We start from the raw sequence: 57,671 nt of genomic DNA, 5'->3' as shown, positions 1-57,671 counted from the left end.
CCACACTGAACAAGGCGATGAGACCACCTAAAACCCAGCTCGTTGCGCTACGCTTGGTGTTGAAACGCTCACTCACTAACGCCACTGGACACTCTAACATTGAAATTGAAGACGTTAGCGCCGCAATCGTCAGCAATAAAAAGAACACAATAGAGAACAATTGACCAAGCAAACCTAAGCTATCAAACATCAACGGCAATACGGTAAATACCAACGTATCAGAGCTTAATAGAGAGCCATCTTCAGCATAGATTTGAACGCCTTTTTGCATCGCAACAAACATCGCTGGCATCACCACTAACCCTGCAATGAAAGCAACGGCAGTATCTACCATGGTCACGTTCATCGCCATCTTTGGTAGGTTCTCTTTCTTACTCAAGTAAGAGCCATAAATCAGCATTGAACAGCCACCGATCGTAAGCGAGAAGAAGCCCTGCCCCATTGCAGCAAGAATCAACTTGCGGTCCCATACCTTTTCGAAATCCGGTACCAAGTAATGCTTTAGCCCTTCCATCGCACCGTTTTGCGTCATGATGTAAGCAAACAGTAGAGCAAACAAAACAAACAATGCTGGCATCAAACGTGTGGACCACTTCTCAATACCTTGTTTTACGCCACCTTGTACGATGAGAATCGTTAGCACATAAAAAGTAATGGCTCCGAACAAGTTACGTTCAACGCTAAAGCCCTTCAGCCATTGAGTTGCAGCTTCTAACCCCATTAGATCTGTGATTGCACCCAGTAAAAAGCAGATCAACCAACCACCGACAATAGAGTAAAACGCTAAAACAGCGCTTGGTACGCTTAAACCAATCCAGCCCACAATACCGCCGAGCTTTTTACCTACCGGATGATTGGTAAGCGAACGCATACTATCTACCGGATTGGCTTGACCATGACGACCAATCGCCATTTCAACCACCAGCATAGGAAATGCGACGATAAGAATCATCACCAAATAAACCAACAGGAAAGCACCGCCGCCATTACTGGCAGCTTGGGTTGGAAAGCCCCAAATATTGCCAAGGCCAACTGCGGCACCTGCGGCTGCTAAGATGAATCCGAGACGAGAGCCAAAATGCTCACGAGGCTGAGAAGAGGTTTGCTGTGTCATACTACTCACACAAAATATCATTGAACTAGCTAACTAGTACACTATAGCAATATTCACTATTCAACAAGAGCGCTCCGGTTAAATACTCGACAGTTGAAACAATTCACAGTCATTCAGCTTGTAAATTTTAACGTACATCTCACATTCATCATCCTAAGACCTGGCGACTTTTGTCTTTTTCACACGCCTAGAATTTATGATTCTCCCATCGTGAAGTGAGCCGAAAAATAATGAGCTTTGGTGTAAGGAACGAATAGTTCCTCGTGATACTGTGTCGAAAAGCAGAATATTGTGCTTCGCTTTTTCCCCCTTATGTCTATTTATCAGCTAGTTATTACTCTGTTCTCATTTATATCCATGACTCAAGGAGAGGAAAATGAAGGTCACTCTACTTCACGGAGCGATGGTTGCAGCACTCAGCGTCAGCTACCAAGCTCAAGCCTATAACTGCCAAAGCTTACCCGACTGGGACAGCACTGCGACTTATACATCGGGCACTTTAGTAAAAACGCAAGGAGCCGCTTACGAGGCCGCGTATTGGACGCAAGGCAATGACCCTGTTACCAATTCAGGGGCTTGGGAGGCATGGAAAGCGTTAGGGCAATGTGATGGTGGAAGCAACAATCTAGAGCCAACAGTGTCATTCTCCTCTCCAACAAACAACGCACAAATTCCCGAAGGCAGTGCGATCACCTTGCTAGCCAACGCAGCCGACGAAGATGGTCAAATCGCACAAGTTGAGTTTGTTGCAGGCAACCAAACGGTTGCTGTGGCAACTCAAGCACCATTCGAAGCATCTTGGACCGCTATTGAAGGTGTCTCGCAATTGACCGCGATTGCGACCGATAATGAGGGAGCCGTTACCACCACGACGATTTCTATCCAAGTTCAACCACAAGTCGAGTTGCCACCACCTAGTATTTCACTGACAAGCCCATCGGGAACGGAAGCGCTTAACGTGGGTGGGAACCTCACGGTGGCCGCTCAAGTTGATGATATTGATGGTGTGGTCACACAAGTTGAGTTCTTCGTGAACAATCAATCCGTTGCGATTGATACCAGCGTACCTTACGAATATCAATGGACCGCGAATGCTGGTACACATTCGTTTAAAGCACAAGCGACTGATGACACAAACCTCGCAACCATGAGCCAAGAAGTAACGCTTGTTGTTAGTAATTCAGAAACAGGGACGGGCGGATGTGCAGATGCAATGCCTTACGCGGCGGGAACGAGTTATCAAGTTGGCGACCTAGTTTCTCACTTCAACCAAAAATATCGTTGTGATGTTGCGGGTTGGTGTTCCTCGGATGCGACATGGGCTTACGAGCCTGGTCAAGGGCTATATTGGCGAGATGCTTGGAGTGGTCTAGGTGCTTGTTCGACGCCACCGCAAGTTACCATTACGGCACCAACGGATGGACAAGTCGTGCTCGCTGGCAGCAATAACGAAATCACGGCTAACGCAAGCGATGCTGATGGCACAGTCACGCAAGTTGAGTTTTTTGCGAACAACACCAGCTTAGGGGTCATCACTCAAGCACCATATTCCGTTACTTGGAACGCCACACTTATTGGCGCTAACCAGCTTAAAGCCGTCGCAACCGATAATGATAACAACACGTCAGAGTCCTTGGTTGGTGTGGAAGTCAGCGATAAAGATTTGGTCGTCTCACTGACTTCACCAAGCAGCGGTCAAACCGTCGGCTTAGGCAAAAACCTCGCATTAAGTGCCGATGCAACGTCTTTAACCTCAGGCATTAAACAAGTTGATTTCATGGTCAATGGTTCAGTTGTCGCCACAGATACGACTGCGCCTTATTCTGCGAATTGGACACCTGCCGCAATCGGACAGTTTACCGTAAGCGCTCAAGCCATTGATCTTGCTGGAAGCGCGACGTTATCTGACGCGGCAGCAATAACGGTGGTTGAGCAAGCAGAGAAACGTCATAAACTCATCGGTTACTGGCACAATTTTGTAAATGGGGCTGGCTGTCCAATTCGTCTAGCGGATATGGCTGATGCGTGGGATGTGATTGATATTGCCTTTGCCGAAAATGACCGCAACAGTGATGGTACCGTGCACTTTAATCTATATTCAGGCGATATTTACAGCGATTGTCCAGCGCTCGACCCAGCACAGTTCAAACAAGACATGGCAGCGCTTCAAGCTAAAGGTAAAAAGTTTGTTCTCTCTCTTGGCGGCGCAGAAGGCACGATTACGCTGAATACCGATCAAGACGAAGCCAACTTTGTCTCTAGCCTAACAGGTCTTATCGCTGAGTGGGGCTTTGATGGTCTTGATGTGGATTTAGAAAGTGGATCTAACTTGGTTCATGGCTCGCAAATTCAAGCTCGCCTTGGTCGTGCTTTGCTTCAAATAGAGCAAAATATGGGTGGCGACATGTACCTAACCATGGCACCTGAGCATCCTTATGTTCAAGGCGGCTATGTGGCTTACAGCGGTATTTGGGGAGCTTACATTCCTGTGATAAACGAGACACGCAGCACGCTCGACCTACTTCACGTCCAGCTATATAACAACGGTGGTTTGCCAAACCCATATCTGCCAGGCAGTGCACCAGAAGGCTCTGTGGATATGATGGTAGCGCAATCTAAAATGCTTATCGAAGGCTTTGAATTGGCCGACGGCACTCAGTTTGCACCACTACGTGATGATCAAGTCGCAATCGGCTTACCTTCAGGTCCTAGCTCGGCAAATTCAGGTCAGGCTCCGACACAGAATATTATCAGCGCACTAGATTGTTTAACCAAAGGCACTTCATGCGGCACCGTTAAGCCAGCGTTCAATTACCCGAATTATGCAGGGGTAATGACGTGGTCTATCAACTGGGATCAGCATGATGGTTTTAACTTCTCAAAACCTGTCGGCGATAAACTCACTCAGATGAACGCGCAATAAGCTATCAAAGAACAAGCGGGTAAAACGGAAATATCGTCTTGCTTTCATTACTTGTTCAAGTATGTAAAAACGAAAAGAGAGCACAATTGTGCTCTCTTTCTTTATACCATTGAGTTCTACTTTTTGAAGGGTAATTAAATCGTAAATACTCGGTAATCTTTTAGCTCAGGGATTTTCTTCAACAAATCGTCTTCTTGCCCTGCCATGTCATCCAACGAGTCACACAAGTCTTCTGCTTGTTGCTCTACCTCTTTCGAATGCTCAGCTAAACGCTCTTCTACTTTCGCGCTGAGTTCAGCCATACTCTCCGATAATGCAGTGAGGTTTATTCCCCCCTCTTCCTTCATTTTTTTCGATAAAGCATCCAACGAACTCGCTAAAAACTCTTTATTGAAGATCTCTTGTGCTTTTGCAAAGTCTTCAGTCCACCCTTGTGTCATGGACTCAAAACTTTCCGCTGGTAGAATGAAATCGCCATCTTTGTAGTAACGTGATTCAACATCAGCGAAAAAGTCCTGTACTGCGACTTTGACGTTATCAAACGCGCCAGGTGCGTCTAAGCTTTCCGCAACATCATCGATGATGTCATTTGCAAGCGCTAAACCATCACTCGCCAATTGCTTTGCTTGTGGAATATACGCGTTCATTTTTTCGCGATAGTCTTCAATTGCCGCTTTTTGGTCGGCATTGAGTTCAATTAGCTCACCTTTGACGAAAAGGTTGTTATCTTCATCCACAACCGCTTTGTCACCCGTCGTTTGGCGAATCTCCAAGCTTTGCCCATCCATACGGACTTCATTATTGATGTCCACACGACACTGCGCTGCATAACCAGTAGCACTGACCATCAGCAATGAGAGTGTAAAAAGCTTTTTCATGTCATTCTCTTTTATTTAACATTACTCGTGTTAAACATAACACTGAGTGATACATGAGATGTCAGCAAACCGTCACGACTTCGTAACAAGTTGTTTTTTCTCCTATTTTTACATCAATCTCATCGCCTTCTTCTTTCCCGAATAACGCTCGACCAAGAGGAGATTTTGCTGTTAAGACAAAGACTTCCTGAGCCTGATATTTAACAGTCAGACCACCAGAACAAGGGCCTACAAAGAAGTGCTTTTCAAGCAAATTCTCATCTGCGAGAACGACGTAAGCACCTACACCAACAGGTGCGCCTTTAAAGTCGCGAGTCACTAGAGCGCGATATTGACGCAGCTCGTCTTCACTCTCTTGGATTCGCATTGCTTGTCCATGAGCAAGATACGCGGCTTCAAGTGCTAACGTATCGTACTTATGCTCGGGAACAGTTTCTTCATCTGTCGCGGCATCAATGGCTCGCTGAGCCGATGCATGGGCCACTTGAAGTTTTTCTTCCAGATGTTGGATGATAATTTGGACTAAGTCAGCTTTGTTCATACTTTTAGGACGCGCGTTTGGCACTCAGGGTGTGTTAATGTACCTAAGTTTACCATCAAAGAAAGGTTTCCCTATTATGCAAAGTGACTCGCTGCATCAAACACTTCAATCCGTATTTGGTTTTGACTCATTACGCCAAGGTCAACAACCCGTTATTGAAGCGGTTATGAATGGTTACTCTGCTGCGGCCATCTTTCCTACAGGTTCGGGTAAGTCTCTCTGTTACCAATTGCCAGCAACCGTATTGCCCAATCTTACGTTGGTGATCTCGCCGTTGTTGGCGCTAATGAAAGATCAGCTGAACTTTTTGCAAAGTAAAGGGATCACGGCCGCTTCTATCGATAGCAGTCAAAGCAGAGAAGAGTCACAACGCGTCATGGCAGGGGTAAAAAATGGACAGATCAAAATATTGATGATTTCTGTTGAGCGCCTAAAAAACGAGCGTTTTCGTGAGTTCATTCGCCAAGTACCGATCTCTTTGATGGTGGTTGATGAAGCGCACTGCATTTCCGAATGGGGACATAACTTCCGCCCTGATTATCTCAAGCTACCGCAATATCAACGTGAACTGAACATTCCACAATCTTTGCTTCTCACTGCAACAGCAACGCCCGCAGTTATTGAAGACATGAAACAAAAGTTCGATATTGCCAGTGAACATATTACCGTTACAGGCTTCTACCGCCCCAATCTGGATATCTCGGTGATCCCATGCGAGGAAGCAACGAAACAAGAAGTGCTAAGTGAGCTCATCGCCTCTTCTCCTAAGCTTCCGACTATCGTATACGTGACACAACAGCAGACAGCAGAGCAAGTAGCAAAATCACTAATCCATATTGGCATTAATGCTCACGCGTACCATGCAGGTATGAAAAGCGACATCCGTGAACAAATCCAACAGCAGTTCATGGATAGCCAAATTGACTGTATTGTTGCCACGATTGCATTTGGTATGGGGGTCGATAAATCTGATATCCGCCGCGTCATTCACTTCGACTTACCCAAATCGATCGAGAACTACGCACAAGAGATTGGACGTGCAGGCAGGGACGGGCAACGTTCTGAGTGCATTCTGCTGGGCAATACGTCCGGCTTAACGGTGTTGGAAAACTTTGTCTATGGTGACACACCTGAACTAACCTCGATTAACTATGTAGTCGAGCAAGCGAAAGAACATGCTCCACAATGGGAGGTAGTGCCACTGCGTTTATCGCGTGAAAGTAATATCCGCCAATTGCCACTCAAAACCTTGTTGGTTTATTTGGAGCTACATAAACTCATTGAAGCAAAATACAGTTACTTTGCGGAATATCGCTTTAAGTTTTTGCACGATCAGCAATTTATTGTGAATCAATTTCAAGGCGAGCGACGTCAATTCGTGGAGGCTATTTTCTCCTGCTCGCAAAAAGCCAAAGTGTGGTGCCAAGTTGACCTAGAAGCGTTATGGATGAACTATCAATCGGAACGCAGCCGAGTTGTCGCAGCCCTCGACTATTTTCACCAGAATGGTTGGATAGAGCTAGAGAGCAAACAACTGACCGACGTGTACTCTGTTTTGCCAACCACACAGAGTTCTGATGTTTTAATCCAACAACTGTATGAACTGTTCCAATCCAAAGAAAGCAAAGATATCGAAAGAATTCACACCATGCTGCGCTTGTTCCAGTCAGAGCACTGTTTGAGCTCACAATTGGCGAACTACTTTGCTGATCACAATGCACCAGAGCAATGTGGTCACTGCTCCGTGTGTCGTGGTCAAGTCGCTTCGTTCCCAACACCACAAGGTAAGGATATTGAGCCACCTCAAGTAGCAATGTGGGTGCAGGAATTTATTCAGCTCTCCCCTTCAGCTATCAGCAATGATGCTGTCGCCCGCTTCTTGTGTGGCATTAGCACCCCTTTAATTAGCCAGCTAAAAGCTTCAAAACTGTCAGGTTATGGTGCGATGGCCAACACAAGCTTTGAGCAAGTATTAGCTCAGGTAGAAGCAGTAAGAGCCTAGAAAAAGCTCAATTGACGCGCTTGGTTCTCGGGCTTGAGCATCACGTTCAAGCCTAAAAGGCGTATTTCCCGTCCGTTTTGGCGCTTAAGAATATCTCTTAGCAAGATCTTGAAGTCCTCAAGCTCTAATTGCGGATGGATACGCTCAATTGTTGTCAGTTGAAAGTCGGCAAATTTGACTTTAATACCTTGTTTAATAATCGATTTACCTGGGCTTGCACGCTCTAAGCGTTTCTCGAGTTCAGGATAAAGTTTATCCTCGATCACTTGCCAACATTCATCATAGCTCGAGATATTCTGGCTGAATGTCCGTTCCACACCGACGGATTTTCTCTCGCGCTCAACAACGACTTCTCGATTATCAATTCCATGGCTACGCTGCCATAAAGAGGCCCCCTGACGACCAAACTGCCTCAGCAATTCACGATAGTCGCTGTTTTTAATATCCTCACATCGATAAAAGCCCGCTTGATGTAGCTTCTCAAGACTCACCTTCCCAACACCAGGAATGTTTTCCAGCGGAAGTGTATCGATAACTTCCTGGACCTTATCTGGCGGGATAACAAACTGACCGTTGGGTTTATTCATATCAGAGGCGACTTTGGCAAGGAACTTAATCGGTGCAATGCCCGCCGATGCCGTCAGGCCAAGCTCATTCCAAATGTCGCGTCGAATAGACTCTGCGATCAACGTTGCGGAGCCACGACAAGCTGTCGAGTCCGTGACATCGAGGTATGCTTCATCTAATGATAGAGGTTCAATGATAGGCGTATAACGCTCAAAAATAGCACGAATCTGCTGAGAGACTTGTTTGTACACGTGCATTCGACCGGGAACGACTAGTAAATGGGGGCAGAGTTGCAATGCTCGCGCCGTTGACATTGCACTACGAACGCCATATTTGCGCGCCTCATAATTACAGGTGCTAATCACACCACGCTGTTTTTCATGACCGCCAACGGCGAGTGCAATGCCACGGTAACTAGGATTATCTCTCATCTCAACGGCAGCATAAAAACAATCCATATCGACGTGAATGATTTTTCTGATTCGGTCTGACATAGCCATTAAACACTGTTCAAAAACACAGTATAAATTAAATCTGCATTGATAGAAATGAGAGTTTGTAAACGTGCTTTAATCTCGTAACATCACATCAAGCTGATCGACCAACTCTGCCCAGTCTGCGTCTTCTTCAATGGCTTGTTTGAGAAATGTGGCCTGCGAACTTGTCCAAAAGCTGGCTTCATACAGAGGGGCTGAAGCTCTTTTGTGCCGATGTTCGTTAATAAAGTCCTTTATCTCTTGAGGAGAGCTGCCGAGGCCTAGTTGTTGAAACAATTCAGCCATACCGTGTTGATGCATTTCCATATTTCCTCCTAAGTTAACGCGCTTTAGTTTGAGTATATAACCAAATAACAGTTAAGTACGGTGATTAAAGGGAAATGACTTGGCTGTGAAGTCTGCACCGACTTAAGCTTCCGGTCATCCTAGATTAAACGTAGCAAGCAAAGTATAAACTCTCAGAGAAGTAGAGCGAGAAATATAAAAAAACCCAGCTTTAGCTGGGTTATTTTGTATTACTCTTTGGATGACCGATACTTAAGCAATTCGATCTTTTTCCCATGCAGCCAATTTCTCAGCTCGCGCCGCTTCACGTGCTTCACGTTTCTTACGCGCGTCACATGGTTCTGGACAGTTACATACTTTCTCAATACCCACTGCACCAAGACCGCCACAGCTACCCTTCACTACTTTCTTCTGGAAGATGTAGCCAACAGCCATCGCTGCGATTACCGCAACAAAAACTGCAAACGTAATTAGAAATGTACTCATAAGAACATGCTCACTTCTGTTGTTATTTCTTCATGAACGGCTTGTATGCTTCCGAAGCCAGCTCTTTAAAACCATTTTCCGTTTTCACAATCATGAAAACAGGAATATTATTTTCGTTCGCAATTGCCATGCCTTTGTCTTCACCTAGCACCATAAGACCAGTTGCAAGACCATCAGCAGTCATCGACGATTTATCTAATACCGTTACAGACACCACTTTATGATGAATTGGTTTGCCTGTTCGTGGATTAATAATATGAGAGTATCTCACACCATTACTCTCAAAGTAATTACGATAGTCACCACTTGTTGCAATTGCCATGTCCCCTGGCTCAATAATTTCTTGAATTGAGCGCTCATCAATAGTCGGCTTTTCAATCGCAATGCGCCAAGGCACGCCTTCACGATTCACGCCTTTGAGGCGCATTTCGCCGCCCACTTCTACCATGAAGTTATGAACCCCTTCAGATTGAAGGTAGTCAGCAACCACGTCAACCCCCCAACCTTTAGCAATAGTTGATAAATCGACATACAAGTTAGGAATATCTTTGGACAATTTATTGCCATCAATAGATAGATGATGAATGCCAGTATTGGCTTTGCGTGCCGCTAGCTCTTCATCTGTAGGAACGACATCAGGGCGAGCTTCTGGGCCAAAGCCCCACAGGTTAACTAAAGGACCGACTGTCACATCCAATGCGCCTAAAGTAAGACCGTTGAGACGAATCGCTTCTTTGACTACGGTTGCTGTTTGTGTCGATACAGTAAATGGCTCACTCGTTTGATGCTGGTTAAAGCGACTTAATTCTGAATCATCACGGTAAGTCGACATTTGGTCATTAACCTCTTCCAGTAAGCGATCAATTTCCGTCTGCATCGCTTTTGGCGTAGGAATACCATCTTGCTCGATATACTTGATGTTATAAGAAGTCCCCATGGTAGGGCCACTTAGATGAATTTGATCTGCTGGCTGCTCACAGCCAGCCAAAATCAATAGAGAAGCGAATGCAACAAGCCACGTTTTCACTTGTTAACTCCCAATGTTGTTGAATTGATATGGGGAATGGGACCGATTACTTAAATCCAATTACCTATATCAACTGTTGAATATTATTTTTACTTCTACAAAAAATAATGGCTAGCTCTTAGAGAGCTAGCCATAGATCCAATCACTTGGAGGGATTAACCACCGAAGTCATCTAGTAGGATGTTTTCATCCTCTACACCTAGATCTTTTAGCATGCCGATAACAGCCGCATTCATCATAGGTGGACCACACATGTAGTATTCACAGTCTTCTGGCGCTTCGTGATCACGTAGATAGTTCTCGTAAAGAACGTTGTGAATAAAGCCAGTGTAACCATCCCAGTTATCTTCTGGAAGTGGATCAGACAGTGCACAGTGCCATACGAAGTTATCATTCTCAGCTTGTAGCATATCGAAGTCTTCTACGTAGAACATTTCACGCTTAGAACGTGCGCCGTACCAGAAAGACATCTTACGCTTAGAGTGTAGACGCTTAAGTTGGTCGAAGATATGTGAGCGCATTGGAGCCATACCAGCACCACCACCAACGAATACCATTTCTGCATCTGTATCTTTCGCAAAGAACTCACCAAATGGACCAGAAATAGTACACTTGTCGCCTTCTTTTAGAGACCAGATGTACGAAGACATGATGCCTGGTGGTACGTCTGGGTTGTTCGGCGGCGGAGTTGCGATACGAACGTTAAGCATGATGATACCGTGCTCTTCTGGGTAGTTAGCCATAGAGTATGCACGAATGGTCTCTTCATTAACTTTAGACTCGTAACGGAAAAGGTTGAACTTCTCCCAGTCTTCACGGTATTCCTCAGGAATATCGTAGTCTGCGTATTTCACGTGGTGAGCAGGAGCTTCAATCTGGATGTAACCACCAGCACGGAAAGGTACTGACTCGCCATCTGGAATTTGTAGCTTAAGCTCTTTGATGAATGTCGCTTTGTTATCGTTAGAGATAACAGTACATTCCCACTTCTTAACGCCGAAGATTTCTTCAGGAAGCTCGATATCCATGTCAGTTTTCATTGCAACCTGACACGCTAGACGCTCACCTTCACGCGCTTCACCTTTAGTAATATGGTCAAGCTCGGTTGGTAGGATGTCGCCACCACCTGATTTAACTTTTACGCGACACTGACCACATGAGCCACCGCCACCACAAGCAGAAGATACGAATACGCCAGCACCTGCTAGAGCACTCAGTAGCTTACCACCTGGTTGTGTAACGATCGCCAGAGAAGGGTCATCGTTCACAGAAATTGTAATGTCACCTGTTGGTACAAGCTTAGACTTAGCGAAAAGAATCACTAGTACTAGTGCAAGTACGATCAGAGTAAACATCACTACACCAAGAATAATGTCCATTGACTATTCCTTAATTGTTGCGGTTTACCCGACTTACAGTTGAACACCAGAGAAAGACATAAAGCCTAACGCCATAAGACCTACAGTGATAAATGTGATACCAAGACCACGTAGACCTGGAGGTACGTCAGAGTACTTCATCTTCTCACGGATACCTGCAAGAGCAACGATTGCTAGCATCCAGCCCACACCAGAGCCGAAACCGTAAACGATAGATTCAGCAAAGTTGTAGTCACGTTGTACCATGAAAGATACACCACCGAAGATTGCACAGTTTACTGTGATCAGCGGTAGGAAGATGCCTAGCGCGTTGTACAAAGGTGGGAAGAAACGGTCTAGAACCATCTCTAGAATCTGTACAAGTGCTGCAATTACACCGATAAAGGTGATGAAGTTTAGGAAGCTAAGGTCCACGCCCTCAACTAACGCGTTCTCTCTCAGAACTAGGTTGTATACTAGGTTGTTCACAGGAACAGCGATAGTCAGTACTACCACAACTGCAACACCTAGGCCGAAAGAGGTCTTAACCTTCTTAGATACGGCAAGGAAAGTACACATACCTAGGAAGAAAGACAGAGCCATGTTTTCGATGAAAATCGATTTAACTAACAGACTAATGTAATGTTCCATGACGTCCTTACTCCTTCGCTTCTACTTGTTCTGGTTTCAGAATACGGATTACCCAGATAAGGAAGCCGATTAGGAAGAATGCTGATGGTGCTAGTAGCATTAGGCCGTTAGGCTGGTACCAACCACCGTTGCTCACTAGAGGTAGAACTTCTAGGCCAAATAGTTTGCCTGAGCCAAATAGCTCACGGAAGAAACCTACAGTGATAAGAACGAAACCGTAACCTAGACCGTTACCAATACCGTCAATAAGAGATGGTACTGGCGCAGACTTCATTGCGAATGCTTCAGCACGACCCATTACGATACAGTTAGTGATAATCAGACCAACGAATACAGATAGCTGTTTAGAGATATCGTATAGGTAAGCTTTTAGCACCTGGTCTACCACGATTACTAGCGATGCGATAATTGCCATCTGAACGATGATACGCACACTGTTAGGAATGTGGTTACGGATCAATGAAACAGAGAAGTTAGACAACGCAGTTACAAATGTTACCGCTAGCGTCATTACAAAAGCTGTTTCTAGTTTAGTTGTTACTGCAAGAGCAGAACATACACCAAGAACTTGTAGCGCGATTGGGTTGTTATCCAATACTGGCGCTAGAATGCTCTTTTTAACGTTTTGTGCACTAGACATTAGTTAAGTTCTCCGTCACGAACTTTTGCTAGGAAAGGACCAAAGCCCTTATCACCCAACCAGAAGTCAAATGTGTGTTGAACACCATTACTAGTGAGCGTTGCTCCTGATAGGCCATCAACACCGTGCTCAGAACCTTGCGGTGCGCCGCCTTTCACGACCTTAATCGCTGGCTGATGATCTTCATTGTACAATTTCTTGCCAATGAATTGATCGCGCCATGAAGGGTTCTCTACTTCACCACCAAGTCCAGGAGTTTCACCTTGCTCGTAGTAAGTAATAGCAGACACAGTGTTACCATCAGTTTCAACGGCTACAAAGGCATACATCATCGACCATAGTCCTTTACCGTGCATAGGCAAGATAACTTTTTGGACTTCATCTTGGTCTTTTACTAAGTACACCACTGCTGTATTCGCACGACGACGGATATCAGCGACGTCTTCTTCTGGTGTCAATGCGATTGAACGTTCTGCATCTTTTGATGCTTCACGCTGATCGTACGTAGATGCATTACCCTCAGTAAAGTTACCTGTTTCAAGGTCTACCAGACGAGGTTCGATGTACTCAGCAAATAGCTCTGGTACTTTCTTACCGTTCGCGTCAATGCCTGCAACTTCAACGATCTTTGATTGCTTATCTAGGACAGCGTTAGCTTTTTGCTTATCACGCAGACCTACTGCTGCTGTTGATACGATGATTGAACAAACAAGGCTCAACCCGATAACAACACCCAGCGTCTTTTTAATGCTGTCGTTATTACTTGCCATAGCGTGCTAGTCTCCGCTTGATGTTCTTCTCAATCACTACATGGTCGAACAGAGGTGCGAATAGGTTCGCGAATAGAATCGCCAGCATCATACCTTCTGGGTACGCCGGGTTAACTACACGGATCATCACACACATTGCACCAATCAGGATGCCGTACCACCATTTACCTTTGTTAGTAAATGACGCTGATACTGGGTCCGTTGCCATGAAGAACATACCGAATGCAAAACCACCTAGAACTAGGTGCCAGTGCCATGGCATGTTGAACATTGGGTTAGTGTCAGAACCGATCACGTTAAACAGAGTCGATACTGCAATCATACCGATCATTACGCCCGCAATGATGCGCCATGAAGCGATTCGCATGTAAACGATCATCGCTGCACCGATCATTAGAGCTAGAGTCGATACTTCACCAATAGAGCCAGGGATGTTACCGATGAAAGCGTCCATCCAAGTGATAGGAGAACCAGTTACTGTGTTAACTAGAGCACCGTTACCACCTTGAGCCCATTGGCTAAGAGCAGTTGCACCAGAGAAGCCGTCAGCTGCAGTCCATACTACGTCACCCGAGATTTGCGCTGGGTAAGCGAAGAATAGGAATGCACGACCTGCAAGTGCAGGGTTAAGGAAGTTACGACCTGTACCACCGAAGATCTCTTTCGCAACAACAACACCAAATGTGATACCTAGTGCCGCTTGCCATAGAGGTAGCGTTGGTGGAACGATAAGTGCGAACAAGATAGAAGTAACAAAGAAGCCTTCGTTTACTTCGTGCTTACGCACCATACAGAAAAGCACTTCCCAGAAACCACCAACAAGGAATACTGTTGCGTAGATAGGTAGGAAGTAGGTCGCACCTAGTAGCATCTTACTGCCAACCCCTGCATCAGCGGCAATCGTTCCGCCCAGCATTTCAGTTAGCCAGTAGTGCCAGTTACCAGAGATAACTGTCGCTAGTTGATCACCAGCGTACATGTGGTTAAGCGCTGCAATAGCTTGGCCACCTGCGTTGTACATACCCCAGAACATTGCTGGGAATACCGCAAACCAAACCATGATCATGATACGTTTTAGGTCAACGCTATCACGAACGTGCGAGCTTTTATTTGTTACGATACCTGGAGTGTAAAAAACTGTTGCTACAGCTTCATACAGGGCAAACCATTTTTCGTGTTTACCGCCAGGCTCAAAATGATGCTCGATGTCTTCAAGAAACTTTTTAAGAGCCATGAAAATTACCCTTCCTTCTCGATAGTATCTAGGCATTCACGAAGTAACGTACCGTACTCGTACTTACCTGGACATACAAAGGTACACAATGCTAGATCTTCTTCATCCAGTTCAAGCGCACCCAGTGCTTGAGCACTGTCTGTATCACCTGCACATAGATCACGAAGCAGCAGAGTAGGCTCCATATCTAGAGGCATTACGCGTTCGTAGTTGCCAATTGGAACCATTGAACGATCACTACCATTGGTCGTCGTTGTCATATTGAACAACTGACCTTTGAATACGTGACCAAGGAAAGAGCGAGTTACCGAGAACTTATTCTTACCAGGCATTGCCCAGCCAAATAGTTCTTTCTCACGGCCTTCACGTAATACAGAAACCTGTTGATGGTAACGGCCAAGGTATGCGTGTGGACCAGTTGCATGTGTACCTGTCAGTACAGAACCAGAAATCACACGAACTTCGCCAGGCATCAGCTCGTTATCTGTTAGGTCATCTAAGCTTGCACCGATTAAGGTACGAACTAGACGAGGGTTATTCACAACCGGACCAGCTAGAGACACAACACGATCTGTGTATAGCTCACCAGTTAGGAACAGCTTACCGAACGCGATAACGTCTTGGTAGTTGATGCTCCATGCCACATTTTCTGCATTCACTGGGTATAGGAAATGCATGTGGGTGCCAGCAAGACCTGCTGGGTGAGGGCCATCGAAGACGTGTTCTTCTACGTTAGACTGTGAAGAGCGTGGCAAACTAGTGCCAGATTTACATACGTAAACCTTGCCTTCTGTCAGGGCTGAAAGAATGTCTAGACCAGCAATGAATGCTTCTTGTTGCTCATTAATGATCAACTCAGGCTTAGCTGCTAGTGGATTAGTATCCATTGCAGTTACGAAAATAGCCTTAGTAGAAGACTCGATTGCAGGAACCTTGCTAAACGGACGAGTACGTAAAGCGGTCCATAGGCCAGAGTCAACCAACTGAGTCTTGATCACTTCACGATCTAGACCTGAAAGTTGAGCGGCTTCGAACTTATCAAATGTCACCTGCTCTTCACCTGCCACTTCAATCACTACAGATTGAAGGACACGTTTAGCGCCACGGTTAACTTCGATCACTTTACCGGCTGCTGGTGCAGTAAATTTCACGCCAGGGTTCTTTTTATCTTCAAAAAGAACTTGCGCTTTTTTCACTTCATCACCAACGCGGACATGCATGGTAGGACGCATGCCAACGTACTCTTCGCCAAGCAAGGCGACTTTTTTGATGGTCTTACCATCATTAATCACCTGGGATGGAGTTCCTGCGATAGGAAGATCCAAGCCCTTCTTTATTGTAATCATACGCACTTGCACTACTTTTATCGGGAAAAAGATTCTTTTGATTGCGTAACTTTTAGACACGACATCAGTGTCCGGTTTTGATGTTGTTTTAAACATCAAAATCGCAACATCCTATTAAAAATCTCGTCACAAGGAATACGCGAGATTTATCAGGTGCCGTAGTCTAGCATTTTTTAGGAACTTGATGCCATGACCAATCATTAGAATAGAGGGGTTATTTCGGTAGAATCAGGTCTAAAAGGTCAAAGAATAGTCATAACTTTGACCGATCGCACAAATGCCATATTCCATACATATCTTATGGAAAAGTCATATTCATCGCCTGAAATATCCTGCAATTTCCATTCATTTGTTGAAACACTGTTAACACATTTTTTAACCAGAATTTGTGCCACATCAATGCCCCTAAAGAATGTAAAACGAAAAAAGATGGCCTTAGCCACCTTTTCTCTGCACCTTTATATTTTGCGTCTTTAGTGACCGCCACCCATACACATAGGGCTATCAGGAGCGCCATCTTGTTCACGCTTCCACTCTTCATCAGTGTATGTATGAATAGCTAGTGCATGAATGTGGTTATCTAGCTCATCTGCCAAAATTTGATGAACTTGGCGATGGCGTCCAATCAAACGCTGTCCCGCGAACGAATCACTCACAACAATCACTTTGAAGTGACTCTCCGAGCCTGGTGGCACATTATGCATGTAGCTCTCATTAATCACTTTGAGATAGCTTGGTTGCAGCTCACTGTGTAGTTTCTTCTCTATGATTTCTTGGATCATATTCGTTCCTCATTGATGCGAATTCCATAAGTATATACCTAAGTAAAGCAGACGTGTATCACTCAAACATCACTCTCATTATTGATGCATTTTACGTTCAACTGATTTCAAAGCGCTTGACGCAATGAACATGCCTAGAGAGCGACCATCACTGAACACGTAAAATTTGACAGCTTTTTGTATCTCGACACGTCATCATTTGCGACAATAACACTTAATTTCTAAATCAACTTACATTTAGCTATGAAAACCGAACTGAATCTTCACGAGCGAAGCTTAACACTTCATCGTTTCCCAAAACGCAGCAATGAAACTCTACAAGCGTGGGATGCCGGTGATGAGTATCTTATTAATCATGTTGAAGAACTTGCTTTGCCAGACAATCAAAACATCCTCGTGATTAATGACAGCTTTGGTGCCCTCTCCTGCTGGTTTTCAGAAAAGCACCATGTAACGCTAATGAGTGATTCATTCATTTCTCATAAAGGTGTGCAGCAGAACCTTGAGCAAAACCAGTGCAATAAGGTAGCGTTTGCAACCACGATGGATCCCGTATCTTCCAATACTGATCTCGTATTGCTGCAACTGCCAAAAAGTAACCGTCACCTCGTTTGGATACTCAGTCAGTTAAGAAAAGCACTGCCTGCATCCTGCCCCGTCATTGCAGTTAATAAAGCGAAAGACATTCATACTTCAACGCTAAAACTGTTTGAAAAATATTTGGGTGAGACAAAAACATCTCTGGCCTGGAAAAAGCACCGATTAGTATTTGCTCAAGCAACGGTTGAACCAACAATTGAAGTAAGTCCTTTCACGACTTGGCGCGTTGATGGCGAAGATATCGAACTCAAGAACATGCCAAATGTCTATTCAGGAGAAAGCTTAGATTTAGGTGCGCGTTTTATGCTGCAGCACCTACCTCAAGACCCATTGGTAGATAATGTTATCGATCTCGGTTGCGGTAATGGTGTTCTGTCTGTGAAGTTTGGTCAGCTGAATCCGAATGCTCGATTAACATGTGTTGATGAAAGCTTTATGGCGCTTGAGTCCGCGAAGCAGAACCTGCTAGATAACCTTGGTGAAGATAGAGACATACAGTGTGTTGCAAACAATTGTTTGGACGGTTTTAAACACAACAGCTGCGCTATGATTATGTGTAACCCACCCTTTCACCAACAGCAGGCCATCACCGATCATATTGCTTGGCAAATGTTCTGTGATGCAAAGCAAGTATTAAGTGAAGGTGGTAAGTTACTGGTGATTGGAAATCGTCATCTTGGTTACGACGCAAAACTACAACGGCTGTTTGGCGATAAGAATGTGAAACTTATCGCTTCCAACAATAAGTTTGTGATTTTACAGGCCACAAAAAATCCTGCTAAATTAAGCGCAAAATAAGCTTTAGCAAAATAGTTAAAAGGAATAATAAAATGAGAAAATTGGTACTTGCGGCTTCGGTTGCGTTGCTTGCTGCGTGTTCAGCTCCTCAACAGCCTCAGCTGAATTTGATGCCAGAAAGCACACTGAGCACCAATCCAATTGTTCAAGGCAAGACTTACAGCTTGACCAGCAAAGATGTACGTGCAGCGCAGTACGTGGCGTTGGTGGATAACGGCCGTTCGAACATTCTTCCTCTTCATGCTAAACAGAATTTACGTATTGCGTTAGAAGAAGCATTAGAGAAGCAGTTTTCATCTCAGGGCTTCCATGCCGATCTAAACAGCAACAATGCAATTGAATTAAACGTTCAAGAAGCATTAGTTAACGTAAAACATTCGGTGATGGAAAATGAGATGGATGCGAAAGTCGTGCTTGAAATCACCGCAGAAACACCAGAAGGCAAGCTGGTCAAAACTTACACAGGCACTGCGAAGCGTTCTGGCACATTGAGTGCGTCTGATGCCGACATTGAGCAAACACTGAATGATGTAGTGACATTAACACTTAAAGAAATTGCCAATGATCCTGAGCTTCGTCAGTACATGCAGGAGCGTTTCTAATGTTACGCAAGGCAATTCTTTCTCTCGCGCTACTCAGCTGCAGCGTTTGGGCTGGACCAAAAGTGGCGTTTGAAACAACGTTAGGTTCATTTACTGTCGAACTGAATGAAGAGAAAGCGCCGATTACGGTAGCGAACTTCCTGAAATATGTAGAAGATGGTAGCTATGAAGGCACTATTTTTCACCGCGTTATTCCAGGCTTTATGGCGCAAGGTGGTGGCTTTAACCAAGATATGCAAATGGTGAAGACTTACGCTCCAATCAAAAACGAGGGTAATAACGGTTTAAATAACGACCGTGCGACGATTGCAATGGCGCGCACCAACGCGCCTGACTCTGCTACTCGTCAGTTTTTTATCAATTTAGTCGACAATGATTTTCTAAACTACGGCGCTCGTCCACCGGGTTATGCTGTATTTGGCGAGGTCACGGAAGGATTCGACATTATCCAAAAAATGGCAAAACAGCCAACTACGACGACTCGTGGTATGCGTGATGTTCCCGAGACTCAAATCGTCATCACTAAAGCAACACTACTTAAATAGCCAAAACGATAAGCCCTTTGAATAATCGAAGGGCTTTCTCTTTCAACGGCTTCATTTTATTGGATTGATTTATGTCTTCATTACCTTCCATCACTTGGTTGGAAACGGTAAAAAGTTACCTCGATAAACGACTCATGTGGGTTTTCATGTTGGGCTGCTCTAGCGGCTTTCCGTGGGTACTTATCGGTTCAAATATGTCTGGCTGGCTAAAAGACGCTGGTTTGACCCTATCCGCAATAGGCTACTTTGGTAGTGTCTTTGCGGTTTATGCAATTAACTTTCTCTGGGCGCCACTCGTAGACCGGGTGAAGCTACCAGTGCTCTATCGACTACTTGGACAAAGGCGTAGCTGGATTTTCTTCTGTCAAAGCATCGTACTCGTCGCGACGGTATTTATTGCGGGCGTGAATCCAGCAGAGAACTTGGTGTTCGCGTCTCTACTCGCCTTGTGTATTGCAACCGCATCAGCCACACAAGACATCGCGATAGATGCTTTTCGTATTGATACTTTCCCAAAATCAGAAGAATCTAAGCTGCCACAAGCTTCTGCAATGGCGGTCATTGGCTGGTGGACAGGTTATTCACTACCGGGTTATTTAGCGTTTGTTAATGCTGATAGCGTCGGTTGGAATGGCGTGTATTACGGGATGGCGGTGATAGTCGGCATTCTAATGGTCTTTACGATTTTAGTCGGTGAACCGAAGACTCAACGCGAACAACTTCAGTCTGCCGCTGAACAACGCCACAAAGAAGTGGTTGGTTCAAAAGTCGTGGCTTGGTTTACTGTGACTGTTGTAGAACCTTTCCTTGACTTCTTTAATCGCAATGGCGTCCGTGTCGCGATTACTCTTTTGCTGTTCGTTTTCCTATTCAAAATTGGCGAAGCGTTTTTGGGCAGGATGTCGATCGCGTTCTATAAAGATATTGGTTTTAGTAACGAACAAATTGGTTATTACTCCAAACTGATCGGATGGGGAGCCACTATCTTCTTTACCTTTGTCGGAAGTATGTTCAACGTCAGGTTTGGTATTGTACGTGGATTAATGATCGGCGGTATTGCTATGTCTGCCAGCAACTTGATGTTTGCTTGGATTGCATCGGTAGGCCCAAATGAGCACCTATACTTAGCAACCATAATTGTCGATAACTTTACGACTGCTTTCTCAACTGTCGCTTTTGTTTCATTTTTGACGATTCTAACCGGACAAGCATTCTCGGCAACTCAGTATGCGTTGCTTGCCTCTTTGGGCAACTTCGGACGAACGACTCTTGCTTCTTTCAGTGGAGAACTGGTGGACTACCTCAATGACTGGAGCACGTTCTTTGTGCTTACCGCTGTTATGGTCGTGCCAAGCTTGATTATGTTGTACTCGCTACGACATTACTTTGATGCTCTATTGGAAAAGGCACGTCACAAGCACTAAGAAGCGCATCAAAAAACCACCGAATTCGGTGGTTTTTGTTTTGCGAGATATAAGATAAGAGGTCTATGGGTATAGCCCTTTGCCAAACATATTAAATATACGTGCCACACCTTGAGTAAAGATCATCGGCTCAGTCAGTACGGTTAAACACAAGCAATCTTCTCCGGCCTTAGTGTAAGGGCTGTGCTTCACTGACGCGTCTCTAATCATCAAATCGCCCTCTTCATATTGGCCATCCTCATCACTAAACCCACCATGTAGGATCAATGTAGATTCTAAGCCTTTGTGCGTATGTTGAGGGATTTGCACATCTTCTCCGATGTACATTAAGCTAACACGAGCATCTTCCCCTAGATCAATCTGAGCACTGAAAACCTTGCCTCCGTAACTTCTCCATGACCCTACAAGGTCAGAGAAACGCGCTAAGGTTTTGGGAAGTTCAAAGCTCTTTCCTGCAACATTCACTGCGGCAGGATCTCGGATAACGATGTTATCTGTCGCTGGCTCCGCATTGATAATATCATTGAACATATCGTCGAATTCAGGGACATATTCAGAGGGGATGTCGCTCACGATATTCGCTTGGCTGGCTTCGACTTGGTTCACATAAGCTCGGCACTTGGTGCATGTTTCTAAATGGGTTGCGACCACAAGACCAGAAACTGCATCAATGCTTCCCGAAGCGTATGCTTCTAACAAGCTGTTATCTGGGTGTTTGTTCATAGTTGCTCCGTATGCATTGAATGCCTTAGCTTTTCTACTGCAAGCCTCAGCCTGGATTTTACGGTACCGAGGGGGATATCAAATAATTCAGCGACCTGCTGATGAGGTAGCTCCTCAAGATACACCGCTTGTAAAACGTCTCTCTGATTTTTCGGTAAAATATCTAAAAATTTAACCACCTGCTCTTTCAACATGTCTTGCTCTGGTGAATAGTGATCAACAAGATCTGGTGGATAATATTCTGACGGCCAAATGTCATCAGAATGAATGTGTAACTCCTTACCTTTCTGCTTTCTCAACAGATCAAAGCATAGGTTTCGGATTATGGTGTATATCCAAGTCGATAACGCGCTCTTTTCCCCATCATAGAGGTGCGCTTTCTGCCAAACTGTCGCCATGGTCTCTTGCACCATCTCCATAGCAACTTGCTCATTACCAACATGTTTGTAAGCGAATTGCTTCAGCTTGGGTGCGTAAAAACGGAATACAAAAGCGAATGCGTCTTTATCTCGAGCTTTCACTTTGTCCATGTAATCGTTCCAATCACTGCGCCCCAGTTTTTTTGGGCTATCACTCATCATAATCGGCCTTAATTTTAGGGAGGAGCCATCTCCTCCCATTCGTCCTAATCGGTAACGTCATCAACCAACAAGTTGAAGCCACCGTTGTTCCCATCATCAATGGCAACCACCTGATACACAACACCATTCATCACGTTGACTGGTGCTGAATCAACAGCAACCGTACTTGGATCGCCTGCCACTGTCACGGTTACATAATAGGTACCTTCAGCGACATATAATCCCTGAACGCTATCTTTGTACGCAAAATTAGCAATAGTTGGATCACTTCCATCTATTCCAGCGCTTGTAGTGAGATAAATATCCACCATTTCCGCTACGGGATTCGCCGCCGCATGTGTCACATTCAGCGTCGCGCTAGTTGCCACTGCACGTCTCATGTCTTCAACAACCAGAGGTTCGATATCAATCGCTGGGCTAACAACACCGACTGCGTAAACACTGTAATCCATTCCGCCCGCAACCATTAATCCGTCAACATCGATAATAGGATTGGTTGTTGTGCCATCCACGTAAACGTCAATATCGTAAGCGCCAGCATCGAGATCCAAATAACCACGAATCTCTTTGAACGCTAAGTCGGCAAGAGGACCGAAGGCCGCCCCGTTAACGTTGACATCGACGATCGGCGCTCCATCGACAAGATGTCCGACTCTGACTTCAGCTTGGCTGCCCATATCCTCGATTATAGAAGATCCTGAACCATCCAATACCAACAACTTAACTGGTGACGTGCTATTTGAATCTCCGGTACCGATAGCGGCAATCGTCAAGTTTGAATTAGCAGCAAGAGATATTGTGCCCGAATCAAAAGCAACGCTATCCCCAACAGCAAGTCGAACTTGGTACTCACCAGCGGGAATGTTCAATACGTCTGTAGATGCTTTATATGCAAGATTCATAAGCGGTGTCGCGCTAGCAAGATCAGCCCCTGGCTCGGTGACGTAGAGATCAACGGCAGGAACGCCAGACGCTGCATGAACAACTTGAACATCTAAACTATTGGCATCAGCCATTGAATCGGCGCTGCGAGTCACAACTAAAGGTTCTAATGGGTTTGGTGAACCATCGGCATCACCAACAACGAACACGTTGTAATTGAGGTCTGAATCGAGATCTAATTCTGTTTTAGGTATTACAGTCGCGGTTTCATCGCCTGGAAGTTGAACATCAACTTGAATTGAGTTCATACCCTCACGTAACTTCATGTAACCAGAACCCATACCATAATCAACACCTGTCAATGATGATTTATCGTTTATCCACACATTTGCAAGCGGCGCATCAGAAGACGCATGTACTGCTTGCAAATTGGAATACTCAATGGTGTCGCTGTCGGAGCCACACGCCACCAGTCCTAATGCCGCCACCATAGTTAGCGCAGCTCTGCTAAATCCTTTCATATCCTTGCCTCTTTGTTAGTCGGGGCTTCTATGGCTTCTGTCAGAAATTGCAACGCAGGAATGCAGTTCTCTGCGCCAACGAGCTGTTCGAACAGATTGCAGTCTAAAGGAAGTAATTCAAGCCAGCGCTGGGTCACCCAAGCTGAGTCATCGTAAAAACGATGCTGGTAGAGATTTCCAAGTTGAGGAAACTCTTCATAAACATGGGATAACTGCTTGCTTAAATAGAAGAAATCTGGTGAGTTGTCTGGATGTTGCCAATTTTCTAACCATTCGACCTCTGCATGGCGTAAGCCGTCCGCATCTGCACGAACTCGTTTGACAACAAAGCGTTTCTCACCAGCGACTGTAATACCAAGAAGACCATCACTGAGTGTTTCAAAATCAACGATCCTGACCAAAGTTCCGATAGATGAAACATTTCCCACGTCTTTAGGGTCACCTTCACTACCTACTAGGCAAACTCCAAAACCCACATTTTGTAGGCTGCATTCCTTTACCATTCGCTTATATCGTGGCTCAAAAATGCGCAGATTCATTTTACCTTCAGGGAGTACAACTGAAGTGAGTGGGAATAACATGACTTCTTTCATTCAAACGTCCTCTTTGATTCACCGATACATACGAATCCCTTATCACTCCGATCACTAACGATTTATGTTGGTTAATCGACTGGCTTAAAAAGTCATAAAATCGCTTACGCAAACGATCCAAATCACATATTTATTGCAATCAAATGCAACAAACAAAAAGTTCCGTAAATAAAGATAATTTCGTGACACAACTCACCAAAAACGTTCAATTTTGCACCCTTTATCACTTTCATTTGGGATTTTTATCGCTATTATTCCCGCCAATTGGAAAGCGCAGCATAGATTGCGTGTTCTGAATCATTACAAACATAGAGAGTCCCCTTATGCGTAAATCACTTTTAGCTCTTAGCCTTCTAGCGGCTACTTCAGCTCCAGTTATGGCGGCAGATTACTCTGACGGCGATATCCACAAAAACGATTACAAGTGGATGCAGTTCAACTACATGTACTCAATTGATGAAATGCCACGAGTTAAAGGCGCTGACGACAACGCTCACGATTACCTAGAAATGGAATTTGGCGGTCGCTCTGGTATTTTCGACCTATACGGTTACGTAGACGTATTTAACCTAGCGACTAAAGATAACCAAGATAAGTCAATCGAGAACGGCGCTCCTGACAAGATGTTCATGAAATTTGCACCACGTATGTCTCTAGATGCAGTAACTGGTAAAGACCTATCTTTCGGTCCAGTTCAAGAGCTATACATTGCATCTCTAATGGAATGGGGCGGTAATAACGGTGGTGTAAACAACCAGAAAATCGGTTTAGGTTCTGATGTAATGGTTCCTTGGTTAGGTAAAATCGGCCTAAACCTGTACAGCACTTACGATGGCAACAACAAAGGTTGGAACGGTTTCCAAATCTCGACTAACTGGTTCAAACCATTCTACTTCTTCGACAATGGTTCATTCATTTCTTACCAAGGTTACATTGATTACCAATTCGGTATGGATGATGATGCTGGTAACAAATTTGGTACTACCGCGTCAAACGGTGGTGCAATGTTCAACGGCATTTACTGGCACTCAGATCGCTTCGCGGTTGGTTACGGCCTGAAAGCATACAAAGAAGTATATGGCGTAAAAGACGGTCTACAAGTCGCTCCAGGTGTTGAGCTAGAATCGACTGGTGTAAGCCACTACCTAGCTGTAACTTACAAGTTCTAATTGAACCACTAAGTTTGCTCAAAAATGGCGCCTTTCGGCGCCATTTTTATTTGCTTTCCTTTTTTCCCTCATTATCCTTGCAGCAAACCTTTTTAATGAGAGCGTTTGGTGAATATCCTTATCCTCGGTCCAGGTGCGGTGGGCTCACTCTGGGCAACAAAATTTAAGCTTGCCGGGCACAATGTTTCATTGTGGGGAAGAAGTTCAGAGAGACAACAATCACTTCAGTTGGATGACACACCCGCAATCGTATTCAGTAATCAAGATATTTCCTCCGTAAATCAAGCGGACCTCATTTTGATCACGGTAAAAGCTTGGCAAGTGGAAGACGCCATTCAGCCTTTGCTTCCTCATATCAATACAGACACGATTATCATGCTGATGCACAATGGTATGGGTACTGCCTCTGCCGTGGAGAAGGTTGTGCCAAACAATCCGATAGTGCTCGCAACAACGACGCACGGCGCATACAAACCAGATAACCAACACGTATTGCATACCGGTCACGGAACAACGCAAGTGGGTGGTTATAATGACAAAGGAATGCTGTGCGCTTTTCTGCAAGATGTTATGCATCATGCCCTTCCAGAGGCCATTTGGAATCCACACATCCAATCTGCGTTATGGACTAAGTTAGCGATCAACTGTGCTATCAACCCACTGACTGCGATTCACCAGTGCAAGAATGGTGAACTTGCGAAGCCCGAGTTTAAGATACAACTTGAAAGCATCACTCAAGAACTGGTTGAAGTAATGAATAAAGAAGGTATTGCTATCGAGTTTCGCTCTCTTTTCGATACGGTAATGCAAGTGGTGAACGCCACAGCTGAGAACTATTCTTCAATGAGACAAGACGTATTCCATCAGCGTCGAACGGAAATTGATTTTATAACCGGATACTTGTTAAAGGCTGCCGAGAAACATCGCATCAATACGCCTGAGAATTTAAAACTTTACCAACGCATCAAACAAATAGAACAAAGCTGGACAGAACAATGAGTAAGAAAATCTTAGTGCCAATCGCTCCGGGCACCGAAGAAATGGAAGCCGTCACCGTTATCGACATGATGGTTCGCGCGGGTTATGACGTTACGGTAGCGAGTGCTGCTTTTGATGGCTCATTGACGATGAAAGCTTCTCGCGGAGTCACACTAACAGCCGATTGTAAACTGGTCGATATCGCTGATGATGAGTTTGACGCCATAGCGCTTTCTGGTGGTGTTGGTGGTGCAGAAATTTTTCGTGATAGCACGGTGATGATAGAAATCCTTAAGCAGCACATCTACGAGGGAAAATTGGTCGCTGCTATCTGCGCAGCACCGGCGTTGGTATTGCAACACCATGATCTTTTCCCACAATCACTGATGACCTGTCACCCGAGCTTTCAGTCACATATCCCGGAAGAGAAGTGGCGCAGCAAACGCGTGACCTTTGATATCAACCACAACCTGATCACCAGTCAAGGTCCGGGCACTGCTTTAGAGTTCGCAATGGAAGTAATCATTCAACTCTCAGGTAAAAAACACGCATGGTCAGTTGCTGAACCAATGATCCCTCTGCCTACTCTGCATTACCATAAGCTTGGTGAAGAATAATGTTTGACGTAAATGCTGTACGTGAGCAATTTCCCGCTCTAAATCAATCCGTCAACGATACGCCCTTAGTGTATCTAGATAGCGCAGCGACAACGCAAAAACCGCAATGTGTGATTGATGTCATCAGTCATTACTACAGTGCGCAAAATGCCAATGTTCACCGTGGCAGTCATAGTTTAACGGCTAATGCCACCAGCCAATTTGAAGCGGCACGAGAACGAGTGGCAAACTTTATTGGTGCAAACAGCTCTAAAGAGATCATTTGGACACGGGGCGCAACCGAAGCACTGAACTTAATTGCTCAGACTTACGCCCGCAGCACGTTACAACCGGGTGATGAGATCTTGATTAGCGAGATGGAGCACCACGCTAACATCGTGCCTTGGCAAATCGTGGCAGAGCAAACGGGCGCCAAAGTCATAAAAGTTCCAATGACATCAGATTGCCAGTTCGACATCAGCGCATTTGAGGCGCTTCTGTCTGACCGCTGTAAAATTGTTGCTTGTGCGCAAATCACCAACGTCACGGGCACACGACAACCTATCGAAAAAATCACTGAACTAGCGCACAGCGTTGGCGCGGTTGTTGTGATTGATGGCGCTCAAGGCATCGTCCATGAGCAGCTTGATTTATCGGTATCAGATATCGATTTTTACGTTTTCTCAGGTCACAAACTTTATGCGCCAGCAGGTATTGGCGTTTTATACGGCAAGCTTGAACTTTTGGAAGCCATGCCACCATGGCACGGCGGTGGTAAAATGGTTGAACGCGTTTCGTTCGAGAAAACGACCTTTTCAGCACTTCCTGGCAAATTTGAAGCGGGCACACCAAACGTTGCGGGCGCGATTGCTCTAGCGAAAGCCATTGAGTGGTACCAAAGTTTTGACCATCACGAAGTAAAGGATCATCTCCATGTGCTTCAGGATAAGGCCTACCAAGCACTAAGCGCGTTGGATGACATCCATATTCTAGGCTACCAACCGAACGCCTCTGTACTGACGTTCGTCATGGACGGCGTTCATCACCAAGACATGGCGACGCTGCTCGATCAACAAGGCATTGCGGTACGAGCAGGACACCACTGCGCTCACCCATTGATGGATGCGCTAAACGTTAAAGGCACGGTACGCGTTTCTTTTGGTATTTATAACACGGCTGAAGATGTGGATAGACTCATCGCCGCCGTAGAAAAAGCCGTCGACATGCTATAACGCCAACGGTTTGATTTGGAGTAACCAACAAGGTTACTCCATCTGCCTATCCAGAGTCGCCACGCAATTTCTGCCATTTCTTTTCGCAGCATAAAGCGCTTTATCTGCATGCGCATACAAACGTTTGGTGGTTTCATTTCTGCCTATTTCCACCACGCCTACACTCACCGTGACCGGAATTTCAATCTTTTCAAATTCGAACTGACAATTTTGAATGTGGGAACGTACTTCCTCTCCTACCTCTTTCGCCGCCGACAGAGAAGTTTCTGGCAAAATAATCGCAAACTCCTCCCCTCCGACTCTTGCGAAAATTTCGTCTTTGACGAGTAAGTGAGAAACCAAATCAGCTAACGTCTCTAAGACATAATCCCCCGCATCATGACCACGTTTATCATTGATGACTTTAAAAAAATCCAAATCAAATAATAACAACGCGGAGTGATAATCCGGAGCTTGGGATTTAATAACTTCTTCTGTGAGCTTTTCGAAAAAAACACGTCGATTGTAGATGTTGGTAAGAGCATCAATTTGGCTTTGATGGCGAAGAAGGGTTTCAACTCGGTGGCGATTGGAGATGTTGCGTGTAAGAATAAGGACAACGCGACGACCTCGGTATTTTATAGCGAGTGGGCAATATAATGAACCAGGATCAATAGAATGGTTAATTAACGCTAAAATAGTCGACCATTTGCATACTTTTTATCCATATGCAAAAAATATCTCAACTCAGATACAAAAAACGCCAAACAGCTAGGCTATTCGGCGTTTTTTAAGAATTGGGAAAATGACTCGTTACACGGCGGTTTGCTTAATCTGCTCTACAATAGCTTTCAAACCATTACCACGTGACGGGCTTAAATGGGAGACAAGCCCCAGTTGATCAAAATAAGCATCAATATCAAATGCTTGAATTTGATCGGCCGTTTTACCGTCATAAGCTGCCATTACCAAGGCAATCAATCCACGGACGATACGCGCATCGGAGTCCGCACAAAAATGCCAAACGCCATCTTGCTCTTGACTCACTAACCACACCAAGCTTTCACAGCCCGAAACGGTAACTTGTTCTGATTTCAGCTCTTCTGGCATTTGTGGCAGCTTTTTACCCCACTGAATAACCTGACGGTAACGATCTTCCCAGCCTTTAAATTGCTGCATAGTCGCGACAATGTCTTCGCTGGTGATATCTGTACCAAATGGAGAAACGGGAAAATCTGTCATGATGCGCTCTTCTTCTAGTTTACTGCTTATATTTTGAAATCAACTTCTCAACGATTCGCGATACCGCGACAAAGCCAAACGTTGCAGTTACGACAGTCGCCGCCCCAAAGCCGCTAGCACAATCCATACGTTTTGGACCTTCCGCTGTCGACTTTACACCACACACTGAACCATCTGCTTGAGGATACTTCAGCTGCTCGGTTGAAAATACGCAATCAATACCAAACTTACGAGCCGGGTTCTTAGGGAAGTTATGATGACGACGCAGGGTGTCTTTGATTTTCTTCGCTAGAGGATCTTGGATCGTTTTCGTTAAATCAGCGACCATGATCTGCGTTGGGTCAACCTGACCACCAGCGCCCCCCGTAGTGATCACTTTGATCTTGTTGCTGCGGCAATACGCCAACAAAGACGCCTTCGCTTTTACGCTGTCAATCGCATCTAGCACGTAATCAAACTCTTTGCTTAAGTACTCATGTTGATTGTCTGGCGTGATGAAATCATCAATCAGGTTGACTTTACACTCTGGGTTGATCAATTTGACACGCTCGGCCATCACTTCAATTTTGCTTTGGCCAACGGTGCCCGTCATCGCATGAATTTGGCGGTTAATGTTCGTGACACAAACATCGTCCATATCAATCAGAGTTAGCTCACCGATCCCTGTACGAGCCAGCGCTTCCACCGCCCATGATCCCACGCCACCAATACCAATCACACAAACGTGTGCAGCGCGAAGAATGTCCACTTCGCTGTTGCCATAAAGACGACGAGTGCCGCCAAAGCGTTGATTGTAGCTGTCAGATGCTGGGGTATCGAGTTCACGCATATTGAAGTCCAGATGATCGATAGAAAAACAAAGAGTGCGATTTATACGCACTCTTTGATGAAATGTCTAGATAAGAGAGTGTTCCTCTCTCTTGGACGACTATTGTAGCTTTTCTGGCGGTAAAGCCCAAGGCGCTTGAGTTGGTGAGTTTTCTAACCCAAGTTTCCACACTCGACCAAAATGCTTGTAGTGCCCTGCTTCCGTTCCTGCTCTCGCACCAATGCCATGATACAGATCCAAATGGTTTTGTTTTACCGCACCACCAGTGTCTAAAACGATCAGCATTCGCAGTTGATGCGCACCGCTCCACGTACCATCGGCATTCAACAGCGGCACTTCCGCCAAGATTGGCGTACCCATTGGTAAGATAGAACGGTCACCCGCGACGGCGGCCATTGGCAACAACGGAATACCAGCCGAGCCTGTTACTGGCGCTTCTGCTTTTGGCGCAAAGAAAACGTAAGAAGGGTTTTGCTCCAACAACTCGCGCACTGTCGCATCGTCGTTGTCCATCACCCACTCTTTGATTGCTTTGAGGGACATTTTTTCACGCGGGACTTCACCACGTTCAATCAGAATGCGGCCAATGCTGACGTAAGCTTTATTGTTTTTACCCGCGTACGCAAAGTACTCCAACGTATCATCATCTTCAAAATGCACGTAGCCACTGCCTTGCACTTCCATCATAAATGGGTCGATACGATTAGGCGCGTAACCTAGCACCAAACCTTGTCCATCTAGTGCTCCATTGTAGATCTCCGCGCGAGTCGGACAATCTGATGAGCAGTTTGGCTTGCCATAAACTGGGTACTTAAAAATGTCGTTTGGTGTATGACGCAGTTCCATCACGGGAGAAAAGTACCCGGTAAACAACACATTACCTTTTTTATCACCACCACCCAATTGCGCGGCTTGAATGCCAAACGCACTCAACGCACTGGTATCTCCGCTCTGTTGCGCCCACTCACTTAATCGTTGATATAGCGGTTGGTACATCTTCGCCATGGATGGTGACTTTATCACCACTTGCTCAGCTTGCTTGTTAAATTCAGTAAAATCGCGTGGTTTGTTAGACTCAACCACATCCACTTGATTGAGGATCTGAGGAAACTCACCATCAAGATATTGCTGAGCACGATCATTTTGTTGAGCACAGCCAAAGAGTAGGCTCAAAGAGATAATAGGAAGGAGTTTTTTTAACACGTGTCTTTTCCGTAAAAGAGAATAGCAAAAGAATGGCAAACAAATGCATACGGTGCAATTGAAAAGCAAAGACAAAATGTTTCAACGCTAAGCCAATCCGTTTACTCGTTGTGAATTCATTCAGTTAATGCAACATGATAACAGCGGAAGAATTACGGAATTGTCCGGATTATGTTTGAAAGTAAGATTTACTGATTGAGAGATGAAATTGTGATCATCCATGTGACTCACAGACGCAAGGACTCTCAGCTTAAAAGACAATGATAAAAACGACTATCTTACCGCAATCCTTGCACGCCCCTCTAAACGGAATACAGGTAGATAATGTGCATTGGCATCCAGCTTCATTTCTGCATGCAGCTTACCCACAAAATTGAAGTGCCGCTCATTTGAACCCACTCGATACGAAAACGAATCCCCATCGAATTCAAAACTGGTCGCCACTGTAGAACCATTTACAGTAACACCGCGCTCACTCAACACAAATTCTTCACGAGCATAAGGCGCAACATCTTGCTCAACCCAGCGGCCATAAATAGTCGATTTAGGAATAGGCGGATTAATGGTTCGAGTAATCAAATCACTATACAGCATGCACACGACAACGGTTCCAACTATCGCTATAAGCATAAGAGAACGCTCTAGCCACTTACGAAGCATTGATTTAGATGACGTTTTTGACAGATTTGAAGCAGTGATCGCAGCATTCTTATTAACAGCAGAAGACATGAGGTTCACGTGTTGAGAAAAGACGCGCTCATTGTAACTCTCCCCCTCAACGGGACCAAGAACCTACCTCAATATGTTTGTGCTTTATTCCAAAATTTCACCTTGCCACCAAGTGAATAAAAAGGCATTATTTTAACATAATTAAACAAAGGAATGGCTGTAGTGAAAATTCGTAGTACTGCTCTCGTAAAAGGATTCCGTCAATCAACACCTTATGTCAATGCTCACCGCGGAAAAACCATGGTGATCATGCTGGGCGGAGAAGCCGTCGCACACAAAAATTTTGGCAATATTATTAATGATATCGCACTCATGCACAGCCTCGGAATTAAAGTCGTGGTGGTGTATGGTGCACGTCCTCAAATTAATCAGCTGCTAGAAAAACAAGACCTCACTACGCCTTACCACAAAAATATCCGCATTACGGATGAATCGGCTTTATCTGTTGTTATGCAAGCTGCCGGACAACTTCAGCTTGCGATTACTGCGCGCCTATCAATGAGCCTCAACAATACTCCGATGGCAGGTACCCAGCTCAATGTTGTTAGCGGAAACTACATCATTGCTCAACCACTCGGCGTTGATGATGGTGTGGACTATTGCCATAGTGGACGTATTCGCCGCATTGACACCGACGCGATTAATCGCACGCTAGACCAAGGCTCTATTGTGCTACTTGGCCCCATTGCGAGCTCCGTGACTGGCGAGTGTTTTAACTTACTTTCTGAAGAAGTCGCGACACAACTGGCGATCAAATTAGGCGCAGACAAACTGATTGGTTTCTGTTCAGAACAAGGTGTCATTGATGACAACGGTAATGCTGTCGCCGAGTTGCTACCAATAGAGGCGGAACATGTCATCAAGACGCTCTCTGAAAATACGTCTCCTGACCTAGATTACAACACTGGAACACTGCGCTTTCTTAAAGGATCTATTGCCGCTTGTCGTGCCGGAGTGCCTCGTAGCCACTTGATCAGCTATAAAGTGGATGGAGCCCTAATTCAGGAGTTGTTCTCTTTCGACGGTATCGGAACCCAAGTCGTTATGGCGAGCGCTGAACAAGTGAGGCAAGCTAATATTGACGATATTGGCGGTATCTTAGACCTCATTCGTCCTTTAGAAGAACAAGGTGTACTCGTTCGTCGCTCTCGAGAGCAGCTAGAGCAAGAGATTGGAAAATTTACCATCATCGAAAAAGACGGTTTGATTATTGGCTGCGCTGCCCTTTATCCGTACCCAGAAGAGCGTAAAGCTGAGATGGCTTGCGTAGCGATTCACCCTGACTATCGTGATGGAAACCGAGGTTTGTTACTGCTCAACTACATGAAACATCGTTCTAAATCCGAAACCATTGATCAAATCTTTGTCCTCACGACACACAGTCTGCATTGGTTCAGAGAGCAAGGTTTTTACGAAGTCAGTGTCGACTATTTGCCCGGAGCCAAACAAGGGCTATATAACTTCCAGCGTAAGTCAAAAATCTTAGCGCTAGATTTGTAGCTTAACCTTAAATCACGAAGCTAAATTTAACGTTCCGCTATACCAAAACCTCAAGGTGCGGGATTCAGCTCATTAACGCTCAATCCTGCACATCAAGTTTGTTTTGGAGTAAGGCCTCACATAAATCCTGCTTCGAGCTAGCGAGTCATCATATAAACACCAACTTAGAAATACGCAAACCATTGCTTGATTTTCGTTCCAATTTTATCTTTTAAATATACATTTGGTTGGCTATACTCTGCTCGCTAGTGATTGGTTTTTAACCAATACGAATGGATCTAGGTGATGTAATGTAGCCTTCACCCTAGAATACTGGGCAATTGAAAAACTAGTTAGCTCCGTATTGCACACCAAGGACAGTTGTTAATCTGACTTTAAATAAGCCGAGACGAGCACTGTTATGAGAACAATCATTTGTAATTCGCTTCAAAGCTTCTGGGATATGGCTGACAATCAGTTTTTAGAAGGCCTAGACGTCCACTGTGTTTTCCCCGTAAATGACGCTATCCGAGATTTTATTCTTGCTTATCAACAGCAATACAAAATACGCAGCGTGTCTTTTACCAACGCGTTTGCAAAACATGCATAAAAGAAGACCGAGCCATAAGCTCGGTCTTCTTGTTTTAGTTAGTAAGCCGCTGTACTAAACCACTCGCACGAGTGGTTTTCACTTTAATGCCTCGCTTCAGAACATTGAGTTCGGCGTAAAGAGCTAAACGCTTTTTCGCGCGGGTAATGCCTGTGTAAATCAACTCACGGGTTAATATCGGGCTAAAGTCTGGTGGCAAAATCATCAGGGTGTAATCAAATTCACTGCCTTGTGATTTATGGATGGTCATGACGTAAGCCGTTTCATGTTCAGGTACTCGGCTTGGCAAGACCGATTTCACACTGCCGTCAGGTAACTCGAAAAAGACTTTCAAACGCGGTTCTTCTTCACTGTCATCTCGCATACAAATACCAATATCACCGTTATACAAACCTAAACCGTGATCATTACGCGTAACCATGACGGGTCTGCCGTGATACCAAATTTCATCCTGAACCTGAATTAACTTGCGCGCCGCGAGCGCTTTCTCGATGCGTTGGTTTAGCCCAGCCATACCGAAGTCACCTTCACGGATCGCGCACAGCAGTCGGCATTGGTTGAAGGTATCTAACACCGCTTTGGCTTTACGCGTTAGCGACTCTGGCTCTCCGGTTTTAGGATCGGTTTCCTGTTGTCCAATGCGTTTGAGGTAACGACCGTATTCCTGCACCAACGTCTGCATCATTTGATTGTAATGTTGGCTACTTAGCGCGAAATGTTCGATGTCAGAAAAATCTTTCGCCCAGACATTATCTACGCTCGCAGCAGAACCTGAGTTAACCGCTTTTGCCAACTGACCAATGCCTGAGCGAGCATCAAATCGGTAGCTCTTTTGCAGCATACATAAACTATCGGCAATGCTAGATGCACTGTTACCCGTATGCGCTAAAGTATCGAAACCCGTCAGTTTTGCGATGGCTGATGCCTGCTCTTTGCCATAACCCAATGCATGGAACGAACAGATATCACCCAACACAGCCCCTGCTTCAACTGAGGCAAGTTGGTCTTTATCACCTAACAAAATCAGCCGCGCATGCTTCGGTAAGGCATCGACCACTTTGTACATCATTGGTAAATCAACCATCGACGCTTCGTCGATAACTAAAATATCCAAATGCAGTGGATTTTGCTTGTTGTGACGAAATTCTGCGCTATTAGGAATCGCGCCAAGCAATCGATGCAAGGTACTCGATTCAGTCGGAATTTTAGCTTTTAGCTCCGGAGAAACTGGCAGTTCTTGCACTGCTTTACCAATGGACTCGGTTAATCGCGCCGCCGCTTTCCCCGTCGGGGCCACCAGCTTGATGGTTAGATTTTTCTCGTGCGTCGCCTGTTCAATCAAAGCAGCAAGCAATTTGGTTACTGTCGTCGTTTTACCCGTACCAGGGCCACCAGAAATCACAGCAAATCGACGAGTTAACGCAACCGCCGCCGCAACTTTTTGCCAGTTCACACAAGCTGAGAGTGGCACGAGTTCGTCCAGTGTTTGTAAATCCTGAACCTTGCGCGCATTGCTAAGCACGGAATCAATGACGTGCCAATCCAACGATTCGCTTGCGACCACATCAAGGTGGTCACACACCAGTTGCTGACGCAACACTTGGTTACTGTTTCCCGCTTCTACTGCTTTACCTAACGCGTTAAATAGAAAATGGTATTGGCGTGCGAACAGATGGTTGAGCAACTCCGATAATCGCGCAAACTCTTGTGGTTGCAAGTTAACTGCGGCGCCCAGCTGATTGAGCTTTTCCGCCAGTGTCACTTCATAATGCCAATAGCGATGCAGATACAGACGCTCACCATCGAACATTAAAGGCAAGGCTTCTCCTTGCGCGCCGACCACGCTGGAATTTTGTAATACTTGAATCCAGTCTATGCCTTGCAACTGTGTGTTAAGCGCCAATGCCGACTCACCAAACAGCCCTAGCTTACTGGCTAAATCCGTAGATTGCCCTTGTGCATCGCACAGAGACAGACAGATATGTCCTTTACCAAGCTCACTACTGACAACACCAGCGATAAACGCCAGTGCTTGGCTGTCCGATTGTTCATCATGCGTTTGAGAATCAATAAAACAGGCGAATTGGTAGTCGAGCTGACGAATAGCACCTTTGTGCGCCAAGCGTTCCAACACTACCAATAGGCTATCTTGGTCAGAATGAAGATTGTGATTTGTCGTCATTAAAGTAGCTCCATCTGTCCGGCTTGAGTTGAGCGCGTTTCAAGTGCTTGACCATCAATCAAACGATCCATCTCTTGTAAGAAGTCTAAGGTTGGTTTCGCGGCAAAAATGCCGTGGTCACTCTGCCCATCCATGCCGCGCAAGAACAAGTAATACACGCCACCAAAGTGATGATCATATTGATAATTCGCCAATCGGCTGCGTAGGAAACGATGCAGTGCTAACGCATAAATCTGATACTGCAAATCGTAGCGGTGATCCGCCATCGCCGATTTCAGAGCCTCACCATGGTAGTGCGTCACATCGTCGCCAAGATGATTCGATTTCCAGTCAAGCACGTAGTATTTACCTTGATGTTCAAACACCAAGTCGATAAAACCTTTGAGCATGCCTTGAACGGTTTGGAAACCTAAATCCCCCGCTTTCGCCGACAACGGATCGTGACGTTGAATGACTCGGTTTAACGCCGGCGCAGACAAAACTTCGATCGGCAGCAAAAATTCCATCTCCACCAAACGTTGCGACGGTGCTTTTTGATTCAGCAGCAAAGACTTACCATCCAACGGCGTTGCGAGTACGGTATCAATCAATTGCTGTAAAATGGGTAACCACTCTTCATCGAGCTGTTCGCTTTCCATCAAGCCAAGGATGATTTGTGTATTCTCTTCCGTCGTGGCTGGCTGAGTAAATTCAATTTCCTCAAACAGGCTGTGCAGGAACGTACCCGGACGCGCACCACGAGGGAAGGTAAAAATAGAACGCTCTGGCTCCACCAAATCCGCTTCGTCTTGTTCTTCAGATGAGTCGATATCAAAACCCGTAATCTCAATCGTGGCATCATGCTCGGCGTGATGAGAGCCTTGCTTGACCAAGCCAGAATAACTGGTGATGCGCCAGTTTCTATCGATAGGGTTTTGCAGCTCTTTCGCGCTAAGATCGTATATTTCTTCTTGTGGCGCTACGTACTTCTCTTCGAGTTGCTGCGGCGGATCGGCCACAACGACACAATCAAGCTCGTCTTGTTGCTTTGTTAAACCTTGGTGCAAATCGTTAATGCCACCTTCTTGACCATTCTGAATCAAATAGCCAATCGCACTGCGGTGTACGCCAGTTGGCTCTTTGGTCGAACGACCATTGCGCAAAGGCGAGGCTCCAATAAAACACGCATACACAGCTCGCGTTAGTGCTACATATATCAAGCGTAAGTCTTCCGCCAAACGCTCTTTATCCGCTTGCTTCATGGACGCATCGTTGCCAGTGATATCCAGTACCGTGCGGTCATTGGCTGCATCGTAATATTTGGCTTCACTGGCTTCTCGATAGCTGAACACAAACGGCAGAAATACGAGGTCATACTCCAAGCCTTTTGATTTGTGAATAGTTACGATCTGCACTAAGTTACGTTCCGATTCTAAACGTTGGATTTGGTCATCACTGCCACCTAAACCGTTTTCCGCATCACTGATAGACTGAGCGAGCCAACGCAGCAGACCGTGGTCGCTATCCAGTTCATTACTGGCTTGTTGAAGCAGTTCACCGATGTGCATTAAATCGGTAAGTACTCGCTCACCATTCTCCCCCTGTGAACTCGCGCCTTCTTCTAGTAATCGCTCGGCAATATGGCGTTTGCTGATCAACGCGCGCAACATCGGCAGCACACCACGTTGAACCCAAAGTTTGCGATATTCTTTGAATTCGTTTACGGCGTTTTCCCACACCACTTCATCGTTATTAAGCGCATCCAAACTTGCTGCGTCGAGGGCAAACAGCTCAGAGGCAAGACTTGCACGCAGCGCACGGTCATTTTCTGGAGTCAGCACCGCTTGCAGCAAACGCTGTAAATCCTGTGCCACCGAACTGGTAAACACGCTGTCTCGGTTAGACAGGTACACGCTGGCAATGCCTTGATCAGCCAACGCTTGTTTGATCATTCGACCTTCACTACCTGTTCGAACCAACACCGCGATATCGCCCGCTTGAACCGCTTTCTGTTTTTCGCCATTCACCAGACACGCTTGCCCCTGTTGAGCCTGCGTCAAAATGGTTTGGATTTGGCTTGCGGTCGCCTCCGCCATTCGAGTCAGATACTCGCCTTTTGGTAGCGGTTTATCGTCCGCTTCTTGCAACCAATAAGTCAGCGCTGGTTGCTTTTGGCCACCCATAGTCCAAATGCGTTTTTCGGCATTGGGACTGTACTTAACGGGTAAGAAGGGAATATCCGAATCATAGATAAATGGACTATCAGGCAAGGCAAACACTTGGTTCACCGCCTGCACCATATCGGCACTTGAACGCCAGTTGGTTCCTAACGTGTAGTGGGCACTTACTTGGTTACGCGCTTTGATGTAAGTGAAAATGTCTGCGCCACGAAAGCCATAAATCGCCTGCTTCGGGTCACCGATCATAAACAAACCACATTCCGGGTTGTTCAGATAAATACGACTGAAAATACTGTATTGAAGCGGGTCGGTATCTTGGAACTCGTCAATCATTGCGACAGGATACAAAGTACGAATACGCGCCGCTAAAAGCTCGCTTTCGTCCGTATCGATAGAAGCAGAAAGTTGCGTCAGCAAATCATCGAAAGAGAGCCACTGTTTTTGATTTTTCGCGTTGGCCAGCATCACACGACAATGTTCAATTGCATGAGCAAGCAGTGGTGCTTTTAAGCTGATTGGGTTAGCAAGAAATGTTTCAATGGCTTCAAATACCGCGTGCTGCGGCGCACTGCCTTTCGGTGTTTTTTCCAACAAGACGTTCTGCGCGAATTTTTCCAGCTTGTCTGGATAATCGTAACCAGTAGTTTCCGTTGCCGCCCAAGCATTCACCGCCTCCAACCACGTCGGCAGAGACTTTTTGGTGTAGCTGCGTTTGTTAATATCTGAATCTGAAATCAGCGTTAAGAAGTCATCTTGGCTTTCTCGCCACTGTGCTTTTAATTCATCAATTTTTTTCAAATTTTCAGTATGAAGATCAGCCAAACTGCCTTTCATTGCAGGAACAGAAAGGCTTAACGGCGCACCGGTTAAGTAATTGCTGATGTCAGACAACAACGCAGATGGAGAGCTCCATAGCTGGCGAATTTCTCCAGCCAAGGTAAATGGCAACGGGTAGAAATTGCGACGCCAGTAATCGGCTACAACTTGCGATTTTAGGTGACTTTCATCGGTCACAAACTCGTTATTAAATCGGCTGCCAGATTCAAACGCATTTTGCGTTAGCATGCGTTGGCAAAAACCGTGAATGGTGTAGACCGCCGCCTCGTCCATCTGACGTTCTGCCTGCAATAAAATTTCTGCGGCTTGCTTGTGATCGTCAAACTCATTAAGCAAAGGTTGGATCACCGGATCGGAACTCTGTCCACGCGCAAACGCGATTCGCGCATCATGTATTCTTGCCCTGATACGATCGCGCAATTCCGCAGTTGCCGCTTCGGTAAAGGTTACGACCAGAATTTGGTCGACCGTAAGCGGTACGCGATGTCGAGTTTCCGCACTACCATGACCAAGCAAAAGGCGCAGATATAAACCTGCAATAGTGAAGGTTTTACCTGTACCTGCTGATGCCTCGATTAACCTCGCACCATGCAGAGGAAACGTCATCGGTTCTAGTGGCGTTGGTTGAGGTTGCTCTGTGCGGTCTAACGTATGTAGAGGACACTCTGCACCTGACATTTGATCCATAACGCTGAATCTCTCCGGATTATTTACTAGGACGTATCACCTAATAAATGTGATCTATAGTTAAAAATTCTATTAATATGTTTAACAAGTTGGATAATTTAGAGCTTTGTGAGATCTTTCTCACGGTTATCCATAAGACGTACCGTTAGTATGCGCCCCACGAGATACGCCAAACCCTTTTGGCGGCACAACTCAAATGAATTAAACAAAAGTATCATGGTCCCTCTGACCTTGTGGCCGTACAGCGAACGCCCTACAAAAAATAATGATTTTCTGGCGGCCACCCTACTCTTCCTTATCTTTATCCAACTGTCTTTATTACGCTTTTACATCATCGGCGTCTTGAACCGCTAAGCGCGCACCTTGCAGAACTAATGCTGTCAGCAAGCGAACCTCTGAGGCCAACTCATCATTCCAAGCAGGCCAAATTCGAGAGATGTACGCATTATTGCCTTCGCCCGGGCTCATGAAGCCATCATTGAATGCGTCAGCCATTTTCTTCAAAGATTTCTCTTCGTCATCTACCCACTGACCGCGGCTAAAGCCCGCTTCAACACAAGCCAACGCCGTTTTCGGGAAATAAGGCAAAGGCTTAGTCATACCCTCGAAGAACAAGCGAACTAATTCAGTCAGTAACTGTTTGGCATACTGCGCATCGGCAATTTCTGGGTAGATCAAATGCATCGCACCTTCTTTACGATCGTAACCAATGATGTGGGTTTTCTTAGCATGACCCGACGCCGACATGGCAAGGTGATCGGTCCACGCTGCAAGGTAATCCTGCGAGCGAATCTTACCGCTTCGGTAACGAATCAACCCAGATTGGTAACACTGGGTTAGCCAACCTGTTAGGCGAACGTTTTTCTCTTCGCCTTCATTTCGCTCAAACAAGGAATCAAACGTCAGGTCGATTTCCAAATCGTCTTGAGGCGCACCAGATAAAAACGCCAGTTTATCCACTAGCTCTTCCGCCTGAACTCGGTTGGTTTCAAATTCGATATCACCAAACGCTCCCACCGGAAGTTTGCCTTGAGCGCGCTGTTGACTCATAAAGTGTTTAAGCACTTCTGCTTTTTTCTCTGGCTGTATCAATGTCGTTTCAAGCAAGGTTTCTAGCAGCTCATCACGCATTTGATAGCTTTCCAAACCACCTAAAACAAAGGGTTCGTCGTCTTCCATCACCGGCAGTGGCGGTTCAAAGATTACTTTTAAACGACGATTGAAAAAATACTGCACAGGTAAGCGCCAGAAACGTTGCAATTCGACTAAGTCGAGCTCAAGTGGGAACGTCGCTCCTAACAGATAGTCGTCTAATGCACGGTTAAAATCACGACGAACATAGCCTTGCGATTGACTACTTTGAGTCAATGCCGCTGGAATCCATTCTTTCGCGTAGCTGGCATGCATGCCTTGGAACGCACTTGGGCTAAACGGCACCATGGCGTGGGTATTCACCAACGCATTTAATAAGTTGTCGCCAGACTCATCAACGGGCAACGCTTCATCACCACTTAAACAATAGTTTTGGTGGCAGTATTCCATCAGCTCAGAAACCAGAACCGAAGGCACTCGCTCGGTGTTGTCTTGGATTGAACGGCCAACATAACTGATGTAGAGCGTTTGCTGTGCCGATAGCATTGCTTCGAGGAATAGGTAACGGTCATCATCTCGGCGCGAACGATCGCCCGGTTTGGTTCTTCCCGTCATCAAGTCAAAACCTTCCGGCGGCATGGAACGCGGGTACACGCCGTCATTCATCCCCAGCAGACAAACGGTTCTAAACGGAATAGAGCGCATCGGCATCAAGGTACAGAAGTTCACTTGACCAGCCAGGAAGCGCTGGCTGACTCGTGTGCCAGATAATTTGTTTTGAAGGTATTGGCTGATGATCGACGGCGATAACGCATCATCAAATGCGGCATCAGCCAATTGCTCTTTGAGTTGGCTGAGCGTATCGCGAATGGATTTGAGCGCCATTTCGCCTTCTAACTCAACTGAGAAGAAGTCATCCAGCAGTGAAACCAAAGTCTCTCGCCAACCATCAATAGTCTGAACATGAGAAAGTTTGCTGCGATAAGTGCTAATTTGTTGGATAAAGTGTGCCAACTTGCCCGCAAGCTCTGCGCCCATGCCTTGCACTTCGTTGTACGGAGATAAACTACCTTGCTCGGTTTCAAATAAACCTGCGGATTCTGGCATCGCGTAGCCAAGCAACATGCGTTGAATACCAAATTGCCATGTGTTTTGACGGGTTTCCGGCAGTTCAAATTCGCGCCCGGTATTGGCATCCAATCCCCAGCGAATCCCCGACTCCTCAACCCATTGTTTGGCTTGTAAGAAATCATCTTCGCTGAGTTCAAAACGCTTTAATATCGATGGCGTTTCCAGAAGCTCGAGTAGTTCTGATGCCAAACAGCGCGTATTGGGTAAGTTCACCAACTGCATAAATGCGGCCAGAATTGGGCTCTCTTGATCGGCGGTTCGGTCAGAAATCGAATATGGAATAAAACGCTCACCCGGAGCGTTACCAAAGACCGCCTGAATCGCAGGGCTGTAAGCGTTGATGTCCGCGACCATCACGATAATATCGCGCGGTTTTAACGTTGGGTCAGCATCGAACATCGCCAATAGTTGATCATGCAGCACTTCCACTTCACGCATCGGGCTGTGACAAGCGTGTAGGCTCAGTGATTTATCACCCAAGCTAACCACTTGTTTGTGATGACTGTTTTCAATCTGTTGGTCATCTTGATGTTCTTCAAGATTGAGAATATCCGCTTGCAATTGATGGAGCAGACTGTCGCGCTCAACATCAACAAACGCCTCAATTTCATGAGATTCCAGTTGAGACAACAGATACATATTGTCACGCCCGAGTTTACCCATGGACGCCAACAGACTGTTTCCAACCACATCGGTGTGCAGCTCATCGATCACATTATCTTCCAGTGATCCTTTCAGTTGCTCAGTTTCACCTTGCACTTCCGAGTGATCGTCCTGCCACACAACGTGCTGACGATGTTTCGCCGCCAAACGAGCCAGATATTTGCGATCTCGAACTTCACCCCAGTAATAACGACACGGGTTGGTGAACATCAGATGCACGTCGATGTGTTCACCAATTGCTTTTAGCGCATCCATATAGCGAGGCGGCAACGAAGAAATACCAAAAACAAACAAACGCTTGGGTAAATGGTCAAAATTGCCGTTAAAACTCGCTAACGTATCGATAAAGTGCTCATAAAGGTTGGCACGGTGATAAGGAGACTGTCCTAATGACACAGTGTGATCGTACAACGCTTGCCACAGGATCGGCTGCCACGGATGCTCATCTTCCAGCTCTGGCACACTCTGCCCAGCTTCCCAACTTGCGATCCATTCCGGACGATACACCAAGTAACCATCGAAAATATCGGCAATTTTCTCAGCCAGCTGATACAGCTTAGAGTGGTCACTGTCATCTTTGAGGTACTGCGCTAACGGCGAAAACACCTCTTGGTTGAGAAGCCCCGGAAGCAGATGCATCAACTTCCACGTCATCGCTTCTTTGTTAAACGCACTGCGTTTTGGCACGTCTGGCAACACCTGCGTAAACATTTCCCAAATGAAAGTAGCAGGGAGCGGAAAATCAATGTTCGCGGCAACACCAAACTCTTTGGCCAATTCCATTTTTAGCCACTGGGACATGCCCGGACTTTGAACCAGAATTTGTTCTTTTTCGAACGGGTTTTCCAGCGGACTGATTCGAATCAGTTCGACAAGGAGTGATTTAAGAACGTCAACTTGGTTGGAGTGATAAACAGTAAACAAATTGGGAATACCGAGCGCCGATTGAAACTGTTAGCTAGCTTAGCACAGCCCTATTTAAACCCGCAGTGATCTCGCGTTCGGAAAAAACAAAAGGTTATATATCACTCAAATAGAGTATGAATCTTCTTAATTTTCACATGTCAATCAAGTCTGACACTTCCATACAAAATGTGACATTCGTAGCAACTATTCCATAATAAAAAACACTGTTTTATACTCCCTCTACCCATAATTTATAAACAAACAAAAAGTATGTTTCGCAAACTGTCTTCCAACAGCGCTTGGCTGATTGCTTTTTTTGCTTGCTTTGCAGTGTATCTGTCGATCGCTTGTTATCCTTTTGTGTTGTCTAACAATCTGAATGAACCGCTAACCTTGTTGCAAGGTTACTATTTGGTTTCGACTCAATATGGCTGGCTGGGCTTGATCGCTCTTCCATTTATGTTGTTGAGTTTATTGCTCTCTTTTCTACCGACTCGAGCATTCAAAGGCATCGTGGTCGCTATTGCGATCTGTCTATTGGTCATGTTTAAAGTCGATATCCTCGTTTTTCAGCAATACAAACTTCACATCAACGCTCTATTAATCCGTATGTTTTTCGAAGGTGGCGGTGATGTCTTCGATATTTCTTGGATGAGTTGGCTAATCTTCATCAGTGAAGTTGCCGTTCTGGTGATCGGGCTCGCCTGTACCGTTTGGGTAAGTAATCAACTGGCACAAAGCCGAGCTAAGTTCGTTTTGATCAGCGTCTGGTTTGCTGTATTGCTCAGCACACAGATGATTCATGCGTACAAAAACGCGCTTTACGACGATGAAGTCAGTCAGTTTTCGAATAACTGGCCACTTTACTACCCGCTGACGGCTCGTAAATTTATTTACAAACACGACCTAGTGGATGAGAACATTGCATCAAAGAACCGCGTAGAGTTAACCAACATTGAACGTAGCTCACTCAACTACCCGCTTGCGCCGATTCAAGTGCAAAGCAAAGAGAAACAGCCCAATGTTTTGTTTATCTTGGTTGACGCGTGGCGCTACAGTGATGCGACGCCAGAAATCATGCCAAATGTCAGCAAGTTCGCCGAAAAGACAGTGAATTTCACACAACACATGAGCGGCGGCAACTCAACTCAAGCGGGTATTTTCAGCCTGTTTTACAGCTTGCCAGCGACCTACTGGGAAAGCTTTTACGCAAGCCAACGCTCTCCTGTTTTTATGGATACGCTGCAAGCAGAAGGCTACCGCATGGGCATTTTTGGCTCAGCACCGCTCACCAGCCCGCCACTCTCTCGCACGGTATTCAAAAAAGTGTCGGACTTGACCCTGAAACAAACTGGGGAAACGGCCGTCGAGCGCGATCAGCAGATCACAGACAAGTTCATCGAGTTCCAAAAGCAGGACAGCGACAAACCGTACTTTGGTTTTCTGTTCTACGATGCCGCCCACGGTACGGTGTTTCCCGAGCCTGAATTTGCGAAATTCAAACCATACTGGGAACGCGTTGACCACATTTTGCTCAACAACGATTTTGACGCTTCGCTTTACCATAATCGATACAAGAACTCGTTGTACTACATCGATAGCTTGATTGGCGATGTGCTGAAAAACGTCGACTTAGACAACACCATTGTGGTGATTTCATCAGATCATGGTGAAGAGTTTAACGACCATAAGATGAACTATTGGGGCCACACGGGTAACTACAGTGACGTTCAAGTACATGTGCCTCTTTACGTGTACATGCCAAATCGTCAACCAGAGCAAATTGATTACCGCACGACCCATTTTGACGTCGTGCCAACCATGATGAATACGCTGTTTGACGTTCAAGGCACAACGAGTTCATACAGCGTTGGTCATAACTTGTTCGATAGTTCTGCCCCTCGCGATTGGTATATTGCTGGCAGCTACTACAACTATGCATTGGTCGGCAAAGAACTGATGCTTGTGGTCAATCCTGGCGGGCACTCTCAGCAACTGAATCGCCAGTTAAAAGTCGAGAAAGAACAGAAAGTTCCTGTCGATATCATTCGTCATTCTCTGGATGAGATGTCGCGATTTTACAAAAAAGGCTAGCGTCCAACATCGACGCCGATTGAAATAAAAAAGCCTCTTGGTTGTAAGACCAAGAGGCTTTTTCCTATCTGCTATTTAAGCGTGATGCGCGTGCATCAAGCGTGGCTGAATCAATAAGTTGTTGATGTACTGTAAAGCCACATAAGAGACAACAAATGTTGCCACAATCAACTCAAGACCAGCTAAGCCTCGCACTTGTTGAACATAGTGCGCAGCCAATCCTTGCAACTCCATCCAATTCGCCATTTTAAACAGCGCCGTCGCACCGATCACCATCGGGAAAGTGAACGCCGCATAGCCTGGGCTAAATGGCAGTCTAAGCAATTTAAAGAATGCTAGGTAAATGATGGCTGTCATCAATACCGCGATACCAAATAGCATAGCGATGATCACTGGTGATGGTGTCGCAGTGACCGTTAAGTACCCTGCCAATGATAAACTTGCTGGCGCTGCCATGATTGCCATTGTTGGTTTCGCTGCATCCGGAATTTCATGGGTAAACATGAAACGGTAAATCATCATCGGCAACATGATCGCGTACGCCACCATACCAAACATCAATGCACCTTGTGCCACTGGTGCTAACGTCGGGTTACCAGAGAAAGACACATCCGCAACGATGATACCCACTGGCGGTACAAACCAACTAGGAACCATGTGGTGCAATTCAAAATCTTTGGCGCGATGGTAAACAAAGCTCACCAAGAACACGATGTGCAGAACCACCGCAATCAGCCAAAGTACATCACCAGCCAATGGGTAAAAATGGCCGAGAGAGTTCGATACCACCATAGTGCCCATCGCAAATGTCGGAACCACGCTGCCCACAACCGGATGAGCAAGATCTTCTCTCAATAAATGGTTATGTAGCAAAAACTTGGTTGCCAATATAACCAACAATACGCTCGCAATACCCGCACTAATCCACTGTCCGTAGCCATGTAATTCGGTGAAGTTTTCCCAACTCCAGCCTAAGCTTGCAATACCAAGAGCCAAACCCGCCATCGGAGTTGGTGCTCCCATTACTTTTGCTTTTGTTCTTTGAATCATGATGACCTCAACCAGACTCACTCTTGATGGAGCGTATAATACGCTTGCACTTCGTTCCGATATATCTAATTATTTAAAACAAACGTTCAAAATTACTTAACGGTGGGGGTATGGCAAGTCACATTTCTCTTAAACAACTGAAAGTGTTTACGACGATCACGCAGCACAAAACGCTCACAGCAGCTTCTGATAGCCTCTTTTTATCAAAAGCCGCTGTGAGCATGGCACTCTCAGAATTAGAAAAGCAGATCGGCCATCACTTGTTTGATCGTGTTAATAACCGGCTGATTTTGAACCAAGAAGGTCAAAAACTGCTGCCACTGGCGGATGAGTTACTCAACCGAGCCAAAGACATCGAGAGCATTTTCGATGGTGACCAAGCGCTATCGGGCCAACTTCGCATTGGTGCCAGCGACACCATTGGCAACCAAGTTGCGCCCTATTTGCTTAGCGAATTTCGTCAGCAAAAGAACCATCGTTCTCAAAGCCTGTTCATTTCTAACTCTGCACAAATCTGCGACATGCTGACCGATTACGAGTTAGACATTGCCCTCATTGAAGGCAAAACACTTCACCCTGAATTGCAATCCACCCAGTTTAGCGAAGATGAAATGTGCGTGATTTGCACGCCAGATTACCCAGCCGCGAACGAAGGGCCAGTAAACTTAACCGAGCTAGAAAACAGCGAATGGATATTGCGAGAGGCGGGGTCTGGTTCACGCGAATTTTTTATGCGCGTTGTCGCGCCGCGCTTGGAACATTGGCATGAAGCTTTTCAGCTCAATACCACCGAAGCGTTGATCAACTCAGTATCTGCTGGGCTAGGCTTAGGTTGCTTGTCACGTTTGTCTGCTGAACCTGCTATTCGTGACGGTCGCGTGCAACTGCTCGACATGCCTTTAGATATGAAACGTCGCTTCTGGCTACTGGTTCACAAAGAGAAATACCAAAGCCCACTACTCAGAACGTTTATCGAATTTTGCCAAGATTGGGAACGACCAAATAACCTTTATCTAGAGAATACGCCCTCCAAGTGAAACGGAGATAGTTTAAATGCTGGTCAGTTAGTTGTACGTGTCTCTCATTCTTAGGCTTGTCGCTAGACTTAACTGGTCAAAAACTGTATAAAAAGCCAGTATCAATACACCAAGTTAGGGGACCAACCATGGCTGTAATCGTCAAGTACGTGGTAGAACGCAATGGAGAAGAGAAAATGACTTTTACCTCTAAAGCGGAAGCTGACGCATACGATAAAATGCTAGACATGGCAGACGAACTATTCACGCTGCTAGGTAAAAGTGAACTTCTAGAAGACGAAGGTAAGCAAGAAGATCTTGCGATGTACCTCGCTCAAAACAAAGAAGAAGTGCTTTACGCACTGGGTGCAAAACGCAAACCGGCACCAAAGAAAGCAAAAAAGCTTGAATCTGTAGAAGAAGACAAGCAAGAAGACGCTGCATAAGCCTCTCATTTGTTAAAGAAACGCCGCATCATGTGGCGTTTTTTATATCTGAAGGCACACATCATCATGGAAAGATCGCCCTTTCTTTCGAGCACAGATACGACAAATCGCCTTCTTTCATTTCAACAAACACCTGCTAATTGACCACCTCACAACCACATTTCTCATCAGACAGACATATCTCCCAAAAGACAAAAGGTATCCATCTACAGACTTTATCTATTTCCCCTCTTTAAACTCCCTAGCACTCTCATTATGATGGCTGACAACTTAATTATTTCTTGTCAGTGAACAGACGAGACACAAGACTCAACACATGGAGATCAACTATGGCTTTCTTTTCTCTAGCCTTTGGTACAGCGACTAAAAACCGCGATGGCAAAATCATTGAAGCGTTTTTTCCAAACCCAGTTCTTAACCCAAATGAAGAGCTTGTTAACGCACTAGCAGCAGTAACAGGTTACGAACAAGGCAACCAAGCTATCGAGATCTCTGCAGCACAAAGCGCAGAACTTGCGGCGGCTTTCGAAGCAAACGGCGATGCAGCAAACGCATCTTTCGCAACCAAAGCAGCAGAATCAGCACAGCCGCTTGTACTGGTTATTCTAGCTACGGATGAACAGCCACAATCTGTTGCTGAAGGCTTCCTAAAACTTCAACTTATCTCTAACCGTCTAGTTAAGCCACACGGCACAGTACTGGATGGTATCTTCGGTCTGTTGCACAACATCGCATGGACAAACGAAGGCCCAATCGACCTACCTGAGCTGGCTGAGCGTCAAATCGAAGCTCGCCTAGCTGGCCGTACGCTAAGCGTAGATTGCGTAGACAAGTTCCCTAAAATGGTGGACTACGTGGTTCCAACTGGCGTTCGTATCGCAGACACTTCTCGCGTACGTCTTGGTGCACACGTTGGCGAAGGCACAACTGTTATGCACGAAGGCTTCATCAACTTCAACGCGGGTACTACTGGCGTGAGTATGGTTGAAGGTCGTATCTCTGCGGGTGTGGTTGTTGGTAACGGCTCTGACATCGGTGGCGGTGCATCGATCATGGGTACGCTATCTGGCGGCGGTAAAGTTGTGGTTTCTATTGGTGAAAACTCACTACTAGGCGCGAACGCTGGCCTTGGTTTCCCAATGGGTGACCGTTGTACGATCGAGTCAGGTTTGTACGTGACTGCTGGTTCTAAAGTACGCATGCTAGATTCTGAAGGTCAAGAAGTCGAAGTGGTTAAGGCTCGCGATCTTGCTGGTGTTTCTGACCTACTGTTCCGTCGTAACTCTGTAACAGGTCAAATCGAGTGTCTTGCAAACAAGAGCGCGGTTGAACTGAACAGCGAATTGCATAAAAACAACTAATAAATAGTTAAGAAAAATCCCCCAGCAGGAAACTGTTGGGGGATTTTTTAGCTTACAGCAAAATGCGTGATTACTGATTTAAAAAGCTGACCGCTTTATCTGGGAAGTCAGTAAACAAACCATCCACCTTCACTTGGTTGTAGTACACATCCATCATGCCTTCAAAACTGTCCGTGTACGCTGGAATGCGTCCTGGATCGGCACGGAACGTGTATGGATGCACTTGCAAGCCAGCGTCTTTTGCAGCCTTCATCAACGGCTTGATGATGATATTGTCTTTGGTTGACTTATCATCCACCAGCATCGGCTTCCAAGGTCCAATACCTTCGGCGTAACTCGCCACTTTCTTCATGCCGTCGGCTTCGAACATCCAATCATAGCTGTATGGCGTTGCTGTATCGCCTTTGTACACCATAGTTTCGTTCCAATCGGTGTAAGCCATGAGCTGAACGAGCTTTAAATCCATGTCCATTGCGGGCATCAACTCACTGTTAATGCGTTGCAGTTCGTTCGCATCAAAACACTGCAGGTAAACTTTGTCGTCTTGCGAGTCGTAACCGTACTGCTTCAAGACTTTAAGCACCGCTTTAGAAATGTCCTTACCTTCATGACGATGGAACCAAGGCGCTTTAATTTCTGGGTAAATACCGATGTCGTAACCCAACGTCTTGTTAAGTCCTTGGATCAACTCAATCTCTTCAGCAAAGGTAGGAACGGTAAAATCCGATTTCCACATAGGGAATCGTGTCGGATAACCAGCGACTTTATTACCTTTATCATCGATATTAAAGCCTTCAGTTACTCGCAAGGATTTGATTTCAGCCAGAGTGAAATCAATCGCGTAATAACGGCCGTCTTTGCGTGCACGATCAGGAAAACGCTCCGCAACATCCGTTACGCGATCCAAGTAATGGTCATGCAATACGACCAACTGGTCGTCTTTCGTCATTACCACATCTTGCTCTATGTAGTCAGGTTTCATTGCGTAAGCAAGCGCTTTGGCTTCTAGCGTGTGCTCAGGCAAGTAACCCGATGCGCCACGGTGTGCAATTACAAGCGGTTTCGCAATCGCACCAGCTGAGAGGCTAAGTGCTAAAAAAGTAAGACATACTGACTTTGTTTTCATTGTTATTTCCTTGATAAAGCGAAGAGGCAGTATTCCACTGCCTCTTTAAATAAATATTACGCTAGCGCTTCCTTTTCGCGCTCTTTTTGCTCGTGGTGCGCACGCTCACCTAAGAAGGCGTACATCAAACACACAATAGAAGTAATACAAGAACCAACTAAGATGATAAAGCCACCATCCCACCCAAAGTGGTCTACCGTGTAGCCCAGAATCGCGTTTGCGGCAACTGCCCCACCTAAGTATCCAAATAAACCAGTAAGACCAGCAGCAGTACCAGCGGCTTTCTTCGGAGCGAGTTCAAGTGCGTACAAGCCAATCAGCATAACCGGACCATAGATTAGGAAGCCAATTGCAATCAGTGCCATCATGTCCACCATTGGGTTACCAGCAGGGTTAAACCAGTAAACCATCACTGCAACGGTCACTAGCACCATAAATAAGATGCCAGCAGGTGCGCGACGACCTTTAAACAGTTTGTCTGAAATCCAACCACACAATAACGTGCCTGGAATGCCGGCCCATTCGTATAAGAAGTAAGCCCATGACGATTTATCTACCGAGAAATCCTTCGCTTCTTTTAGGTAAACAGGTGCCCAGTCCAGTACGCCGTAGCGAATTAGGTAAACAAATGCGTTTGCAATTGCAATCGACCAAAGGAGCTTGTTGTTGAATACATACTTAAAGAAGATTTCCTTGGCTGTCATTTCTTGTTCGTGCGACTTGTCATAGTCATCAGGATAATCGTCTTTATATTCTTCGATCGGTGGCAAACCACAAGATTGAGGCGTATCGCGAACCGTCATCCAAACAAACACAGCAACCAACGTGGCGAAAAATGCAGGAACATAAAATGCAGTGCGCCAATCATCGTTAAATGCCCACAGGCCAAGAATAAATAGTGGACCAATCAAACCGCCACCCACGTTGTGTGCCACGTTCCAAACCGAAACGATCTCACCACGCTCTTTACGTGACCACCAGTGCACCATGGTTCGTCCACATGCGGGCCACCCCATGCCTTGGAACCAACCGTTCAAGAAAAGCAAAATGAACATCGCAGTGACGCTGCCAGTCGCCCATGGCATAAAGCCAAAGCAAAACATAACCAATGCAGACATCAACAGGCCGCCACTAAGGAAATAGCGAGGGTTGGAACGGTCAGATACGCTGCCCATTAGAAATTTAGAGAGACCATATGCAATGGAAACAGCTGCCAGCGCGACACCTAAGTCACCGCGGCTAAAGCCTTGCTCGATAAGATAAGGCATCGCCAAACTGAAGTTTTTACGAACCAAATAGTAACCGGCGTAGCCAACAAATATACCGATAAAGAGTTGCCAACGGAGGCGAGAGTAGGTGCTATCGATACTGCCTGGGGACAGACGATCAATGTGCGCCTTAGGTTTGAATATTCCAAACATAGGAACCTCATTATTTTGTATGCGATGGTAAAAAACACAAAAGGAGCGAACGAAACAAAAAAATATTCGTTCGAAAGTTCATGAATTGTATTGAGTTAGGATTTTATTTCTGTGACAAATGTTGCACATGAATTAAATATAAGTAAATACAGTAAATTAGAGCACATTAATTAGACCATCGTTCAACTTTACTCATAATTAGTTAATATGAAACTGATGTTTCAACCTCTCATTTGAGCATTCCAATTCGAAACCAATGAAACAAAGGCTCGAATAAGAACACAAATTAACCGTAAAAAGGGTGTTTCACATCCATCCTTGTTACGCGAAACCACTAAATAACTAAAAAGATGAAAAATGTTCGCGCTTAGTATCAAACGAAATAACAAAACTAATGTTATCTGAACTCAAACCTAGACAGTGATTCACGAACACAAGACATAAACCGCGTTTATTTTCCTCTCCATTTTCATAATTAACACTAATTTGGATAACAAGTTCCTCTCGAGATATAAACATTGCAACGCATTTTCTTATATCACCGCTAGTCCTTGATGTACTTGACCTCACCTTACCTCTTTAGGGTTAATTACTACGCAAAATCTGAGTAATAAATCCCCAAGCACGTAGCAGCTTCACAAAACTCCTCTTACCAGTTGTGCATTCTTTTTCACATCGGTAATTTGAGCGCTTCCCAAACACACTTCGTAGCAAAGAAATTCTTTTCGTTGTTTTCTTTTTCGATTAAAAGATGCGCCATTTAACAAAAACGAAGACTTTGATTAACAATTTTATGCTCAAACGCTCATTTTTAACGCGCGTTTGTTTTCGCAAACGTTTATATGTGCACAATAGTATCGTGCTAGACAGGCAAAAATGATCAAAGGACTTTTAACATGACAACGAACAAACACCCCTCTCTGCTCGGAGAATGTTTGGCCGAGTTTATCGGTACAGGACTACTTATCTTCTTCGGCGTAGGCTGTGTCGCAGCCTTAGTTCTAACAGGCGCATCATTTGGACAATGGGAAATCAGTATTGTATGGGGCCTAGGTGTCGCCATCGCTATTTACTGTACAGCCGGCGTTTCAGGCGCGCACATCAACCCAGCGGTAACCATCGCACTCGCTATGTTCCATGGTTTTGATAAGGCGAAAGTGGTGCCATACATCATCGCCCAAATGCTTGGCGCATTCTGCTCTGCTGCGTTGGTTTACAGCTTATACAGCAACCTTTTCACCGACTACGAAATCGCACATAACTTCGTCCGCAGTAGCCAAGATGCACTAGCAACCGCTGGTATCTTCTCAACCTATCCACATGCTTCTCTCTCTTTCTTTGGCGCTTTTGCTGTGGAATTCGTTATCACTGCTGTGCTGATGTTTGCGATTTTGGCTTTGGGCGATGAAAATAACGGCGCTGCACGAGGTGCAATGAACCCGCTGTTAATCGGTATTTTGATTGCCGTGATCGGTGGTTCTCTTGGTCCACTAACTGGCTTCGCGATGAACCCTGCGCGCGACTTTGGACCGAAACTGTTCGCTTACTTCGCAGGCTGGGATTACGCTCTGACAGGTGCTAAAGACATTCCTTACTTTATCGTGCCTTTACTTGCTCCGATTGCAGGTGCGTGTTTTGGTGGTTGGTTGTATCCAAAAGCGATTGCGGCTTACCTTCCACAACAAGGCCACGGCTGTACAATTCCAAACCAATGTGAGACGGAAGAAGAAACAGAAGAAGCTAGAGCTTAAAACTGACGCAACTCGAACATTTACTAAAATATAAATAACGAAACAAAAGGATTCTTACCATGACTGAGCAAAAATACATTGTTGCCCTAGACCAAGGTACGACAAGCTCTCGCGCAGTAATTCTTGATCATGACGCGAACATCGTAAGCGTCGCACAGCGCGAATTTACTCAGATTTATCCAGAGGCAGGTTGGGTAGAACATGACCCAATGGAAATCTGGGCAACACAAAGCTCTACGTTGGTAGAAGCTCTAGCTAAGTCTGGCATCCGTAGCGACCAATTGGCGGCTATCGGTATTACTAACCAGCGTGAAACTACTATCGTCTGGAATAAAGAAACAGGCAAACCCGTTTACAATGCGATCGTATGGCAATGTCGCCGTACTGCTGACATCTGTGAAGATTTAAAAGCGCGTGGTCTAGAAAACTACGTACGTGACAACACAGGTTTGGTGCTTGACCCTTACTTCTCTGGCACTAAAGTGAAATGGATTCTGGACAACGTTGAAGGCGCGCGCGAAGACGCAGAAGCAGGCAAGCTGTTGTTCGGTACCGTCGATACTTGGTTAGTTTGGAAGATGACTCAAGGCCGCGTTCACGTGACCGACTACACTAACGCATCGCGTACCATGCTATTTAACATCAACGATCTATGTTGGGATCAGAAAATGTTAGATGAGCTTGGTATCCCAGCATCTATGATGCCAGAAGTAAAACGTTCATCGGAAGTTTACGGTAAGACCAACATTGGTGGTAAAGGCGGTACTCGTATTCCTATTTCTGGTATTGCTGGTGACCAACAAGCTGCGCTTTACGGCCAAATGTGTGTTGAAGCGGGTCAGGCGAAAAACACTTACGGCACGGGTTGTTTCTTGCTAATGAATACGGGCCAAGAAAAAGTCACTTCGACGCACGGCCTACTGACAACTTTGGCTTGTGGTCCTAAAGGTGAGCCTGCTTATGCACTTGAAGGTGCCGTATTCATGGGTGGTGCTTCTATCCAATGGCTACGTGATGAATTGAAAATCCTAAACGGTGCAGAAGACTCTGAATACTTCGCAACCAAAGTGGATACCTCAAACGGCGTTTATGTCGTGCCTGCCTTTACTGGTTTAGGCGCACCATACTGGGATGCCTACGCACGTGGCACGATTGTCGGCCTTACTCGCGGCGTGAACTCAAACCACATTATCCGTGCGACTTTGGAAGGCATCGCTTACCAAACTCGTGACGTACTGGATGCGATGCAAGCCGACTCAGGTATTAAACTTGCGAATCTTCGCGTCGATGGCGGTGCGGTAGCGAACAACTTCCTAATGCAGTTCCAATCAGATGTATTGAATACAGAAGTACACCGCCCTCAAGTAACAGAGGTTACCGCTCTTGGTGCAGCCTACCTTGCAGGTCTTGCCGTGGGTTACTGGGACAGCATTGACGAGTTGCAGAATAAAGCGGTGCTTGATCGCACGTTTGAGCCGCACGATGATGAAGAAAAGCGCAATCGTCGTTACAAGGGTTGGAAACGCGCAGTGAAATGTGCACAAACATGGTCTGAACTTCACGACGAAGAAGATTAATCTCATCTCCATAAGAAAAAAAGAGCGCCATTTGTGCGCTCTTTTTGCGCTTTATCCCCGATTCCTGAACTCGCTTACTTCTCACAACGAGCAAATTCGAGCACAATAGAGCTTCGAATTTGAAGCATTGGCCGTTACCAATGCACAAGGGAGTGGTAAGTGAAGCAAATACCTCGACACCAGCAGATTGTTGAGTTGGTGAAAAAACAAGGCTATGTCAGCACGGATGAGTTGGTAGAAAGATTCAATGTCAGCCCACAAACCATCCGACGCGATCTTAATGAACTCGCCGACGACAACAAAATTCGTCGTTATCACGGTGGTGCAACCATCCCTCTCAGTTCTGAAAACACATCTTACAACACGCGTAAAGCGCTCAACTTCAATGAAAAAGATGTCATTGCAGACGAGGTAGTCAAACACATTCCAGATGGTGCCACACTATTCATCGATATTGGCACCACACCAGAAGCGGTTGCGCGAGCGCTCAATAAAAACCATAAACAGCTACGCGTGGTTACCAACAATATCAACGTGGCAACCATTCTCTTCCCCAACCCAGAGATCAAAGTCATCTTAGCAGGCGGTGAAGTTCGAAGTCGCGATGGCGGCATTGTTGGAGAAGCCACTCTCGACTTCGTTAAACAGTTCCGTCTCGACTTTGGCATTCTTGGCATCAGTGGTATCGACTTTGATGGCTCGCTATTAGACTTTGATTACCACGAAGTAAGAGTCAAACAAGCGATCATCGACAACAGCCGCAGTGTATTTCTTGCCGTCGACCACACCAAGTTCGGGCGCAATGCCATGGTGAAGCTAGGCAATATCGCTCAGCTCAACATGATCTTTACCAACAAGCAGCCACCAGAAGAAATCTTGTCGATTTTAAAAGAAGCTTCAATTCCACTTGAAGTCGTTGAAGCGAACGAGACAAACTTCGAAAACGAGTAGTTTCAATCATTAATTTGCCTCTCAAATGACCTCTGTCTTAATTAGGCAGAGGTTTTTTTGTGCCTAAATCACACAAAACGCTCACAAACGAAAATAATAGATGATCACAAACGAAACCTAAGCTAGGATTAGATCATGTTCTAAAATGCTCGTTCGCTCACCAAGAGGTCAAATTTATGAGTATACAAAAAAATGCTTCCACTACTAGCTCATCCACTACCTTAGACTTGATCGTAATTGGTGGCGGCATCAACGGGGCTGGTATTGCGGCAGACGCAGCTGGCCGCGGTTTGAGTGTTGGCTTATACGAAGCAAATGACTTCGCGTCCGCTACTTCTTCGGCAAGTTCTAAACTGATCCACGGCGGTTTACGCTACCTTGAACACTACGAGTTTCGTTTGGTTTCGGAAGCGCTCGCAGAACGTGAAGTTATTCTTCGCAAAGCGCCTCACGTTGCCCTACCAATGCGTTTCCGTTTGCCTCATCGCCCATTCCTACGCCCAGCTTGGATGATTCGCTGTGGTCTGTTCCTTTACGATAACTTGGGTAAACGTACGACTCTGCCAGGCAGCAAAACCGTCAACTTAGCGAAATCGGGCTTGCTAAAACCAGAAATGAAAACCGGTTTCGAATACTCTGACTGTTGGGTTGATGACGCGCGTTTAGTATTACTTAACGTTCTGGCTGCTCGTGAAAACCATGCAGAAGTACGTAACTACTGCCGCGTAGAAAAAGCACACCGTGAAGGTGGTATCTGGCATGTCACAATTCATGACGTGATGACAGACCAACGTTTCGAACGCAA

Annotated in this window: 49 protein-coding genes (2 of these 49 only partly in view); 20 read left to right on the top strand and 29 right to left on the bottom strand. The window is 45.6% G+C overall.

Annotated features, from left to right (window positions below):
- Positions 1-1,114: the 5' portion of a sodium-dependent transporter gene (locus FKN08_RS00955; protein ID WP_046874979.1), read on the bottom strand. 251 nt of this gene lie to the left of the window's left edge; only the first 1,114 of its 1,365 coding nucleotides appear in the window; it begins with the start codon at positions 1,112-1,114; its stop codon lies off the left edge, out of view.
- Positions 1,115-1,490: 376 nt separating this feature from the next.
- Between FKN08_RS00955 and FKN08_RS00950 the strand changes: the two genes are divergently transcribed.
- Positions 1,491-4,037, top strand: coding sequence for an Ig-like domain-containing protein (locus tag FKN08_RS00950; protein WP_170891066.1), 2,547 nt, complete (start codon positions 1,491-1,493; stop codon positions 4,035-4,037).
- A gap of 134 nt (positions 4,038-4,171) precedes the next feature.
- On the opposite strand, the gene FKN08_RS00945 is transcribed toward FKN08_RS00950, so the two are convergent.
- Complete coding sequence (locus tag FKN08_RS00945) at positions 4,172-4,915, bottom strand: YggN family protein (RefSeq protein WP_170891064.1); 744 nt, start codon at positions 4,913-4,915, stop codon at positions 4,172-4,174.
- A gap of 61 nt (positions 4,916-4,976) precedes the next feature.
- Positions 4,977-5,456 (bottom strand): GreA/GreB family elongation factor, encoded by a 480-nt coding sequence (locus FKN08_RS00940; RefSeq protein WP_109169655.1) that lies wholly within the window; start codon positions 5,454-5,456, stop codon positions 4,977-4,979.
- Between the two features lie 76 nt (positions 5,457-5,532).
- On the opposite strand from FKN08_RS00940, the gene FKN08_RS00935 reads away from it, so the two are divergent.
- Positions 5,533-7,458 (top strand): RecQ family ATP-dependent DNA helicase, encoded by a 1,926-nt coding sequence (locus FKN08_RS00935; protein ID WP_170891677.1) that lies wholly within the window; start codon positions 5,533-5,535, stop codon positions 7,456-7,458.
- On the opposite strand, the gene dinB is transcribed toward FKN08_RS00935, so the two are convergent.
- From dinB to bolA, 11 genes are all read right to left on the bottom strand, one after another.
- Positions 7,455-8,483: a DNA polymerase IV gene (gene dinB / locus FKN08_RS00930; protein ID WP_230417883.1), complete on the bottom strand. Its 1,029-nt coding sequence runs from the start codon at positions 8,481-8,483 to the stop codon at positions 7,455-7,457. The two genes, FKN08_RS00935 and dinB, sit on opposite strands and share 4 nt — an antisense overlap.
- Before the next feature lie 111 nt (positions 8,484-8,594).
- Positions 8,595-8,828 (bottom strand): DUF2789 domain-containing protein, encoded by a 234-nt coding sequence (locus FKN08_RS00925; protein WP_047008895.1) that lies wholly within the window; start codon positions 8,826-8,828, stop codon positions 8,595-8,597.
- Positions 8,829-9,059: 231 nt separating this feature from the next.
- Positions 9,060-9,293, bottom strand: a complete 234-nt coding sequence (gene nqrM / locus FKN08_RS00920) for a (Na+)-NQR maturation NqrM (RefSeq protein ID WP_005436655.1) — start codon at positions 9,291-9,293, stop codon at positions 9,060-9,062.
- A gap of 22 nt (positions 9,294-9,315) precedes the next feature.
- Positions 9,316-10,320: an FAD:protein FMN transferase gene (locus tag FKN08_RS00915; protein ID WP_065645499.1), complete on the bottom strand. Its 1,005-nt coding sequence runs from the start codon at positions 10,318-10,320 to the stop codon at positions 9,316-9,318.
- Positions 10,321-10,475: 155 nt separating this feature from the next.
- Positions 10,476-11,699, bottom strand: coding sequence for an NADH:ubiquinone reductase (Na(+)-transporting) subunit F (nqrF, locus tag FKN08_RS00910; protein ID WP_005380271.1), 1,224 nt, complete (start codon positions 11,697-11,699; stop codon positions 10,476-10,478).
- A gap of 33 nt (positions 11,700-11,732) precedes the next feature.
- Positions 11,733-12,329 (bottom strand): NADH:ubiquinone reductase (Na(+)-transporting) subunit E, encoded by a 597-nt coding sequence (gene nqrE, locus FKN08_RS00905; RefSeq protein ID WP_005380270.1) that lies wholly within the window; start codon positions 12,327-12,329, stop codon positions 11,733-11,735.
- 7 nt (positions 12,330-12,336) lie between these two features.
- Entirely contained in the window at positions 12,337-12,969 is a 633-nt protein-coding gene (locus tag FKN08_RS00900; protein WP_005380269.1) for an NADH:ubiquinone reductase (Na(+)-transporting) subunit D, read from the bottom strand.
- The gene (locus FKN08_RS00895; RefSeq protein WP_006742550.1) at positions 12,969-13,739 is read right to left on the bottom strand and encodes a Na(+)-translocating NADH-quinone reductase subunit C; all 771 of its coding nucleotides are present in this window, start codon (positions 13,737-13,739) and stop codon (positions 12,969-12,971) included. Before FKN08_RS00895 ends, FKN08_RS00900 begins: the two co-directional genes overlap by 1 nt.
- A complete protein-coding gene (locus tag FKN08_RS00890) occupies positions 13,729-14,973 on the bottom strand; it encodes an NADH:ubiquinone reductase (Na(+)-transporting) subunit B (protein WP_006742551.1) in 1,245 nt (414 codons plus the stop codon). Before FKN08_RS00890 ends, FKN08_RS00895 begins: the two co-directional genes overlap by 11 nt.
- 5 nt (positions 14,974-14,978) lie before the next feature.
- Positions 14,979-16,319 (bottom strand): Na(+)-translocating NADH-quinone reductase subunit A, encoded by a 1,341-nt coding sequence (locus FKN08_RS00885; protein WP_170891062.1) that lies wholly within the window; start codon positions 16,317-16,319, stop codon positions 14,979-14,981.
- Between the two features lie 473 nt (positions 16,320-16,792).
- Complete coding sequence (bolA, locus tag FKN08_RS00880) at positions 16,793-17,101, bottom strand: transcriptional regulator BolA (protein WP_005380262.1); 309 nt, start codon at positions 17,099-17,101, stop codon at positions 16,793-16,795.
- Positions 17,102-17,344: 243 nt separating this feature from the next.
- Between bolA and FKN08_RS00875 the strand changes: the two genes are divergently transcribed.
- From FKN08_RS00875 to FKN08_RS00860, 4 genes are all read left to right on the top strand, one after another.
- The gene (locus tag FKN08_RS00875; RefSeq protein WP_170891060.1) at positions 17,345-18,499 is read left to right on the top strand and encodes a methyltransferase; all 1,155 of its coding nucleotides are present in this window, start codon (positions 17,345-17,347) and stop codon (positions 18,497-18,499) included.
- A 32-nt stretch (positions 18,500-18,531) separates the two neighbouring features.
- A complete protein-coding gene (locus FKN08_RS00870) occupies positions 18,532-19,101 on the top strand; it encodes a YajG family lipoprotein (protein ID WP_012841484.1) in 570 nt (189 codons plus the stop codon).
- Positions 19,101-19,646 (top strand): peptidylprolyl isomerase, encoded by a 546-nt coding sequence (locus tag FKN08_RS00865; RefSeq protein WP_012841483.1) that lies wholly within the window; start codon positions 19,101-19,103, stop codon positions 19,644-19,646. Before FKN08_RS00870 ends, FKN08_RS00865 begins: the two co-directional genes overlap by 1 nt.
- 71 nt (positions 19,647-19,717) lie before the next feature.
- On the top strand, positions 19,718-21,070 hold the full coding sequence (locus FKN08_RS00860) for an MFS transporter (protein WP_006742554.1): 1,353 nt from the start codon (positions 19,718-19,720) through the stop codon (positions 21,068-21,070).
- Between the two features lie 63 nt (positions 21,071-21,133).
- Here the strand turns inward: FKN08_RS00860 and FKN08_RS00855 are convergent, their stop codons facing one another.
- Genes FKN08_RS00855 through FKN08_RS00840 form a run of 4 tightly spaced genes read right to left on the bottom strand, consistent with a single transcriptional unit; the run spans position 21,134 to position 24,370 of the window.
- The gene (locus FKN08_RS00855) at positions 21,134-21,793 is read right to left on the bottom strand and encodes a ChrR family anti-sigma-E factor (protein ID WP_048625904.1); all 660 of its coding nucleotides are present in this window, start codon (positions 21,791-21,793) and stop codon (positions 21,134-21,136) included.
- A complete protein-coding gene (locus FKN08_RS00850) occupies positions 21,790-22,374 on the bottom strand; it encodes an RNA polymerase sigma factor (protein WP_005380255.1) in 585 nt (194 codons plus the stop codon). The genes FKN08_RS00855 and FKN08_RS00850 overlap by 4 nt, the downstream gene beginning before the upstream one ends.
- A 44-nt stretch (positions 22,375-22,418) precedes the next feature.
- Positions 22,419-23,777, bottom strand: coding sequence for a DUF4397 domain-containing protein (locus tag FKN08_RS00845; protein ID WP_170891058.1), 1,359 nt, complete (start codon positions 23,775-23,777; stop codon positions 22,419-22,421).
- Positions 23,774-24,370, bottom strand: a complete 597-nt coding sequence (locus tag FKN08_RS00840) for an LON peptidase substrate-binding domain-containing protein (protein ID WP_170891056.1) — start codon at positions 24,368-24,370, stop codon at positions 23,774-23,776. Before FKN08_RS00840 ends, FKN08_RS00845 begins: the two co-directional genes overlap by 4 nt.
- Positions 24,371-24,693: 323 nt before the next feature.
- Between FKN08_RS00840 and FKN08_RS00835 the strand changes: the two genes are divergently transcribed.
- The 4 genes from FKN08_RS00835 (at position 24,694) to csdA (ending at position 28,345) form a co-directional block, all read left to right on the top strand.
- Positions 24,694-25,539: an outer membrane protein OmpK gene (locus tag FKN08_RS00835; protein WP_005391741.1), complete on the top strand. Its 846-nt coding sequence runs from the start codon at positions 24,694-24,696 to the stop codon at positions 25,537-25,539.
- 108 nt (positions 25,540-25,647) lie between these two features.
- Positions 25,648-26,538, top strand: coding sequence for a 2-dehydropantoate 2-reductase (panE, locus tag FKN08_RS00830; protein WP_170891054.1), 891 nt, complete (start codon positions 25,648-25,650; stop codon positions 26,536-26,538).
- The gene (locus FKN08_RS00825; RefSeq protein ID WP_006742560.1) at positions 26,535-27,134 is read left to right on the top strand and encodes a DJ-1 family glyoxalase III; all 600 of its coding nucleotides are present in this window, start codon (positions 26,535-26,537) and stop codon (positions 27,132-27,134) included. Before panE ends, FKN08_RS00825 begins: the two co-directional genes overlap by 4 nt.
- A complete protein-coding gene (gene csdA, locus FKN08_RS00820; RefSeq protein ID WP_170891052.1) occupies positions 27,134-28,345 on the top strand; it encodes a cysteine desulfurase CsdA in 1,212 nt (403 codons plus the stop codon). Before FKN08_RS00825 ends, csdA begins: the two co-directional genes overlap by 1 nt.
- A gap of 33 nt (positions 28,346-28,378) precedes the next feature.
- On the opposite strand, the gene FKN08_RS00815 is transcribed toward csdA, so the two are convergent.
- From FKN08_RS00815 to FKN08_RS00795, 5 genes are all read right to left on the bottom strand, one after another.
- Complete coding sequence (locus tag FKN08_RS00815) at positions 28,379-28,921, bottom strand: GGDEF domain-containing protein (RefSeq protein WP_282136973.1); 543 nt, start codon at positions 28,919-28,921, stop codon at positions 28,379-28,381.
- A gap of 216 nt (positions 28,922-29,137) precedes the next feature.
- Positions 29,138-29,566, bottom strand: a complete 429-nt coding sequence (gene csdE, locus FKN08_RS00810) for a cysteine desulfurase sulfur acceptor subunit CsdE (protein ID WP_053809816.1) — start codon at positions 29,564-29,566, stop codon at positions 29,138-29,140.
- Positions 29,567-29,585: 19 nt separating this feature from the next.
- A complete protein-coding gene (tcdA, locus tag FKN08_RS00805; protein ID WP_005391724.1) occupies positions 29,586-30,395 on the bottom strand; it encodes a tRNA cyclic N6-threonylcarbamoyladenosine(37) synthase TcdA in 810 nt (269 codons plus the stop codon).
- 99 nt (positions 30,396-30,494) lie between these two features.
- Complete coding sequence (gene mltA / locus FKN08_RS00800; RefSeq protein ID WP_012841480.1) at positions 30,495-31,598, bottom strand: murein transglycosylase A; 1,104 nt, start codon at positions 31,596-31,598, stop codon at positions 30,495-30,497.
- Between the two features lie 273 nt (positions 31,599-31,871).
- Positions 31,872-32,327 carry a DUF2850 domain-containing protein gene (locus FKN08_RS00795; protein WP_170891050.1) on the bottom strand — a complete coding sequence of 152 codons (456 nt, stop codon included), beginning with the start codon at positions 32,325-32,327 and terminating at the stop codon, positions 31,872-31,874.
- 162 nt (positions 32,328-32,489) lie between these two features.
- Here FKN08_RS00795 and argA point away from each other — a divergent pair, with 162 nt between their 5' ends.
- Both argA and FKN08_RS00785 read left to right on the top strand, forming a co-directional pair.
- Entirely contained in the window at positions 32,490-33,827 is a 1,338-nt protein-coding gene (argA, locus tag FKN08_RS00790; protein ID WP_012841478.1) for an amino-acid N-acetyltransferase, read from the top strand.
- A gap of 400 nt (positions 33,828-34,227) precedes the next feature.
- Entirely contained in the window at positions 34,228-34,416 is a 189-nt protein-coding gene (locus tag FKN08_RS00785; protein ID WP_005380230.1) for a hypothetical protein, read from the top strand.
- A gap of 34 nt (positions 34,417-34,450) precedes the next feature.
- Here the strand turns inward: FKN08_RS00785 and recD are convergent, their stop codons facing one another.
- The 3 genes from recD to recC all read right to left on the bottom strand — a co-directional run bounded on the left by recD (position 34,451) and on the right by recC (position 44,091).
- Complete coding sequence (recD, locus tag FKN08_RS00780) at positions 34,451-36,598, bottom strand: exodeoxyribonuclease V subunit alpha (RefSeq protein WP_170891048.1); 2,148 nt, start codon at positions 36,596-36,598, stop codon at positions 34,451-34,453.
- A complete protein-coding gene (gene recB / locus FKN08_RS00775; protein WP_170891676.1) occupies positions 36,598-40,272 on the bottom strand; it encodes an exodeoxyribonuclease V subunit beta in 3,675 nt (1,224 codons plus the stop codon). The genes recD and recB overlap by 1 nt, the downstream gene beginning before the upstream one ends.
- Positions 40,273-40,599: 327 nt before the next feature.
- Positions 40,600-44,091: an exodeoxyribonuclease V subunit gamma gene (recC, locus tag FKN08_RS00770; RefSeq protein ID WP_170891046.1), complete on the bottom strand. Its 3,492-nt coding sequence runs from the start codon at positions 44,089-44,091 to the stop codon at positions 40,600-40,602.
- 252 nt (positions 44,092-44,343) lie between these two features.
- Here recC and FKN08_RS00765 point away from each other — a divergent pair, with 252 nt between their 5' ends.
- Positions 44,344-46,167: a DUF3413 domain-containing protein gene (locus FKN08_RS00765; protein ID WP_170891044.1), complete on the top strand. Its 1,824-nt coding sequence runs from the start codon at positions 44,344-44,346 to the stop codon at positions 46,165-46,167.
- Positions 46,168-46,242: 75 nt separating this feature from the next.
- On the opposite strand, the gene FKN08_RS00760 is transcribed toward FKN08_RS00765, so the two are convergent.
- Positions 46,243-47,217 carry a TDT family transporter gene (locus FKN08_RS00760; RefSeq protein ID WP_170891042.1) on the bottom strand — a complete coding sequence of 325 codons (975 nt, stop codon included), beginning with the start codon at positions 47,215-47,217 and terminating at the stop codon, positions 46,243-46,245.
- A 110-nt stretch (positions 47,218-47,327) separates the two neighbouring features.
- Between FKN08_RS00760 and FKN08_RS00755 the strand changes: the two genes are divergently transcribed.
- The 3 genes from FKN08_RS00755 to dapD all read left to right on the top strand — a co-directional run bounded on the left by FKN08_RS00755 (position 47,328) and on the right by dapD (position 50,040).
- Positions 47,328-48,254 carry a LysR substrate-binding domain-containing protein gene (locus tag FKN08_RS00755; protein ID WP_170891040.1) on the top strand — a complete coding sequence of 309 codons (927 nt, stop codon included), beginning with the start codon at positions 47,328-47,330 and terminating at the stop codon, positions 48,252-48,254.
- A 128-nt stretch (positions 48,255-48,382) separates the two neighbouring features.
- Positions 48,383-48,679 carry a YebG family protein gene (locus FKN08_RS00750; protein WP_041852896.1) on the top strand — a complete coding sequence of 99 codons (297 nt, stop codon included), beginning with the start codon at positions 48,383-48,385 and terminating at the stop codon, positions 48,677-48,679.
- A gap of 329 nt (positions 48,680-49,008) precedes the next feature.
- Positions 49,009-50,040 carry a 2,3,4,5-tetrahydropyridine-2,6-dicarboxylate N-succinyltransferase gene (dapD, locus tag FKN08_RS00745; RefSeq protein ID WP_170891038.1) on the top strand — a complete coding sequence of 344 codons (1,032 nt, stop codon included), beginning with the start codon at positions 49,009-49,011 and terminating at the stop codon, positions 50,038-50,040.
- Positions 50,041-50,110: 70 nt separating this feature from the next.
- On the opposite strand, the gene glpQ is transcribed toward dapD, so the two are convergent.
- Both glpQ and glpT read right to left on the bottom strand, forming a co-directional pair.
- Positions 50,111-51,166: a glycerophosphodiester phosphodiesterase gene (gene glpQ, locus FKN08_RS00740; protein ID WP_068864588.1), complete on the bottom strand. Its 1,056-nt coding sequence runs from the start codon at positions 51,164-51,166 to the stop codon at positions 50,111-50,113.
- A 56-nt stretch (positions 51,167-51,222) separates the two neighbouring features.
- Positions 51,223-52,587, bottom strand: a complete 1,365-nt coding sequence (glpT, locus tag FKN08_RS00735; RefSeq protein WP_006742417.1) for a glycerol-3-phosphate transporter — start codon at positions 52,585-52,587, stop codon at positions 51,223-51,225.
- An 896-nt stretch (positions 52,588-53,483) separates the two neighbouring features.
- Between glpT and FKN08_RS00730 the strand changes: the two genes are divergently transcribed.
- The 4 genes from FKN08_RS00730 to glpD form a co-directional block, all read left to right on the top strand.
- Positions 53,484-54,338 (top strand): MIP/aquaporin family protein, encoded by an 855-nt coding sequence (locus tag FKN08_RS00730; protein WP_046875005.1) that lies wholly within the window; start codon positions 53,484-53,486, stop codon positions 54,336-54,338.
- A gap of 59 nt (positions 54,339-54,397) precedes the next feature.
- Positions 54,398-55,915: a glycerol kinase GlpK gene (gene glpK, locus FKN08_RS00725; RefSeq protein WP_006742415.1), complete on the top strand. Its 1,518-nt coding sequence runs from the start codon at positions 54,398-54,400 to the stop codon at positions 55,913-55,915.
- A 159-nt stretch (positions 55,916-56,074) separates the two neighbouring features.
- Positions 56,075-56,866 carry a DeoR/GlpR family transcriptional regulator gene (locus FKN08_RS00720; protein WP_006742414.1) on the top strand — a complete coding sequence of 264 codons (792 nt, stop codon included), beginning with the start codon at positions 56,075-56,077 and terminating at the stop codon, positions 56,864-56,866.
- A 176-nt stretch (positions 56,867-57,042) separates the two neighbouring features.
- On the top strand, positions 57,043-57,671 hold the 5' end (the start) of the coding sequence (glpD, locus tag FKN08_RS00715) for a glycerol-3-phosphate dehydrogenase (protein WP_170891036.1). 931 nt of this gene lie beyond the right edge of the window; only the first 629 of its 1,560 coding nucleotides appear in the window; it begins with the start codon at positions 57,043-57,045; its stop codon lies beyond the right edge, outside the window.

This window comes from Vibrio sp. 1-2 (7-a) (assembly GCF_013048515.1).
Lineage (GTDB): Bacteria > Pseudomonadota > Gammaproteobacteria > Enterobacterales > Vibrionaceae > Vibrio > Vibrio diabolicus.
This window is presented reverse-complemented; position numbering and strand designations above follow the sequence as displayed.

Bases quoted from the DNA above. Each gene is read 5' to 3' on its own strand.
- nqrM (WP_005436655.1), bottom strand. From the start codon at position 9,293: ATGAGTACATTTCTAATTACGTTTGCAGTTTTTGTTGCGGTAATCGCA.
- recB (WP_170891676.1), bottom strand. From the start codon at position 40,272: ATGTCAGGTGCAGAGTGTCCTCTACATACGTTAGACCGCACAGAGCAA.
- FKN08_RS00855 (WP_048625904.1), bottom strand. From the start codon at position 21,793: ATGAACAAACACCCAGATAACAGCTTGTTAGAAGCATACGCTTCGGGA.
- FKN08_RS00900 (WP_005380269.1), bottom strand. From the start codon at position 12,969: ATGTCTAGTGCACAAAACGTTAAAAAGAGCATTCTAGCGCCAGTATTG.
- FKN08_RS00760 (WP_170891042.1), bottom strand. From the start codon at position 47,217: ATGATTCAAAGAACAAAAGCAAAAGTAATGGGAGCACCAACTCCGATG.
- FKN08_RS00795 (WP_170891050.1), bottom strand. From the start codon at position 32,327: ATGTCTTCTGCTGTTAATAAGAATGCTGCGATCACTGCTTCAAATCTG.
- FKN08_RS00940 (WP_109169655.1), bottom strand. From the start codon at position 5,456: ATGAACAAAGCTGACTTAGTCCAAATTATCATCCAACATCTGGAAGAA.
- FKN08_RS00860 (WP_006742554.1), top strand. From the start codon at position 19,718: ATGTCTTCATTACCTTCCATCACTTGGTTGGAAACGGTAAAAAGTTAC.
- FKN08_RS00870 (WP_012841484.1), top strand. From the start codon at position 18,532: ATGAGAAAATTGGTACTTGCGGCTTCGGTTGCGTTGCTTGCTGCGTGT.
- FKN08_RS00945 (WP_170891064.1), bottom strand. From the start codon at position 4,915: ATGAAAAAGCTTTTTACACTCTCATTGCTGATGGTCAGTGCTACTGGT.
- FKN08_RS00895 (WP_006742550.1), bottom strand. From the start codon at position 13,739: ATGGCAAGTAATAACGACAGCATTAAAAAGACGCTGGGTGTTGTTATC.
- FKN08_RS00785 (WP_005380230.1), top strand. From the start codon at position 34,228: ATGAGAACAATCATTTGTAATTCGCTTCAAAGCTTCTGGGATATGGCT.
- nqrF (WP_005380271.1), bottom strand. From the start codon at position 11,699: ATGGACATTATTCTTGGTGTAGTGATGTTTACTCTGATCGTACTTGCA.
- csdA (WP_170891052.1), top strand. From the start codon at position 27,134: ATGTTTGACGTAAATGCTGTACGTGAGCAATTTCCCGCTCTAAATCAA.
- tcdA (WP_005391724.1), bottom strand. From the start codon at position 30,395: ATGCGTGAACTCGATACCCCAGCATCTGACAGCTACAATCAACGCTTT.
- FKN08_RS00755 (WP_170891040.1), top strand. From the start codon at position 47,328: ATGGCAAGTCACATTTCTCTTAAACAACTGAAAGTGTTTACGACGATC.
- dinB (WP_230417883.1), bottom strand. From the start codon at position 8,483: ATGGATTGTTTTTATGCTGCCGTTGAGATGAGAGATAATCCTAGTTAC.
- FKN08_RS00825 (WP_006742560.1), top strand. From the start codon at position 26,535: ATGAGTAAGAAAATCTTAGTGCCAATCGCTCCGGGCACCGAAGAAATG.
- FKN08_RS00925 (WP_047008895.1), bottom strand. From the start codon at position 8,828: ATGGAAATGCATCAACACGGTATGGCTGAATTGTTTCAACAACTAGGC.
- FKN08_RS00850 (WP_005380255.1), bottom strand. From the start codon at position 22,374: ATGATGAGTGATAGCCCAAAAAAACTGGGGCGCAGTGATTGGAACGAT.
- dapD (WP_170891038.1), top strand. From the start codon at position 49,009: ATGGCTTTCTTTTCTCTAGCCTTTGGTACAGCGACTAAAAACCGCGAT.
- FKN08_RS00730 (WP_046875005.1), top strand. From the start codon at position 53,484: ATGACAACGAACAAACACCCCTCTCTGCTCGGAGAATGTTTGGCCGAG.
- nqrE (WP_005380270.1), bottom strand. From the start codon at position 12,329: ATGGAACATTACATTAGTCTGTTAGTTAAATCGATTTTCATCGAAAAC.
- glpT (WP_006742417.1), bottom strand. From the start codon at position 52,587: ATGTTTGGAATATTCAAACCTAAGGCGCACATTGATCGTCTGTCCCCA.
- FKN08_RS00750 (WP_041852896.1), top strand. From the start codon at position 48,383: ATGGCTGTAATCGTCAAGTACGTGGTAGAACGCAATGGAGAAGAGAAA.
- FKN08_RS00885 (WP_170891062.1), bottom strand. From the start codon at position 16,319: ATGATTACAATAAAGAAGGGCTTGGATCTTCCTATCGCAGGAACTCCA.
- glpK (WP_006742415.1), top strand. From the start codon at position 54,398: ATGACTGAGCAAAAATACATTGTTGCCCTAGACCAAGGTACGACAAGC.
- bolA (WP_005380262.1), bottom strand. From the start codon at position 17,101: ATGATCCAAGAAATCATAGAGAAGAAACTACACAGTGAGCTGCAACCA.
- FKN08_RS00875 (WP_170891060.1), top strand. From the start codon at position 17,345: ATGAAAACCGAACTGAATCTTCACGAGCGAAGCTTAACACTTCATCGT.
- FKN08_RS00835 (WP_005391741.1), top strand. From the start codon at position 24,694: ATGCGTAAATCACTTTTAGCTCTTAGCCTTCTAGCGGCTACTTCAGCT.
- csdE (WP_053809816.1), bottom strand. From the start codon at position 29,566: ATGACAGATTTTCCCGTTTCTCCATTTGGTACAGATATCACCAGCGAA.
- FKN08_RS00845 (WP_170891058.1), bottom strand. From the start codon at position 23,777: ATGAAAGGATTTAGCAGAGCTGCGCTAACTATGGTGGCGGCATTAGGA.
- FKN08_RS00840 (WP_170891056.1), bottom strand. From the start codon at position 24,370: ATGAAAGAAGTCATGTTATTCCCACTCACTTCAGTTGTACTCCCTGAA.
- FKN08_RS00890 (WP_006742551.1), bottom strand. From the start codon at position 14,973: ATGGCTCTTAAAAAGTTTCTTGAAGACATCGAGCATCATTTTGAGCCT.
- FKN08_RS00765 (WP_170891044.1), top strand. From the start codon at position 44,344: ATGTTTCGCAAACTGTCTTCCAACAGCGCTTGGCTGATTGCTTTTTTT.
- glpQ (WP_068864588.1), bottom strand. From the start codon at position 51,166: ATGAAAACAAAGTCAGTATGTCTTACTTTTTTAGCACTTAGCCTCTCA.
- FKN08_RS00935 (WP_170891677.1), top strand. From the start codon at position 5,533: ATGCAAAGTGACTCGCTGCATCAAACACTTCAATCCGTATTTGGTTTT.
- recD (WP_170891048.1), bottom strand. From the start codon at position 36,598: ATGACGACAAATCACAATCTTCATTCTGACCAAGATAGCCTATTGGTA.
- FKN08_RS00950 (WP_170891066.1), top strand. From the start codon at position 1,491: ATGAAGGTCACTCTACTTCACGGAGCGATGGTTGCAGCACTCAGCGTC.
- FKN08_RS00865 (WP_012841483.1), top strand. From the start codon at position 19,101: ATGTTACGCAAGGCAATTCTTTCTCTCGCGCTACTCAGCTGCAGCGTT.